The sequence below is a fragment of the Micromonospora sp. NPDC007220 genome, from assembly GCF_040634035.1.
Classification (GTDB): Bacteria; Actinomycetota; Actinomycetes; order Mycobacteriales; family Micromonosporaceae; genus Micromonospora; species Micromonospora reichwaldensis.
The window spans coordinates 336,491-393,273 of sequence record NZ_JBEYEU010000004.1 but is presented as its reverse complement, the minus strand read 5'-3'; the positions used below and the strand labels follow the sequence as shown (position 1 = coordinate 393,273).

The window sequence follows — 56,783 nt, the reverse complement described above, 5'->3', positions numbered from 1 at the left end:
GTGGAGATCCGCATCGGTGACGTCTGCCCGTCGGTGGACGACGCGGTGCTCGTCGCCGCGCTGGTCCGGGCCATGGTGGCGACCGCGATGGACGACATCGCCGCCGGGCGGCCGGCCCTGCGTACCGACCACCACCTGCTGGTCGCCGCGCACTGGCGGGCGGCCCACGACGGGCTGGAGGGGGACGGCGTCGACCTGACCGACGGCGAGCTGCGGCCGGCCTGGGAGCTGTTCGACCAGCTGATCGAGCGGCTGCGCCCGGCGCTGGAACGGCACGGCGACCTCGACGAGGTGACCGGGCTCGTCGCGGGGCTGCGCCGGCACGGCAGCGGGGCGGCCCGGCAGCGCGCCGTCTTCGCGCGTACCGGCAGGCTCGTGGACGTGGTGGAGGACGTCGCGCGGCAGACCCGTGGCGCGGGCCGCTCGTGACAGGATGATGAACGTGGCGCAACGGCTGATCGTCATCGGTGGGGACGCTGCGGGAATGGCGGCGGCGTCGCAGGCTCGACGCCGGCGGGACCGCGGCGACCTGGAGATCGTCGCCTTCGAGCGGGGGCACTTCACGTCGTACTCGGCGTGCGGCATCCCGTACTGGATCAGCGGGCTGGTGCCCGAACGGGACCAGTTGATCGCCCGCGCCCCGGAGACGTTCCGGGAGAAGTTCGACATCGACGTCCGGCTCCGGCACGAGGTGACCGCCATCGACCTCGACCGGCGCGAGGTCACCGCCCGGGACCTCGACGGCGGCGGCGAGGTCCGGGAGCGTTTCGACACCCTGATGTACGCCACCGGGGCCGTGCCCAAGAAGCCCGACTGGGCGGACACCGACGCCGGCGGGGTCTTCGGGATGCAGACCCTCGACGACGGCGCCGCGCTGCGCGACTGGCTGGACGCCGAGCCCCGGCCGCGCCGGGCGGTGGTGATCGGCGGCGGCTACATCGGCGTGGAGATGGCCGAGGCGCTGATCCAGCGCGGGCTCGCCGTCACCCTGGTCGAGCAGGCCGAGCAGCCGATGGCCACCGTGGACCCGGACATGGCCGAGCTGGTCACGGACGCGATGCGGGGCATCGGCGTCACCATCCGCACCGGTCTCGGGGTGACCGGCCTGGAGGAGACCGACGGCCGGGTGTCCGCGGTGGTCACCGCCGAGGGGCCCATCCCCACCGATGTGGTCGTCCTCGGTCTGGGCGTACGCCCCAACACGGCGCTCGCGGAGGCCGCCGGCCTGCCGCTGGGCGTCACCGGCGGGATCCGGGTCGACCGCCGGATGCGGGTGCAGGGGGTGCCGGACGTCTGGGCGGCCGGTGACTGCGTGGAGACCGTGCACCGGGTGACCGGGCTGCCGGTGCACGTGCCACTGGGCACCCACGCCAACAAGCAGGGCCGGGTCGCCGGCATCAACATCGGCGGCGGGTACGCCACCTTCGCCGGGGTGATCGGCACCGCCGTCACCAAGGTCTGCGACCTGGAGGTCGGGCGCACCGGGTTGCGCGAGAAGGACGCCGCGGCGGCGGGGTTCGAGTTCGTCTCGGTGATCGCCGAGTCGACCAACCGCGCCGGCTACTACCCGGGCGCCCGGCCGATGACGGTGAAGCTGATCGCGGAGAAGCCCAGCGGGCGGCTGCTCGGGGCGCAGATCGTGGGCTGGTCCGAGGCGGCCAAGCGGATCGACACCCTCGCGGTGGCGCTGTGGAACGGCATGACGGTGGACGACATGACCGCGCTCGACCTGGGCTACGCCCCGCCGTACGCCCCGGTCTGGGACCCGGTGCTGATCGCCGCCCGCAAGGCCGTCGACGCCCTGGCTGCCGTCGGCCGCTGAGCGTCAGGTGTGAGGAAGGGGCCCTTCCTGTCGCGCAGGCGACAGGAAGGGCCCCTTCCTTGCGTGCGGCTGTCGGGGGTGGGGGTTAGCGTGTGCCCGCTCGCGCCCCACCGGTCACGCCAGGCCGGTCGCTGACCCCCCTCGGAGGCCCCCATGCCGCAGGAGACGACCTACCTCGAACTGTCCGAAGCGGATGGTGCGCACAAGTTCTACGAGGTCGTCGTCGACGATGCCGCGCTGACCGTCCGCTACGGCCGCATCGGCGACCAGGGCCAGGTCAAGACCACGGCCTACGCCGACAACACCAAGGCCCGCGCGGCGGCGGCGAAGAAGATCGGCGAGAAGGTCCGCAAGGGGTACGCCCCGGCCGTGCGCGGCGTGCGGCAGAAGCGCGCCGTCTCCCGGCGGCAGATCGTCAGCACCCGCTCCACCGCCCGCACCGCCCCGGTGCTGTGGCGCTACGACTCCGGCGCCCCCGCCTTCGGCATCTTCGTCGACGGGCAGAGCTGCATGGTCGGCAACGAGCGCGGGGTCATCACCACGCTCGGCCACGACGCCCGGGTGCTCGACCAGGTCCGCCTCCCCGACGGGGTGAAGTGCATCGTCGCCGACGACGCCTGGATCTACGCGGGCTGCGACGACGGCAACGTCTACGACCTGTCCGGCAAGGTGCCCCGGGTGGCCTACGAGATCGCGCCGGAGATCGACATCTACTGGTTGGACATCCACGACGGGGTGCTGGGCGTCTCCGACGCGGGCGGCGGCATCGTCGCCGTCGACCACGAGGACGAGTTCCTCTGGCGCCGGCAGGGTCGCGGCCGGTCGGCGTGGATGGTGCGCTGCGACGCCGACGCGCTCTACCACGGCCACTCCCAGGGGGTGACCAGCTACGACTGGCGGACGGGCCAGGAGCGGTGGCACACCCGTACCGGATCGGTGCTCTTCGGTTGGCAGGAGCGCGACGCGGTCTTCGCGGGCACCGGCACCCGGGAGGTGGTGCGGCTGGCGAAGGACGGTCGCGCCGAGCGCACCTACCGCTGTGACGCCCCGGTCTTCTCCTGCGCCACGGCCGAGGGCGGCCGGTTCGTCTTCGCCGGCGACAGCCAGTCCTCGATCTACTGCTTCGACGCGGCCGGCAACCGGCTGTGGAAGCTCGGCACCGGCTGCGGCTCGGCCTACTCGATGCAGTACCACGAGGATCGGCTCTACGTCGTCACCACCAGCGGCCACCTGGCCTGCATCGACGCCAGCGAGCCGGCGATCCGGGCGGCGGAGGCCGGCAGCGTGCCGGAGGTGGTCGACGTCAAGGCCCCGCCCCGGATGCCGGAGCCGGCGGCCTGGACGACGGTCGAGGTGACCAGCGACGTCGACGGCGGCGTGGTCGTGCAGTGCGTCGAGGACCGGGGACGGCTGCGGGTGCATGTGGTCTCCCCCGGTTTCCACCGGGACTGGTCCGTGCAGTTCCCGAAGGGCATCCGCGAGCCGGGCGCGCGCTACCTGGTCACCCAGGTCCGCGAGTCCGGCCGGGGCGGCTTCTACCGCGCCCACGGCGACATCCGCCGGTTGCGCTGACCGCGCTCCCTCCCCCGCCCCCTCCCCTCCGCCGCCCGCCCCTTCCCCGACGCGGTGATCAAGAGGTTTGCGTCCGGTTCGATCTCCGTTGCGGACCCGAACCTCTTGATCACCACCACCGGCGGTGGGCGGGGAATCGGTGGTGCGGTGTGGGCGGGCGCTGGTGAAGGATGGCCGGGTGGATTCCGAACTCCTGCTCCCCGACGGGCTGGGCTGGGTGCGGGGCACGCCGGCCGGGCGGGAGTGGCTGGCGGCGCTGCCGGACAGGCTGGCCGCCTGCACGGCGCGCTGGTCGCTGCGGCTCGGGCCGCCCTTCCCGTACGCCTTCGCCTCGCTGGCCCTGCCGGCGGAGCTGCCCGACGGCACCCCGGCGGTGCTGAAGCTCCAGTACCCGGACCCCGACAGCGTCCACGAGGCGACGGCACTGGAGCGCTGGGCCGGGGTGGGGGCGGCCCGGTTGCTCGCCCACGACCCGGAGCGGCGGGCGATGCTGGTCGAGCGGTGCGTGCCCGGCACGCCGCTGCACGAGTTGCCCGCCGACGCGGCGCTGGACGCGGCGGTGGAGTTGCTGCCCCGGGTCTGGCGCCCGCCCGGTGCGCCGTTCACCCCACTCGCCGAGGAGGCAGCCGGCTGGGCGGAACGGTTGCCGGCCAACTGGGAGCGGGCCGGCCGGCCGTACGAGCGGCGGCTGATCGACACGGCGCTCGGGCTGCTGGCCGACCTGGTCGACAGCCAGGGCGAGCAGGTGCTCGTCAACCAGGACCTGCACGCCGGCAACGTGCTGCGGGCGACCCGGGAGCCGTGGCTGGTCATCGACCCGAAGCCGCTGACCGGCGAGCGCGAGTTCGGGGTGGTGCCGCTGGTGCGCGGCGCGGAGCTGGGGCACTCGCCGGACGCCGTACGGCACCGGCTGGACCGGCTCAGCGCGGAGCTGGGCCTGGACCGGGAGCGGGTGTGGGGCTGGACGATCGGACAGACGCTGGCCTGGAGCTTCGGCGAGGGGCAGGTCTTCCCGCACCAGGTCGAGGTGGTCCGCTGGCTGCTCGCCGCGCCTCCCCGGTGAGACCGACGTCGGCGTGGGCGGCGGTCAGGACGGTTGGCAGGTGGGGCACCAGTAGAGGTTGCGGCCGGCCAGTTCGCCCCGGCTGACCGGCGTGGCGCAGACGTGGCAGGGGTCGCCGGGGCGGCGGTAGACGTACACCTCGCCGCCGTGCCGGTCGACGCGGGCGGGGCGGCCCATCGCCTCGGGCAGGTGCGTGTCGCGGACGGTGTCGATGCGGCCGCGCGTGACGGCGAGCCGCATCAGCGCCACCAGGTCGGCCCAGAGCGCGTCCCAGCCGGCGCGGGTCAGCCGCCGGCCGGGCAGCGTCGGCGGCAGCCCGGCCCGGAACAGCGCCTCGGTGACGAAGATCAGCCCGGTGCCGGCCACCACCGACTGGTCGAGCAGCAGCGCGGCCAGCGGCGTGGGGCTGCGGGAGATCCGGGCGTACGCCCGCTCGGGGTCGGCGTCGGCGCGCAGCGGGTCGGGGCCGAGCCGGGCCCGCAGCGCCGCGACCTCGGGCGGGGTGAGCAGCTCGCAGGCGGTGGGGCCGCGCAGGTCGAGCCAGTGCCGGTCGCTGGTCAGCCGCAGCCGCACCTGGCCGACGGGCTCCGGCGGCTCCCCGGCGCCGTCGGCGAACCTGCCGTAGAGCCCGAGGTGCACGTGCAGGGTCAGCTCGCCCGCGTGGTGGTGCAGCAGGTGCTTACCGTACGCCTCGGTGCTCTCCAGGACGGTGCCGGAGAGGCGGGCCGCGCCCTCGGCGAAGCGGCCCTGCGGGCTGGCGGCGTGCAGCTTGTCCCCGCCGAACAGCTCGGCGTGCCGCGCCGCCAGGCGGTGGATGGTGTGTCCCTCTGGCACGGGTGCCAAGGATAGCCAGCGCGCCGGGGACGAAGGTCGGCGCGGGACCGGGTGGATCCCTGCTGCCGCACGCGTGCAGCGCGCCGGACAGACAGTCGGGCAGATTCATTGACTTCTATTACGAAGGAATATTAACTGGGTCTCACGGAGGTTCGGACAGGTCCGGGCAATCCGTGACATAAACGCGCCCGTTACCGGCCGGTTCGTGCGTTCGCACATCGCCATCACCGCCGCGCGAGAGGAAGACACCCGATGTCCACCACTCCCGTACCCGCCACGGCGGGTCACCGCCGGCGAGCCCGGCGCCGAGTCGCGTCCGCAGGCGCCGGCCTGCTCGCGCTCGTCACCGCCGTGGCCGCCGCCACGGTCACGCTGCCGGCGCCGGCGTCCGCCGCCAACGAGCCGGTGAACGTCTGGCTGACCACCACGACGGACCCCGGTGGCCGCCAGGTGAGCCGGGGCCTCCAGCAGCAGGCCCCGCTCGCCTTCGCCTCCTCCAGCGGCGGCGCGACGCACACCGTCACCGTCAACGAGAACACCCGCTACCAGCAGTTCGAGGGCGGTGGCGCGTCGATCACGGACACCACCGCGTACCTGTTCCGGGGCGGGCCGATCAGCGCGGCCACCCGCGACGCCGTGATGCGCAAGCTCTTCTCCCCGACCGACGGCATCGGGCTCTCCTTCGTCCGCAACCCCATCGGCGCCTCGGACCTCTCCCGCCCCGGCAACGTCTCCCTCGACGACACCTGCTGCGACCTCAACGACTTCTACAGCAACGGCTACGACACCAACGTGCGGCTGCTCACCGCCCAGGCCCGGTCGCTCAACCCGGAACTGCGGGTGAAGGGGGTGCCGTGGAGCGCCCCCGGCTGGATGAAGGACAACGGCCGGATGGACCAGATGGGCTGGCTCAAGTGGGAGTACTACCCGATGTACGCCCAGTACCTGGTCAGGTACGTGCAGACCTACCAGGCCGCCGGCATTCCGGTGAACTACCTGTCGGTGCAGAACGAGCCGAACTGCTGCAAGCCCGCCGCGCCGACTGAGATGAACTACCCGGGCATGAGCTGGAACGGGCCAGGGCTGGTCGAGTTCACCAAGAACCACCTCTACCCCGCGCTGCGCGCCGCCGGCCTCGGCACCAAGGTCCTCGTGCACGACTGGAACTACGGCGACCACCCCAACTTCGGGGCGGTGCTGCTGGCCGACCCGGGCATCCGCAACGACCCGCTCTTCGGCGGCATCGCCTGGCACGGCTACTTCGGTGAGCCGTCCGTCGGCACCCAGGTGCGCAACCAGTACCCGTCGGTGCGCCAGTTCAGCACCGAGCACTCGGGCGGCACCTGGATCGGCAACCAGCACAACGAGGACCTGGCCGACATCGTCAACTACGCCCGCAACTACAGCAGCAGCCTGGTCAAGTGGAGCCTCGCCCTGAACCAGAACATGGGCCCGCACAACGGCGGCTGCGACATCTGCACCGGCCTGGTCACCGTGCAGGAGGGCGGCCCCCGCGCAGGCCAGGTCGACTACACCGTCGAGTACTACACCACCGGGCACCTGACGAAGTTCGTCAAGCCCGGCGCGTACCGGATCGACTCGACCGCCAACGGCACGGTGCAGAACGTGGCGTATGCGAACCCGGACGGGTCCAAGGCGCTCATCGCGCACAACGGCGGCACCGGCGCCCAGTCGGTCAAGGTCGTCTGGGGCGGGCAGTCCTTCACGTACTCGCTGCCGGCCCGGACCACGGCCACGTTCACCTGGTCGGGCAGCCAGTCCGGCGGCGGGCGGACCGGCCCGATCGTCGGCCTGGCCGGCAGGTGCCTCGACGTCGCCGGGGCCAACAGCGCCGACGGCACCGCCGTCCAGCTGTACGACTGCAACGGCAGCGCCGCGCAGCAGTGGACGCTCGGCGCCGACGGCACCGTACGGGCGCTGGGCAAGTGCCTGGACGTCCGGGACAACGCCACCGCCGACGGCACCCGGACCCAGTTGTGGACCTGCACCGGCGCCGCGAACCAGCGGTGGACCGCGACGGCGGCCCGCGACCTGGTCAGCGCCAGCGCGAACAAGTGCCTGGACGTGGTGGACAACAGCTCGGCCAACGCGACACCGACCCAGGTCTGGACGTGCACCGGGGGCGCGAACCAGAAGTGGACGGTGCCCGCCTGACACGCCTCGACCCGGCGTGGGGTGCCCGCCCGGCGGCCTGCCGGGCGGGCACCCCTCGGAGAACGGCCGGCCGGGTATCCGTGTCGGAGAACGACCACCTGGGTATTGCGGACGTGTACCGCGTGGGCGGCAAGTCTTTGCATCGGCCACCACGCATTCACGAGGAGGTGTGTGTGGTGAAGATTCCCTCGCTGTCCCGCAGGTCGGAAGAGGCGCCGACACGGGACGAGAACCTCGACGGCCGCGTCGACGACCGTGACGCTCCCGCCGGCACCGGCCGGGACGGCGCGCTGCGGGCCGACGCGGACGGCGGCAGCGGGCCCAGCCGTCCGATGGTCACCGACCGCGACGGCGAGCAGACGACCTACCGCAGCAGCGCCGCGCCCGACGGCGCCGGGCGGGACGGCGCCGCCGAGCGGCGGGCGGCCGAGCGGGCGGCCGTCGCCCGGGCGGCCACGGCCCGACCCATCGACGACGACCGACGCGCCCCCCGGAGCACCGAGCCCGACCCGGCGCTCGAACGGACCCTCGACGGTCGGACGACCGATCTGGACCGGAACGCGGCGCTGGGCGCCCGGACGGACCGGGACCGCGCGGTCGACGGGGACACCGTGGAGCGGCCCGTCGACCGCGACGGCGACGGCGTCCCCGACCGCGAGCCGGAGCGGCCGGTGGTCGCCGGCCCGAAGCCCCGAGCCAGCATCCTCGCCACGCTGGGGCTGATCGTCGGCGTGGCCGGGGCGCTCTTCGTGCTCACCGGCAGCCTCGCCGGGTACGGCATCGCCCTCGGCGCCCTCGGCGCGGTCCTCGCGGTGCTGGGCCTGATGGCCACCCGTCGCCGGCACATCGCCGGCAAGACCGACGCGCTGCTCGGCGTCGCGCTGGGCCTCGGCGCGGTGGTGCTGGGCGTGCTGGCGATGACCGGCCAGTTCGACTGGCCGACCACCGACGGGGACTGGGTGCAGCGGTTCCGCGAGTGGCTCGACTCACAGTTTGTGGACCGCTTCTAGCGGGCACTGTTCGGCTCGCCGGCGATGCGCCGGCAGCGCCGGTGGTTCACCGGCGACGCCCGACCAGCCTGGTGGTTCACCAGCCGGGCAACCCTTTTTCGGGGGCGGCGGTTCGCCGCCCCCGAAGTGTTTTCCGGGCCCGCATTTCGGCCGGGCACACCGACAGGGCCCGATACGCAACGAACCATCGTTCAGCACTCCCCAGACGCAACGTTCCGTCGGCCTGCGCAACTTCCAGCGGTGGATTCCACCATCAGCGCCGCATAACGTTGAGCAACGGCGCCAGCCCGTGGGCCGAAGGTGGCCGGGCGCGCCCGACCCCTGGGAGCAGGACAATGACGATGGACGCCACCAGCCAGCGCTTCCTGATGTGCCGGCCGACGTACTTCGCCGTCGACTACGCCATCAACCCGTGGATGGACCCGACCGCGCCGGTCGACGCCGACCTCGCCGTCCGGCAGTGGGAGCAGCTGCGCCAGATCTACCGGGACCTGGGCCACACCGTCGAGGAGATCGCTCCGGTGCCCGGCCTGCCCGACATGGTGTTCGCCGCCAACGGCGGCACGGTGATCGACGGCAAGGCGATGGCCGTGCAGTTCCGCGACCCGCAGCGCGCCGACGAGGCCCCCGCCTACCGCGCCTGGTTCGAGGCCGCCGGCTTCGAGATGCACGACCCGAAGCACGTCAACGAGGGCGAGGGCGACATCCTGCTGGCCGGCGACTTCCTGCTGGCCGGCACCGGCTTCCGCACCGCGCACGCCTCGCACGCGCAGCTCCAGGAGGTCTTCGGCTACCCCGTGGTGACCATGCAGCTGGTCGACCCGCGCTTCTACCACCTGGACACCGCGCTCACCGTGCTCGACGAGCGGACGGTGGCGTACCTGCCGGAGGCGTTCTCGCCGGGCAGCCGGGCGGTGCTGCGCCGGCTCTTCCCCGACGCGGTGCACGCCACCCTCGCCGACGCCGAGGTCTTCGGGCTGAACGCGGTCAGCGACGGCCGGCACGTGGTGCTGCCGGAGCAGGCCACCGGCCTGGCCGCGAAGCTGCGCGACCGGGGCTACGAGACGATCGGTGTCGACCTCTCCGAGCTGCGCAAGGCCGGCGGCGGACCGAAGTGCTGCACGTTGCGACTCCGTCAGGGAAAGGCGAGCCAGTGATCGACGACATGCTGCGGACGCCGGAGGCGATCCGCGACGCGGAGCGGTGGACCGCGCACAACTACCACCCGCTGCCGGTGGTCATCTCCTCCGCCGAGGGCTCCTGGCTGACCGACGTGGACGGCCGCCGCTACCTCGACTGCCTGGCCGGCTACTCGGCGCTGAACTTCGGCCACCGCCACCCGACGCTGATCGCCGCCGCGCACGCGCAGCTCGACCGGCTGACGCTCACCAGCCGGGCGTTCGTCCACGACCAGTTCGCCGACTTCTGCCGCGAGCTGGCCGAGCTGTGCCGCAAGGACCTCGTGCTGCCGATGAACACCGGCGCCGAGGCCGTGGAGACCGGCATCAAGGTCGCCCGCAAGTGGGGCTACCAGGTCAAGGGCGTCGCGCCGGGGCAGGCCAACATCGTGGTGGCCGAGGGGAACTTCCACGGCCGGACGACCACCATCGTCAGCTTCTCCACCGACGAGGACGCCCGGGCCGACTTCGGGCCGTACACCCCGGGGTTCACGGTCGTCCCCTACGGCGACCTGGCGGCGCTGACCGCCGCCATCGACGAGAACACCGTCGCGGTGCTGATCGAGCCGATCCAGGGCGAGCAGGGCGTCGTCGTGCCGCCGGAGGGCTACCTGCCGGGCGTACGCCGGGTCTGCACGGAGCAGAACGTGCTCTTCATCGCCGACGAGATCCAGTCCGGCCTCGGCCGGACCGGGGACACCTTCGCCTGCGACCACGAGGGCGTCACGCCCGACATGTACCTGCTGGGCAAGGCGCTCGGCGGCGGCATCGTGCCGGTCTCCGCGGTGGCCGCGAACGCCGACGTGCTCGGCGTGCTCCGGCCGGGCCAGCACGGCTCCACCTTCGGCGGCAACCCGCTGGCCTGCGCCGTCGCGACCGAGGTCGTCCGGCTGCTGGCCACCGGCGAGTTCCAGCGCCGCTCGACCGAGCTGGGCGCCCGGCTGCACGCCGGTCTCCGCTCGCTGGTCGGCAGGGGCCTCGTCGCGGTGCGGGGCCGGGGCCTGTGGGCCGGCCTCGACATCGACCCGACGCTGATGAGCGGCCGGGAGGCGTGCGAGCGGCTCGCCGAGCGCGGGGTGCTCGCCAAGGACACCCACGGTGCCACCATCCGGCTCGCCCCGCCGCTGGTGATCACCGAGGAGGAGATCGACCACGCGGTCGCCCAGCTCGCCGCGGTGTTGGCCGGCTGAGCCCCGTACGACACGGGCGGGCGTCGGGACCACGGTCCCGGCGCCCGCCGTCGTCTCCCGGCGGCTCAGCGGGGCAGGCGCATCGCCATCGTTGGTGCCTCGGCCATGACCGACGTGGGCGTGTAGGGGGCTCCGGTGGGAAGCTCGTCGGGCCGGCCGATCTGCACCCCGGGGTAGAGCTCCACCATGTCGCCCTCCGCCAGCACCCGGGACTGCTGCGGCGCCAGCGGGACCCGGTCGCCCTCCGCCATCGACCCGCCGGGGCGGATGCCCGAGCCGTTGGTGCTCACGTCGGTCACGATCACCTCGCCAACCCGCAGCTCGAACCGGACGTGGCTGCGGCTGATCCAGCGGCGCGCCTCGTCGTTGAGCCACTGCCCGAGCGTGATCCCGCCGGCCTGGTCGGGGGCACGGCCGACCACCGCCGGCTCCTCCTCGGTGAGCACGAAGCGTCGGCGGATCAGCCCACCCACCCGCACGGCCAGGACGGCGCTCCGCGGTCGCGGACCGGCGTCGCCGAGCCGGGTGCCGTGCCGGGGGCAGGTCGGCACGCCGCCGCGCAGCGTGGGCGGCGGCTGGCCGGCCGGGCTGCGCTCCACCACCCGGGACAGGTCGGCGAAGGCCCCGCCGCCCCCACCACCGCCGAAGAGCGCGCAACCGGGCTCCGCGCAGCGCCAGCGCCGGGCGAGCAGCTTCACGCCGGCCGGTGACCGGTCACCGGCGACGGGCGTGTGCCCGCCGCCGACGTGGGCGACGAAGGCCGGCCCGCCGGCGCCGGGCACCGGGGCGAGCACCCGGCCGGCCTGCTCGACCAGCCACGGGTAGCGCCCGCGCAGGCCGTCGGCCCGCACCCGGGTGAGCACGGGCAGCCCGAGCAGGTCCGCCACCTCCAGCATCCGGTCGCCCGGGTTGTCGAGCACCTCGACCAGCCCGTCGTCGGCCCACCGGCGGACCACCATGCGCTCGTTGGAGGTGAGGTCGGCGTCGGAGAGCAGGGCCCGGTGGACCACCGCGTAGACCGGGACGCTGTCCTCCTCCATCTCCCGGGCGAGGGCGTCGATCACCATGCCGAGGCGGAGCAGGCTCGCCGGCCGGCCGCCGTCGAGATCCTGGTAGCGGATCACCTCGGCCAGGTCGACGACGGCCCGGGCCAGCGACGGGTCGGTGCTGACCCGGCCCTCGATGGCGTCCAGCACCTTGCTGATCTCGAATCTCATCCGACGCTCCCCACGATCTCGTCGATCCGCCGAGCCAGTTCCAGGTCACGCCGCGTGACCCCGCCCGCCGAGTGCGTGACGCACCGGAAGGTCAGGGCCCGCCAGCGGATGTCGATGTCGGGGTGGTGGTCCAGTTCCTCCGCCGTCACGGCGACCCGGTCGACCACCGCGATGGCCGCCGGGAAGCTGGCCAGCTCCACGGTGCGGGTGATCCCGGCGGGGTCTCCCGACCAGCCCGCCAGCCCACCCAGCTCGTCTCGCACCGCCTCGGCGGTGAGCACGTCTGCCATGGGGAGACCCTACCGGGACCGGTCGCGACGACGCCGACCAGCGGCGGGAGGTGTGGCCCACCCCGGCGGCGCGGCGGTCCGAAGATCGCCACGGCATAGATGAGCGGCTGTGGACCGGCGGGGTTAGGCTGACCGGCGGCCCGGCCGGGCCCGCGACCGGCGTCGCCCCCGGCCCACCCTGCGTGAGGAGATTTCCACGATGAACACTCGACGGCTGGCGACCACGGGGGTCGCGCTCGTCGCCGCGCTCGCCCTCGGTCTCACCGGGTGCGGTACGGGGACGGACACGGCTGCTCCGGCCGGCGACGGTGGCACCACCGGCGCGGCACCGGCCAGCAGCGCCCCCGCCGACGCCCGCGCCGAGCTGGCCGCCGCCGCGAAGAAGCTGAACCAACAGACCGTCAAGATGCGGCTCACGTCGCCGGTCATCAACGGCAGCGGCGTGATGGACCCGGCCACCAAGACCGGCGACATGACGCTGAAGATGGGCGCGGAAGGCACCTTCCGGATCCTGATGCTCGGCAACGACGTCTACCTGAAGGTCACCGGCATGCAGGGGATGCCGAAGAAGTGGATGCACATGGACGCCACCAAGCTCGGCAAGAGCGGTCAGCTCAACCTGATGCCCGACGGCGACCCGGGCGGCGCGAAGCAGATGGTCGACAGCGTGGTGGACGTCGAGAGGACCGCCCCGGGCAGCTACTCCGGCACCCTCGACTACACCCGCACCAAGCCCGACGACAAGGCCATCCAGGCCCTCGGTGACAAGGCCAAGGCCGTCCCGTTCACCGCCAGGGTGGACGACCAGGGCCGGCTCGTCGAGTTCGCCATCGACACCCAGGTGCTGCACGAGTCGCTGGGCACCATGATCACCAACTACTCGGACTTCGGCGCCCCGGTCACCGTCAAGAAGCCCCCCGCGGGCGACACGCAGGAGGCCCCGCAGGAGCTGATCGAGTCCATGGGCTCCTGAGCCCTACCGCACACGGAACGGGGGCGGCGCCGGTCGGCGCCGCCCCCGTTCGCGCGTGTCAGCCGCGCAGCGGCCGGCCCACCTCGTGCAGGTGCGCGAGCGCCTGACGGTACGACTCGACCAGCCCCGTCTCGGCGTACGGGATGCCCTGCTCGGCGCAGAAGGCGCGGACGATCGGCCGGGCCCGGCGCAGGTTGGCCCGGGGCATGTTCGGGAACAGGTGGTGCTCGATCTGGTAGTTGAGCCCGCCCAGGGCGACGTCGACGAGCCGACTGCCCCGCACGTTGCGGGAGGTGAGCACCTGCTTACGCAGGAAGTCCAGGTCGTCGTCGGCGGTGGGCATCGGCATGCCCTTGTGGTTGGGGGCGAACGAGCAGCCCATGTAGAAGCCCCACAGCCCCTGGTGGACGGCGACGAAGAGCAGCGCCTTCACCGGCGACATCACCAGCAGCAGCGCACCGAGGTAGCCCACGGCGTGCAGGACCAGCAGCAGCGCCTCGACGCGGCGGTGCCGCATCGGGGTGCGGAACCCGCCGTCGGAGTCCCGCCCCACGATCGCCTGCACGCTCGCCACGTGCAGGGCGAGCCCCTCCAGCAGCAGCATCGGGAAGAACAGCCACGCCTGCCGGCGGGCCAGCCGGCGACCGAACCCGCGCGTCGCGGCGGCCTGCTCGTACGTCCAGACCAGCGCGCCGGCCCCGACGTCGGGGTCCTCGTCCTCGTGGTTGGGGTTGGCGTGGTGCCGGTTGTGCTTGTCGACCCACCAGCCGTAGCTCAGCCCGACCGCCAGGTTGCCGGTGAGCAGGCCGATGGCCTCGCTCGGCCCGCGCCGCCGGAACATCTGCCGGTGGCCGGCGTCGTGGCCGAGGAACGCGACCTGGGTGGTGGCGACAGCGAGGAAGACGGCGACCAGGAGCTGCGCCCACGAGTCGCCGACCAGCCCGACGGCCGCCCAGCCCGCCGCGAAGACGCCCAGCGTGAGCACGATCCGGGTCACGTACCGTCCCGGGCGTCGCTCCAGCAGGCCCGCCCCGCTGATCCGCCGGGACAACTGCGCGTAGTCACTGCCCCGCCGTACCGGCGGGTCCGCCACCGCTCCGAGCACCATCGCGGCTCCCGTTCCCGTTCCTCGATCCCGGAGCGCGCCGGCCGGCGCGTCCCGCTCCCAGTCTCCGGGGAACGGTTGCGCTGAGTAACCCTGCCCACCCCCGGTTCGGGGGTAGGGCGAGCCCTACCCCCGGCACCCGTGACCGGGCCTGATCAGCCCATCCGGCCGACGGCGGCCCGGAGCCGGGCCAGGTCCCGGCGGCGCCGCTCGTAGGTCGTGGCGAGCCCGATCAGCGCGAACCCGCCGACGGCCAGGAAGATCCACCGGGGCAGCAGGTCCCAGCCACGGACCAGCTCGTGCAGCGCGAGCAGTGCCAGGGTCACCCCACCCAGCAGCACCGGCGCCTGCCAGCGGCGGGTCGCCCCGGCGAGCACCGCGGCGAGCGCGGCGACGCCCAGCAGCAGCCGCCGCCACGGCTGGGGGTCCGCAGCCACCAGCACGGACACCAGGCTCGGCAGCAGCCCGGCCGCGAGCCCCGGACCCAGCGCCAGCCAGCTGTTCAACCCTGGCCGGGTACGCAGCGCCACCACGCCCGCCACGAGAGCCAGCGCCGCCGCCGGCACCGTGTACGCCTCCAGCACCGCCACGTCGCCTGCGGCCAGCAGCAGCCAGCCGCCGAGCAGTTCACTGCCGCCCGCGATGCCCGCGAAGGCCCACCGCCGGCCCGCCGACTCGCCCCGGGGCAGCACCCGCAGCGCGACGGCGGCGCCCCACAGCACGCAGACCGCCGCGGCGTGGCGGAGCGAGCCCACCGCGAGCAGCAGCGCGACCAGCGCCACCGCCTGGGCCGCCGCGTCCAACGCCGCCGCCGTGGCCCGTCCCCGGCGGGCCGGACCGGCCGGGGACACCCCGACCCGACCGAGCACCGCCGCGGCGGCCAGGGTGAGTGCCGCGACGGCGAGCACGCTGAACGTGGCCGCCCGTACCGGCAGCCCGCCGGCCAGCGGCGCGACGACCGCGAGGCTGGTCGCGGCGGCCACCGCGACCAGGGCGCCACCCAGCCGGGCGTCGTCCCGGCGGGCCGCCACCCCGACCACCGCCGCCGCGACGACGAGCACGCCGAGGCCGACGATCGTGCCCGTCCGGGTGGCCAGCAGCCCGAGCAGCCCGGACGCCACCAGCACCAGACCCACCGGCAACCCGACCGGGGCGAGCAGCGGACGCGGTGCGGCCAGGGCGGCGAGCAGCACCAGGGCCACCCCGCCGAGCAGCGTGCCTACCGGCAGCACCGGCCACGGCACGCCTGCGGCCACCAGCAGCACGGGCAGCGCGGCCGCGGCGAACGGCACCGCGACCAGCGCGCCCCGCCACCAACCGGCGCCCGCAGCATGGCCGGCGCCCGCAGCATGGCTGGCGCCCGCAGCATGGCCGGCGCCCGCCGACGGAACGGCGTCCGCGCCGGTGGGGCCGGTCCGCACGGCAGCCCGGTACCGCCGGCCGGCCAGCACCCCGGCCACCGCCAGCACGGCCAACGCCAGGCCCACCGGGAGCGCCCCCGGGTCGGCCCGGACCGTGGGCGCCCCGGACCAGGGCGACACCTCGCCGTACGGGGCGACGAGCGCCGTCAACGCCACCGGCAGGGCGGCGGCGGCCGAGACCACCAGCAGCCCGATGCCGGCCACCCGCAGGACGACGTCGGAGCGCACCGCACCGCCCAGCGTCGCCAGCAGGACCGCCACGGCGGCGTAGAGCGTCACCGGTTCGTCGGCCGGTACGACCAGCGGCGCCAACCCGACCGCCGTGACCGCCACGGCGACCCCGCCGGAGGCGTACGCCCGCAGGTCGGGCCAGTGCCGGCGGACCGCGAGCAGCCCGACGGGCAGCAGCGCGACGGCGGCGAGCGCCGCCCGCGCCTGCCACCAGGCCGGCGCACCGGCGGCGAGGAGGGCGACGACCGCGCCGGCCGGCACCGCGACCGGCACGACGGCCGACGCCGCCCCGGCCACCCGGCGCTGCACGGCCGTGCCGCGCCGGCCGGCCGCCGCCACGGCGGTCCCGGCGACCAGCACCACCGCTAGCGCCGCACCCGCACCCGCCGTCGCGGCGAACCCGACGACCAGTCCGTGCCCGAGCAGGAGGGTCCCTGCCACCCCCGCGGCCAGGACCGTCCAGGACCGGACGCCCGGACGCCCCACCGCGACGGCCAGCAGGCCCACCGCCGCCACCAGGTCCAGCGCCACCACCGCCGGCCAGGGCGACGGCCAGCCGGCCGGCACCGCCAGCACGACGACCGCCGCGCCGATCGCGGCCAGCGCCGGCCGGGCGGCCCTCGGCAGCAACAGTCCGAAGGCGGCCACGGTCAGCGCGATCGCCACCGGAAGCTGCCACCCCCCGTCGGCGTCGGGCCCGGCGGCGGCCCCCTGCCACGGCGGCAGCGACCGGCCGGCGGTGGCGCCGGCGAGAGCGACGGCCAGCAGCACGACGAACTGCGCCGTCCCGCCGGCCACCAGCAGCGCGCCGGCCCGGGGACCGGTCCGCCACCCGGCGGGCAGCAGCCGTACCGCGCCGGCCACCGCCACCACGACCAGCGCCGTGAGCAGCAGCGACAGGTCCAGCTCGGCGATCGGGCGGATCACCGCGCCGGCCAGCACCGGCACCAGCAGCGCGGCGGCCACCGCGCGGAACACCGCCCCGCCGGTGAGCAGCGCGGTGCCGAGCAGGGTCAGCGCCACCAGCAGCAGCGGCGCACCGGCCAGCAGCGGAACGCCGGCGGCCCGGCCGAGGGCCAGCGGTACGAGCGCGCAGCACGCGGCCACGAACAGCGCGCCCGCGTGCCCCACCCAGGCGAGGACGCGCCCGGCGAGGACCGCCGGACGCTCGCCGGACGGCGCGGGCGCCGCAGCGGCCGGGGCCACGGCACCGGCGACGGGGCCACCAACGGTCGGGCCCTCGGCGGCCGGCGTCCCGACGGCCACGGCACCGGCCGCCGGCGGCCCGACGGCCACGGCACCGGCCGCCGGAGCGCCCCGGCGGCGCAGCGCGACCAGCACCGCCAGGTCGAGCAGCGCCACCCCCAGGAAGGTCATCGCCCAGCCGGCGGCGTCCGGCCGGGCGTCGACGACGAGCAGGGGCAGCACCGGCTGCGCGGTCACCAGGGCGGCGAACCACGGCACGGTCAGACCGCTGAGCCGGGCGTACCCGGCAGCGACCGCCGCGCCGGCCCCCCCGACCAGCGCGGCGTACCGGGTGGCGGGCCAGTCCGCCACCCCGACCAGGTCCACCGACCAGGCGGCGTAGCCGTCCAGCAGCACCAGCAGCAGCCCCACGGCGGCGAAGGTCTCCGCAGTGCCGCGCAGCCCGCGCCGCACCGCCACCAGCGGCGCGGCCAGGGCGAGGGCGGTGAACGCGAACAGGATCAGGGCCCGGCCGGCGACCCCCACCGACGCCCAGGCGACCGCCGTGAAGACCACCGCGGCGGTGCCCAGCAGCAGCCCACCGAGGACGAAGAGCAGGCCCTGCACCGTACGGGTGGAGGTCTCCGCGCCGCCGACGCCCGCACCCGCCGGCGCGGGGACCGGAGCGACCGGCCCCCGGCCCGGCCACGCCGGCACCGGGGTCGCGGCCGGCGGCACGGTCACGCCCGGCGGCGGGGTCACGACCGACGCGGGGCGCACCGGCCCCGGAGTCGCGGGCGCCGCCGGGCGCGACACGGGGAACTCCGCCCGGACCGCGGCGGCCAGCGCCGCCCGACGGCGCCGGGCCGCGTTCAGCCGGCCGGCGAGTCCCTGGTACGCCGCGCGGGCCCGCTCGACCTGGCCGCCGAGCGCGACGATCTCCCGGTCGAGCCGGACCACCTCGGCGGCGGCCGGGTGCGGCGGTCGGCCGCAACCGGAGCAGCCGGAGCCGAGGTCGGCCGGCGCGCCGCAGGCGGGACAGGGATAACCGGTGTTCTGCACCCGGCCATCATGGTGGCCGGGAGATCACCTGACCAGAGTGCGGGTACTCAGGGCCGGGTGTGCTCGTGCACCCAGGTGGCGTAGGCGGGGTCGCCGCTCTCCACCCGGGTGACCAGGATCTCCGGCACCTCGTACGGGTGGCTGGCCCGGATCTGCTCCACCAGCGCGGCGGCCCGGTCCGGCGCGGTCTTGAACTGCACCGACCACTCGGTGCTCGTGTCCACCCCGGAACGCCACCAGTAGGTGCTGTCCACCTGGCCGCCCACCTGGGCGCAGGCGGCGAGCCGACCGGCGACGGCCGCCGCCGCCATCACGTCCGCGACCGAACGGGCGTCCACCACCGTCGTCACCACGCAGATCTGGTCCACCAGCGCACCCTACGCGGCACCGTCCCGATTGGCCGCGATCCACTCGTCGATCCGCGCCCACCAGTCGAAAAGCCAGTCGATCCGCTCCTGGCGGCCGGTCGGCACCTCCTCCGGCGGCACCGACCAGAAGCGCATGATGATCCGCTTGTCCATCGGCAGTTCCCGCCACACGTCGCCGACGCTCAGCATCCGGTCCAGGCCGGTGTGCGCCACGAAGATCACCCCGGCGTCGGGCGCGGCGTCCAGCGCCGCGAGCAGCCCGCCCGGCTGCGGGGCGAGCACGTGCCGCAGCCGCTCTGCGCGCCGCGCCATCCGTTCGAGGCCGAGGCCGCGCAGCTTCTCGATGGCCCGCAGCCGGCGGCCGGGGGTGAAGTTGCCGCCCTCCGGGAAGATCACGAACGCGTCGTCGTCGTCCAGGCCGTGGGCCAGGTGCCCGATCTGCTCGGTCACCGACCCCCGGCGGTCCGGCCCCGGCGCGAGGAAGCGGTTCGGCAGCCGGTTGAGCAGCACGTCGACCGCCGGATCCCACTGGAGGCTGTCCTTCAGCACGATCCGCGGCTCCCGGTTGAACCAGTTGACCAGGGCGTGGATCAGGATGAACGAGTCGCCCGGGCCGGCGTGCCGGCAGAGCACCAGCTCGGGCCGGCCCGGCAGGGCCGTGTCCGGGTCGGTGCCCACCACGTCGATGCTCAGGTGCAGCGCCCAGCGGGCGTGCCAGAAGAGTGCCCGCAGGAACCAGCCGGCGAGCACGTAGTGCGCCCGCTGGAAGCCGGGCGAGCGGACCCGCCAGCCGAAGCCGGAGGCGACCCAGAGCACGAAGAGCGCGAGCAGCGCCGTCGCGTCCCAGACCAGGTAGACGCAGCCGAGCCAGAGCAGGCGCAGCGGCCGCAGCCGGCCCGGGACCAGCGGCGAGGCGGCCGCCGCGAGCAGCGCCCAGACCGGCAGGGTCGTCACGACCAGGAAGGCCAGCAGCACCACGCCGGGGGCCAGGAGCAGCCGGCGTACCCACCGCGGCGGTAGGGGCATCAGTGCTCCAACTGCGTCGCCAGGTAGCGCCGGGAGGCCGTGTAGGCGCGGCTGATCCGCCGCCCCACCGCCGCCATGTCCCGGTACGCCCACGGCGTGTCGTCGCGCGGCTCCAGCCCGCCGGTGGGCAGCACGTGCACCTCCACCCCGTCGGGCAGGGCCGCCATCTCCCGGGCGAACCGGTGCCGCCGGGCGATCTCGAACGCGACCTGGGCGATCTCCCAGGGTCGCCGGGGCGGGGTCAGCGCCCGCTCGATCCGGCCCACCTGGAGTACGAAGATCCGCGTGGCGCCCACGGCGACCGCCTCGCCGATCGGGATGGAGTTCACGATCCCGCCGTCGATGTAGTGCTGGTCGTCGATCCGGGCCGGCGGCAGGAGCCCCGGGACCGAGGCGGAGGCGAGCACTGCCGGCACCAGCGGTCCGCTGTCGAACCAGTGCTCGGCGGCCCGCTCGATGTTGGCCGCGCAGCAGCGGAAGGGCACCTTGAGGTCGGCGAAGGTGGTCTCCGCACCCAGCTCGGCCTCCAGCAGCTTGCGCAGCGGGCGGGGCGAGTGCAGGTGGGTACGGGCGGCGAACCGGCGCAGTTGGCGGGCCACCGAGTCGCCGTACACCTCACTGGCCTCTGGGGAGGCCCAGAGCCGGACCAGCCGGTCGGTGACCGCCTCGGACGGTTCGGCGGCGACCAGCGCGCCGTTGACCGCCCCGATCGAGGTGCCGAGCACCACGTCGGGCCGGATGCCGGCCCGGAACAGCGCCCGCAGCATGCCCACCTCGACCGCCCCGAGGACTCCCCCGCCCCCGAGCACGAACGCCACCGGTCCCTGCGACATGCGTTCCATCCTGGCACGGGCGGAAAAGTGGCCGCCCGGTGCCGGCCCGGCGGCGGCCGAGGGGCGGCCCGGCGGCGGCCGAGGGCGGCCCCGGCACGGGCACGGCCGACGCGGCCCCGGTCCCGGAAGGTAGTCGACCGTTGACAGGCCCGACACATTCGCGCAACCTGATAGCGCTCCCACAGCGAGGCAGGTGCGTTCCGTGAAGCCAGCACTGCACCCCGGCCGGTTGCTGGCCCGCCGGTACCGGCTCGTCGACCAGATCGGCGCCGGCGGCATGTCGGTGATCTGGCGGGCGCGCGACGAGGTGCTCGACCGGATCGTGGCGCTGAAGGTGCTCGCCCCGTCGCTCGCCGCCGACGCCCGCTTCCGCGACATGGTCCGCGAGGAGGCCCGCGCCGCCGCCCAGCTCGTCCACCCGCACGTCACGTCGGTGCACGACTACGGCGAGACCGTCGCGCCCGACGGGTCGATCACCTCGTTCGTGGTGATGGAGCTGCTGGCCGGCGAGGAGCTGGAGGTCCGGCTCACCGAGGGGCCGCTGCCGTGGGCCGAGGCGGTCGAGGTCGCCGCCCAGGTGGCGGACGCGCTCGCCGCCGCGCACCGGCTCGGCATCGTGCACCGTGACATCACCCCGGCCAACGTGATGATGACCCGGGCGGGGGTCAAGGTGCTCGACTTCGGCATCGCCACCCGGATCGGCGCGCCGGACGACGACGAGGACGGGGGCACCTTCGGCACGCCCGCGTACGTGGCGCCGGAACGGCTCGACGGGGCACCCGCCCAGCCGGCCACCGACGTGTACTCCCTCGGCGTGCTGCTCTACGAGGCGCTGACCGGTCGGGTGCCGTACCCGGCGGACACCTGGGAGCAGCTCAGCGAGGCGCTCGCCGGGGAGGGCCCGCCCTCGCTGGCCGACCTGCCGGGCCTGCCGACGGAGGTCGCCCGCACCTGCCTGCGCTGCCTGGAGCGGGACCCGCTGGCGCGGCCCACCGCCCGCCAGGTCGCCACCCTCCTGCGCGACCAACTGCTCCCCGCCGATCCGCAGGCCGCCACCATGCTCGCGCCGACGGTCACCCTCCCGACCCTGCCCGCCCAGCCGGCCACCCCGACCCCTGGGGGCGGGACGGTGCCGGGTGACGGAGCGGTGCCGGGCACGGAAGGACCGGGCGCGGAAGGGCCGGGCGGTGGGTCCGAGCCGCGCAGCGCCCGGCACGCCCGGGAGCGCCGTCGGCGCCGCCTGCCGCGCCCGGTGCTGATCGTGCCGGTCGTACTGCTCGTGGGGGTGGCCCTGGCCGTGCCTGCGATCCGTCAGGAGGAGCCGAGCCCACCCCGGGCGCTGCCCAGCACCGGCCCGTCCGACCCGCCGCCCTCCCCCACGCCCACGGCCAACGCCGCACCACCCCCGGCGGCCTCCCCGACCCCGACGTCCGCGTCGCCGGTCGCGCCCCGGCCGACCCCGACGGCCCCGGAGCGCGGCGACCTCATCGAGGCGGCCAACCGGGTCGACGGGCTGATCGGCGCCGGTCTCGACGACGGGGGGATCCGCCCCGACGTCGGCCTCGACTTCCGCAACGAGCTGCGTAACCTGACCGACGCGGCCCGCGCCCGCTCGGGCGACCTGGGCGAGCGGATCGCCCGGCTCCGCGAGAAGGTCGCGATCCGCCGCGGCGAGGGCGCCCTCACCGACGCGTACGCCCGCCGGCTGGACAGCGCGATCACCGCGCTCGGGGCGGCGCAGGTCTGACCGCCGGCGGTCAGCGGGCCCGCGCCCGGACCGGCGCCCGGGCCGCCTCGGGCGACGCCGCCTCCGCGATGAAGCGGCGGTACACCTCCTCGTAGCCGGTGGCCATCCGCCCGGTGGAGAAGTTCTCCGCCACGTGCGCGACGCAGGCCGCCGGATCGATGCCCGTCGCCGCGCGCAGGGCGCTCGGCAGCTCGTCCACGTGCTCGCAGATCAGGCCGGTCCTTCCCGGTCGGACGAGTTCCGGCACCGCCCCCCGGTCCAGCGCCACCACCGGTGTCCCGGTCGCCATCGCCTCCACCATCACCATGCCGAACGGTTCGTCCCACCGGATCGGCATGATCAAACACCGGGCCTCGACCAGCAGCCGCAGCGCCTCGGCCCGGTCGGCGTCGAGCACCACCCGGACGTCCTCGCCGAGCAGGGGCCGGACCACCTGGTCGTAGTAGCGGCGCTCGGCCGGCTCGTTGCACTTGCCGGCCAGCACCAGCGGCAGGCCGGCGGCCCGGCAGGCCCGGATGGCGACGTCCGGGCCCTTGTCGGGGCTGAACCGGGCCAGCCAGAGCACCGGCCCCCGCCCGGGGGCGGTCTTGTGCGGGATGCCCCGGACGTCCATCGCGTTGTGCACCGTACCGACCCAGTGCAGCGGCGGGTTGAGCCGGCGCTGGGCATGCGAGATGGCCACCAGCCCGACGCCCCTGTCGGTCTCGCTGAGCACGTCGCCGTACTCGCCCACGGGGTTGCCGTGCACGGTGGCAACGGTGGGCACGGCCCGGTGGCCGGCGATCAGCGGGCCGATGGTGGTGTGGTCGTGGACGATGTCGAAGTCGCCGGCGTGGACCCGGTGGTTGACCCGGGCCAGGTGGGCCAGCTCGGGCAGCGCCTCGCCGAGCCGGTCGAACTGGAGTTCGGGCACCGTGGAGACGAACGCCGCCGCGGTCCCGTGCTCCCGGCCCGCCCCGAACACGGTGACCGCGTGACCCCGGTCGACCAGCGTCTCCACCAGGCCGGTCACCACCTGTTCCAGCCCGCCGTAGCCGGGCGGCGGCACCGACAGCCACGGCGGCACCACCATCGCGATCCGCAACGGCCGCGGTGCCGATCGGTCGGGCGACGGATGGTTCACGGCCACGGATTCCTCCCCCTCGGTCACTGCTGTGGCATCACCGGACCGGCCCCGCCGCGACCGGTGCCCGCTGGGCGGGCGGGATCGACGACGGGTTCCCGGCGGCGGCGCCACTAAACGGGACGATCCGGGCGGTCACCCGCCCACGAGGAGCTGCTCCCGCACCGCCCGTACCCCCTCGCCGGACCAGGCCACCCGCTCCGCCTCGTCCCTTTCCCACCAGGAGCGCACCACCCCGGTCAGCACGACCGTGTCCCCGTCCACCTCGACGGTCACCCGCTCCGTGCCGATGCCGCGCCCCAGCGCCCGCTGGAGGTCGCGCCGGAGCCGCTCGCTGTCGGTACGGGCGACGGGGCGCACCTCGACCAGGTTGGTCACCCCGCGTACGCCCCGCAGCCGGCGCAACTCCCGCTCGGCGGTGCGCCGCTGCCAGCCGAACTCCACCTCGCCACGGAGCATCACCCAGCCGTTGGCCACGGTGACGTCCAGCCGCTCGGCGGGGACGAAGCTGTCCCACTCCAGCGCCCGGCCCGCCGCGATCGCGATCTCGGCGTCCGTACGCCCCGGCTCGCCGGGCAGGCGCACCTCGACGTCGTCGGCGACCGCCCGCACCCCTCGTACGCGCTGCGCGCAGCGCCGCGCCGCCCACTTCCGCGCGTATCCGTCGACCCAGCCGGTCAGGGTGACCACGCCGTCGTGGACGGTCACCCCGATCTCGTTCGGCTGCGCCTGGGCGTCCCAGCCCAGTTCGTCGAGCACGTCCCGCTGGATCCGCTCGTCGGTCCGAACGGCCGCTGCCGTGGTCATCGCACCCTCCGTACGCCTCGCCGGTCCTGACTGCCGACGATCCCGGCGCGACGGGTGACGGCGGCTCACCCGCACCGGGTGAACCGCCGTCAGAGGGAGCGACGGGTGACGGAGCCAACCCCCTTGGCCCCGCCACCCGCCGCCCGGAGGGAGGAGGAATGTCTTCGGTTGCCGGTTACGACGTCTCGGCGAGCGTCACGGTCGCCCGGGATTCGGTGCCGTTGCGCTTGTAGGTCACCTCGACCCGGTCGCCGACCTTGCCGGCCTGCACGGCGCCGACCAGGTCGTCCGAGTCGTTGACGGCCTTGTCGCCGAACCGGGTGACCACGTCGCCGCGCTGCAGGCCGGCCTTCTCGGCGGGGCTGCCCGGCGTGACGGCGGCGACCAGGGCTCCGCCGCCCTCGGCGGGGGTCACGCTGACCCCGAGCGACGGGTGGCTGACCTTCTCGCCCCGCTGGAGCTTGCCGGCCACGTCCTTGGCCTTGTTGCTGGGGATGGCGAAGCCGACGCCGATGTTGCCGCTGCTGCCCTGCCCGGCGGTGGCGATCGCGGTGTTGATGCCGATCACCTCGCCCCTGGTGTTGACCAGTGCGCCGCCGGAGTTGCCCGGGTTGATCGGCGCGTCGGTCTGGAGCAGCCCCGCGATCGAGCTGGCCCCCTGCGCCGGGTCCTGCCGCTGCTGCCCACTGCCCGCCTGGATGGTGCGGTCCCGGGCGCTGAGGATGCCGGCGGTGACCGAGCCCTGGAGGCCCAGCGGGCTGCCGAGGGCGAGCACCTGGTCGCCGACCTGCATGGCGTCGCTGTCTCCGAAGGTGGCGGCCTTGAGGCCGCTGACGCCGTTGGCCTTGACCACCGCGAGGTCGGTCTTCGGGTCGGTGCCGACGATCTTGGCCTCGGCGGTCTTGCCGTCGGCGAAGGTCACCACGGCCTTGCCGTCGGTGGCGGAGGCGACCACGTGGTTGTTGGTGAGCACGAAGCCGTCGGCGGTGAGGATCACGCCGGAGCCCTCGCCGTTGTCCGTGCCGATCGAGACGACGCTGGGCTGCACTGCGGCGGCGATCCGGGGCAGGTCGGCGCCGTTGATGATCGGCGCGGCGGAGTAGGTGCGGGTGATGCCCGAGTCGCCGTCGACGGCGAGCGCGAGCGCCCCGCCGGCGACGCCCGAGCCGAGCATCAGCGCGAAGACCGCCACCCCGGCGCCGGCGAACTTGGCGATCCGGCTTGGCCGGGGGCCCGCCGTCTGCGGGGCCGCCCAGGGCGGGACGGGCTGGCCGGAGGGGTGCGGCTGGTGACCGTACGGCTGTCCCGGCTGTCCCGGCTGTCCCCCGCCGCTCCAGCCGGACTGCTGGCCGTACCAGGGCGCGCCAGAAGCCTGCGGGTAGCCGGACTGCGGGTGACCTTGCTGCCCGGCGGCCTGGGGGTAGCCGGGCTGACCCGCGACCTGCGGGTAGCCGGGCTGACCCGCGACCTGCGGGTAGCCGGGCTGACCCGCGACCTGCGGGTAGCCGGGCTGACCCGCGACCTGCGGGTAGCCGGGCTGACCCGCCGCGTGCGGGTGACCGGGCTGGCCGGCGGCCTGCGGATGAGCCGGCTGGGGCTGGCCGGCGGCCGGGTGCTGCGCAACGGCCGGGGCGGGCGCGAAGGGGCCGGGCGGGGTGGGTCGGTCGAGCGGACCGGCACCGTCGGGGGCGCGGGCCGGCTCGGCGGCGCGCGGGCCGCCGTCGCCGGCCGGCGGGCCGTCGGCGGCCGGGCCCGACCCGGCGGTACGCGGCGCCTCGCCGCCAAGTGGGGCGGAGCCACCGGCGGCCGGGCCGGTGTCGCCGCCGGGCGCAGTGCCGAACCTGACGGTCGGGGTGGAGTCACCGGCGGCCGGGGCGGGGTCGCCGCCGGGCACGGTGGTCAGGCCGACGGTCGGGGCGGAGTCACCGCCGGGGGCGGAGTCGGACTGCGCGCGCTCGGCACGCGGCAGCTCGGCGGTGGGGTGCGACGGCTCGGCGTCGGGGTGGGCCGGCCGGCGCTGCGGGTCGGACTCGTGCTCGGTCATGTCTCCACCTTGACGCGCACCACTGCGATCCGCCTGGAACGCACCTGAATGTTGGCTGAAAGTCACTCGCCATCGCCCTCGTCGTCCGGCACGAGAGGGAGCCGGACCCGGAAGGTCGCTCCCCCGCCGGGAGTCTCGGCCACCTCGACGGTGCCGTGGTGGGCGCGCACCAGCGCCGCGACGATGGCCAGGCCGAGGCCGGTGCCGGTGTTGCCGCCGGCCCGCCGGGTACGCGCCGCGTCCACCCGGTAGAAGCGCTCGAAGACCCGCTCCGCCTGCTCCGGGTTGAGCCCGGGACCGGTGTCCGCCACCTCGACCACGGCCAGGTTCCCGGGCTCGGCGCGCATCCGCAGGGTCACCGAGGCCTCCGGCGGGGTGTGCGTGAGCGCGTTGGTCATCAGGTTGCCGATGATCTGGCGCAGCCGGGCGTCGTCGCCGTAGACGACCAGCGGACCGGAGCCGGGGGTGACCTCCAGCTCGATCCGGCGCTCGGGCGCCACCGCCCGGGCGGCCTCGACCGCCTCGCTGGCCAGCACGGGCAGTTCCACCGGGGCGAGGGAGAGCGGTCGCTCCCGGTCCAGCCGGGCGAGCAGCAGCAGGTCCTCCACCAGCAGGCCCATCCGGGCCGCCTCCTGCTCGATGCGGCGCAGCAGGTCGGCGGTCTGCTCCGGCGCGCTCGCCGCGCCCTGCCGGTACAGCTCTGAGAAGCCCCGGATGGTGGTCAGCGGCGTCCGCAGCTCGTGCGAGGCGTCCGCGACGAACTGCCGCATCCGCTCCTCGGAGCGGCGGGCCCGCGCCTCGGAGGCCCGCGCCGAGCCGGCCGCCTCCCGGGCGGCGGCCTCGGCGGACCGGGCGGCCAACTCCGAGGCGGCCCGCGCGGTGAAGGCGACCTCGATCTGGTTCAGCATGGCGTTCAACGCCCGAGAGAGCCGCCCCAGCTCGGACGTGGGGACGGGCTGCCCCTGCTCCGGGTCGGGCACCCGCCGGGTGAGGTCGCCACCGGCGATGGCGGCGGCCGTACGCTCTATCTCCACCAGCGGCTTCAGGCTGGTCCGGACGATCGCCGCGCCGATGGAGGCGAGCAGGACCAGCACCGCGCCGCCGACCAGCAGGTCTATCCAGACCAGCTGCTTCACGGCGCGATCCACCTGGGTGAGCGGCTGGCCCACGGCCAGCACCGAGCCGTCCTTCTGTCCCGCGTAGACCACCCGCCAGCGAGTGCGACCGTCCTGGGACACGACGGTGCGGGGCTTGCCCTCCAGCGCGATGAATCCGCTCCGGTCGCTGGGAAAACTGGGCAGTTGCTCGGGGTTGAGGCTGATGTCGTCGTAGACCGTCCCGTACACCTGATTTTCGTCGGCGAGCGAAACGACGTAGCTGCTGGGCAGCATCGCCTCGACCCTGCCGCTGCGGAGCCCGGGCAGCAGTTGCCCGAGCCCCTGGCTGGCCGACTTGATCTGGCCGTCCACCTGGCCGACCAGGTAGTTGCGGAGAAAGAAGGTGGTCAGGGAGCTGATCACCAGGAGCGCGGCGGCGACCAGGGCCAGCACCGCGGCGACCAGCTTGACCCGCAGCGGGACGCTGCGCAGCCGCGCCTTGCCCTGGTCGAGGGGGTTCACGCCGCCGGCTTGCGCAGGACGTAGCCGACGCCTCGGAGGGTGTGGATCAGCCGGGGCTGGGTGTTGTCCACCTTGCGGCGCAGGTAGGAGATGTAGGACTCGACGATGTTGTCGTCGCCCCGGAAGTCGTAGTTCCACACGTGGTCGAGGATCTGCGCCTTGGACAGCACCCGGTTGGCGTTCAGCATCAGGTAGCGCAGCAGCTTGAACTCGGTCGGTGAGAGCTGCACCCGCTGGCCGGCCCGGTGCACCTCGTGGGTCTCCTCGTCCAGCTCCAGGTCGGCGAAGGTGAGCCGGGAGGGCGTCTGCTCGCCGCTGCTGGTCCGCCGCAGCACCGCCCGGATCCGGGCGGTCAGCTCCTCCAGGCTGAACGGCTTGGTGACGTAGTCGTCCCCGCCCAGGGTCAGCCCCCGGATCTTGTCGTCGGTCGCGTCACGGGCGGTGAGGAAGACCACCGGCGTACGGGTGCCGCCCTCGCGCAGCATCCGGATGACCTCGAAGCCGTCCAGGTCGGGCAGCATCACGTCGAGCACCACCAGGTCGGGCCGGTGGTCCTTGGCGGCGTTGAGAGCGGCGCTGCCGCTCGTCGCGGTGGCCACGTCGAAGCCCGCGAAGCGCAGACTCGCGGAGAGCAGTTCGAGGATGTTGGGATCGTCCTCGACGACGAGCAGTCGCGCCTCGGTCTGGGTAGCGGCCATGCCGCCCATCATCCGCGCTCTCGCTGCGTCCGCGCTGGGCACTCGCTGGAAAGTAGCTGTGAGGCGGCGTCGGGCTCAGCGCAGCAGCCGGCGCAGCCCGTCCAGCGCGCCGTCGAGCAGCCGGATGGCCGTACGTAGCTGCGAGTCGCTGAGCCGGCGGGCCCGGACCAGGGCGCCCACCTCGACGGCGAAGGTCGCCAGCCGCTGGTCGAACTCGGCCAGCGTGGCGGTGGACGCGGACGCCGGCCCGGCTTCCGACGACGCGCCGAACGCGGGCGACGGGCCGGCGGGGGGTACGGGCGACGGGGCGGGGGCGGGCGTCGGGCCGGCGCCGGGGGGCGCCCAGCGGGGACGACGGGTCTGCCGGGCCGCCTCGCGCAGCTCCCGCTTCAGGTCGCGGACGGAGCCGCGTACCTCGTTCTGGATCTCTCCGGCCAGGGCTGACAGGTCCTCCACGGAGGCGGCGATGTCCGACTCCAGGGCGGTGAGCTCGCCGGCCCGCTGCCGCAGCTCGGCCCGGCCCGCCTCGGTGATCTCGTAGACCTTCCGGCCGCCGGCGGCGGTGTGGGTGACCAGGCCGTCGGCCTCCAGCCGCTGCAACCGGGGATAGATGGTGCCGGCGCTGGGCGCGTAGAGGCCAAGGAAGCGCTCCTCCAGCAGGCGGATCAGCTCGTAGCCGTGCTTCGGGCCGTCGTCGAGGAGCTTGAGCAGGTAGAGCCGGAGCCGCCCGTGACTGAACACGGCGGTCACGGCAGCTCCTCCTCGTCGTCGTCCACCGGGCGGGCGAGCAGCGCGATGCTGCCCGACGTGGCGGACGCGGAGAGCCTACCCTCACCCGCGCCGAGCACGCCCTCGCTGTCCACCACGGACCCGGGGACGGCGCTGCCCCGCACCTCGGGGAAGCCGCTGGTGATCCGGCCCGACGTGGTGTGCAGGCGGACGGCCAGGTCGCTGTCCGCGCGGACCCGGACGGTGATGCTGCCGGAGACCGTGCTGAGCCGGATGTCGCTGCGGCGGGGGTTGTCCAGGTCGCAGGTGATGGCCCCGGAGACGGTGTGCGCGCGGACCCGCCCGGCCGCGCTGTCGGCGAGGGTCACCTCTCCCGCGACGGTCTCCAGGTCCAGGTCGCCGGCCACCCCCAGCGCCTCGACCGGGCCCGCCATGGTCTTCGCCGACGTCCGGCCGTGAAGGCCCATCAGGGCGATCCGGCCCGAGGTCACCTCCACCCGGGTCTTGCCGCGCAGGCCCGACGCGACCAGCGAACCCTCCACCAACTCCAGGTCGGCCAGCACGTCGGCCGGGACCGCGACGGAGACGTCGACCCGGGGCAGCCGGGACAGCGGGCCCAGCCAGAAGATGTGGTCCGCGAGCCGCCAGCGTCGCTGCTGGCGTACGGAGAGCCGGCCGTCGCGATGCTCCACCAGGACCGGCCGGCGGCCGACCCGGGTGATGTCGACCCGGGGCGGCCCATCGGTGGCCACCACGTTGAGGCGACCGCTGAGCAGGTGGACGTCGAGTCGGCCGACGGGCCCGTCCAGGGTGATCCGCTGCGGGGCGTGCACGGTCCAGTCGGTCATCGGTCCTCCCTCCACGGCGTGCCGCGTCGCCGGCACGTCGGATGGCAGGACACTAACGCGATACATCGCGATATGACAAGCGCCGGCGTGACGGCCTCACGGCACCGGTTCCACGAGCGGCCGGCGGTACGGGCCCCAGGCCACGAAGCGGTCGAACATGGCCCGAGGGGTGGGGCCGCCGCGGGGGTCGAGGTGCCCGGCGGCGGCGAGATCGGCCGCGCCGTACCACAGGATCTCGGTCGCGTCGTTCGCCCTCGGCCCGACCGACGGCGGCACGAAGGGCCCGATGGGGCCGGGGATGTACGGAGCCGGCCTGCCCGGGCGGGGCGGCGGGTGCGGTGCCGGAGCGGGCTTCGGCCGCCGGCTCCGGATCTCCCGCCGTTCCGCGCAGTTCGGGCAGGCGCAGTGCCGTCCGCACCGACTCCGGTGCCAGCCTCCACGGTGACCCACTTTCTCCCCCACCCCGCTGTCGAGGTGGGCCGCCCCGCCACGGGAAAGCGGGGCGGCCCCGGCAGGACCCGCCCACGTCCTCGACGACGGCGAACGGGTCCGCGTGGTGACAGTCTGGTGAGGACACCACTACCGTCGACACATGCTCGCCGCATCCGCGCAGGTCAACGAGCCGGTCGAGCGGGCACGGGAGACACGCCGACGGGACCGAGCAGAATGTGGGGAATCGATGGGCACCGCCACCAACTACGTGCTGGGTGAGCTACGCACGTTCCGCGCTCAGCTCGGCCTGAGCCAGGACGACTTCGGCAGGACGATCGGCTACTCCGGGTCGCACGTCAGCTCCGTCGAGACGGGCGGTCGCCCGCCGACCCGGGAGTACATGAAGGCGATCGACGACCAGCACGACACGGGCGAGCGGTTCGGCCGGATGCTCCGTGAGCTGGCCCGGCTGGACGCCACGCCGGCCTGGCTGCGGGAGTGGATCGAGTTCGAGCGGGAGGCGGCGACGTTGCGCTGGTTCGAGCTGGCGTACGTGCCGGGCCTGCTCCAGACCGAACGCTACGCCCGCGCCACGCTGGCGGGGGGCCGGTTCACGGCCGACGAGGTCGAGCGGATCGTCGCGTCCAGGCTGGAGCGTCAGGCGATCCTCGGCCGGGAGCGGCCACCCCAGCTCATCGCCGTCGTCGACGAGGCCGTGCTGCGCCGGCCGGTGCTCGACCAGCCGGGGCTCATGGCCGAGCAGCTCGATCACCTGGTGGCCCTCGCGACGCAGGAACACGTGCAGCTCCACGTCGTCCCGGCCGACGCCGGCATGTATCTCGGACTGGCCGGCCAGTTCATCATCGCCGAGCTGCCGGACGGCACCCGGGTCACTTACGCCGACAATCAGCTCAGCGCGCAGATCGTCGACGCATCCACCGATGTTGCTAGGCTGGCCAGGACGTGGGAGATCGTGCGGAACGAGGCCCTCCCCCGCCGGCAGTCGACCGTGCTGATCAAGGAGGTGGCGAAGTCATGGACGTGATGACCCCGCGGTGGCGTAAGTCGACGAGATCCGGCGGCAACGGCGGAGCCTGCGTCGAGGTCGCGGACAACCTGCCGGGCGTCGTGCTGGTACGCGACACCAAGGACCGCGAGGGCGGCACCCTCCACTTCGACTCCCGGGCGTGGCAGTCGTTCGTCGGCCTGGCCAGGCGGATCGGCCCGGTCGGCTGACCCGCTCCTCCCCCCGACTTCATGCCGCGTATCCCGCCGGCGCCCTCCCGACGGCGGCAGCGGGGACGTGCACGACCGACTCGGCCGCCCGGGCGAGCAGCCGCCGGTCGGCGTCCCGGGCGGGATGCAGGGCGGCGGAGACGCTCACCCGCACCTCCAGGTCCCGGGCGGCGAGCACCCGGCCCACCGAGCGCAGCAGGTCGTCGTCCCCGACGAATGCGGCGGCCGTGGTCGGCACGCCGGTCGCGGCCCACCGGTAGCCGATCCGCAGTGGCACCACCGGCGCCCCGGCGTCGATCGCCGCCTGGAACAGCGCCGGACGGAACCCCCGGCCGGGGCGGCAGCCGATCGCGTCGGCGGTGCCGCACCAGGTCGTACCCTCCGGAAAGACCGCCACCGGGCTGCCGGCGCGCAGCGCGGCGGTGACCCGGGCCACCGTCGCGGGCAGGGCGCGGGGGCGGGCCCGGTCGACCAGGACGGTGCCGGCCGCCGCCGCGAGCAGCCCGACCAGCGGCCAGGACCGGACCTCCCGCTTGGCCACCATCCGGGCCGGCGCGACGGCCAGCAGCGCGAGCACGTCCAGCCAGGAGGCATGGTTGGCGACCAGCAGCGCCGGCCGCCGGGGCGGCCGGCCGCGCACCACGAGGCGCACGCCGAACGCGCGCAGCGTCCACCGGGCCCAACCACGCAGGGCCGCCGCCCGGTCCCCGGCCGGCAGCACCGGCAGCAGCACCGCCAGCACCGTCCCCGCCGACAGCGTCCCGAGGACGGCGAGGGTGCGGCCCGCCCGCCGGACGGGCGACACGGCCGGCGCCTCGCCGGCCGCCGGAAGGCAGGTGGGCCCGCACCCCGAGGCGGGCAGCCAGAGGCGTCCGGCGATGCTCACCGCTCGGCCCCGCCGAGGAAGTGCCGCAGGTAACGGGGGTTCATCCGGTCCAGGGAGAAGAGCACGTAGAAGTCGGCCACCCCGAAGTCCGGGTCGTACGCCGGCTCGCCGCAGACCCAGGCCCCGAGGCGCAGGTAGCCGCGCAGCAGCGGCGGAACGGTGGCCCGCGCGGCCGGGCCGTCGGCCGCCGCCGGCCCGACGAGCCCGTCCGGCTCGGCGAACCAGGGGCGCCTCGGCCGTACGCGCAGCCGCGGCGGGGCCAGGTGCCGGGCCGCGACCTCGTCCCACACCCGCGCGACGGTCCCGCCCCCGTCGGCAACGGGCACCGACGCGCAGCCGCCGAGCCAACGCGACCCGCGCAGGTGCAGGTAGCGGACGATGCCGGCCCACATGAGGTTGATCACCGCGCCGGAGCGGTGATCGGGGTGTACGCAGGACCGGCCGGCCTCGACCAGGTCGTCGCGGAGCGGGTCGAGCCCGGTGAGGTCGAACTCGGTCGCGGCGTACCGCCGCTCGGTGCGGCCCGGCGGGAGCAGCCGGTACGTGCCGACCACCTCGCCGGTGCCCTCCTGCCGGACGATCAGGTGGTCGCAGTACGCGTCGAGGTCGTCGACGTCGAGCCCGGCGGCCCCCGGGCGCAGGGTGGCGCCGAGTTCGGTGGCGAACACCTCGTGACGGAGGCGTTGCGCGGCCGCGACCTCGCTCGGGTCGTCGGCGATCAGCAGGGTGTAACCGCTGGTCGTCAGGGGTGCGCCAGCGGCGTGCAGAACGGCCATGGGACCTGTGTAGGCGGCCCGGGTTGCCGGCCGGCGGGGTGAGGGGTGTCGATGAGGTGAACGGCCCGTGCCGGTGTCGGGCGACGACCGCGGCGAGGTCGGCGCTCGTCTCAGCGGTTGGCGCGCAGGTCCCGGGCGAGATGCGAGCGCCGGAACCCCACCGTGACCAGGCGCCGCAGGTCGGCCCGGTTGTCGTGCATGAGCTGCACGTGGAAATAGTTGACGTATTCGAGCGCGGCGAAGAGCCCGAAGGCCAGCCCCGGGTACGACCGCGCGCCGGGCGTCCGCACGGCGGCCACGGCACAGGCGATGATCACGACGGCCAGGAGGATCGGCAGGGCGGCGCGGGCGGTGCCGAAGTGGCGCCGGCCGGGCAGGCGCGGCTCCCCGCGGCGCAACTGCCGGAGCTTGAGCGCCCAGTAGGCCGCGCCCACCACGAGCAGGGCCGCGAACGCCCCGAAGCCGGCGAGGTTCGCCGCCGTCGGCGGCAGGCCCACCAGTTGGAACCACACCCACGCCTGTAGGGGAACGTTCAGCAGCTCCCAGCCGGCGAGCGAGCGGAGCCGGCGCCGGGCCGCCTCGCGGGTCGGGCCGGCCGGCAGGTGAGGACTGGGCACGGCCCCACAGTGGCACAGCACCGGACGAACACCGGGGTCGACGGCGTGCGAGGCTGCCGGGGGCGCACCGGCGACGGGGCCGGGCGTCGCGGTCGGAGGTGTCTCATGATCATCGAGTCGCGTTTCAACGGGCCGCCCGGCTCGGGCAACGGCGGCTGGAGCGCCGGGGTCCTCGCCGGCGCCGCCGGCCCCGGGCCGGTCGAGGTGACGTTGCGTCGCCCTCCCCCGCTGGAGACCCCGCTCACTCTCGTCGACGGCGAGGTCCGCGACCCGCAGGGCAACCTCGTCGCCCAGGTCCGCCCCACGGAGGACCCCCGGGCGGTGGTGCCGCCGGTGGACCTGCCGGCCGCGCGGGCCGCCTCGGCGGCGTACCCCGGGCTGGTCGACCACCCCTTCCCGGGCTGCTACGTCTGCGGTCCGGACCGCGCCGACGGGCTGCGGATCTTTCCGGGGCGGCTGCCGGACGGCCGCACCGCCGCGCCGTTCCGGGTGCCCGCGTCGGTCACGACCGCCACCGTCTGGGCCGCGCTGGACTGCCCCGGCGGCTGGGCCGTGATCGCCCCCGGCCGGCCGTACGTCCTGGGCCGGATCGCGGCGGTGGTCGCGGCGCTGCCGGAGCCGGGCGACGAGTGCGTGGTGACCGGCGTCATGGTCGGCGGCGAGGGCCGCAAGGCGCTCGTGCACACCAGCCTGTACGGACCCGACGGCGCTCTCCTGGCCTGGGCCCGGGCAACCTGGATCGCCGTGGCCGACGACATCGGATAATCGTTCCTGGGGATGAGGGCCTCCTGCCTGAGGCGGAGGTGGATCTCGGAAGTGCGCCTGATTGACCTGGTTGCGCCCGCCCGCCACGCTGTGTCACGGCGTACCCCGACGCCACCGCACGAAGGAGAGCAATGACTGACGGGCAGAGAAGCCCCACCGGTGACGGTCAGATCGTGGTGTCCGGCCTGACGAAGCAGTACAAGAACGTCCGGGCCGTCAACGATCTGTCGTTCACCGTCGAACCGGGGCGGGTGACCGGCTTCCTCGGCCCCAACGGCGCCGGCAAGACGACCACGCTGCGGATGCTGCTGAACCTGGTCACGCCGACCAGCGGGACGGCGACCATCAGCGGGCGGCGCTACGCCGACCTGACCGACCCGCTGCGGCACGTCGGCGCCGTGCTGGAGGCGTCCAGCGCGCACAAGGGCCGCACCGGCATCAACCACCTGCGGGTGATCGCCGCGGCGGCCGGCCTGCCGAAGCACCGGGCCGACGAGGCGCTGGCGCAGGTCGGGCTCACTCCGGCGGCGAAGCGCAAGTTCAAGGGCTACTCGCTCGGCATGAAGCAGCGGCTCGGCATCGCCGCCGGGATGCTCGGCGACCCCCGCGTGCTGATCCTCGACGAGCCCGCCAACGGGCTCGACCCGGAGGGCATCCGGTGGATGCGCGGCTTCCTCAAGAACCTCGCGCACGAGGGCCGCACGGTGCTGGTCTCCAGCCACCTGCTGTCGGAGATGCAGCTGCTCGCCGACGACGTGGTGATCATCGCCGCCGGGCAGCTGGTCCGCCAGGGCACGGTCGAGCAGGTCATGGGCTCGATGGCGCAGGGCGTACGGGTCCGCGTCCGCACCCCGCAGGCCGACGCGCTGACCGCCGCCCTCAAGGAGGGTCCGGCGACGGTCGACGTCGACGAGCACGGCGTCCTGCTGGTGGGCGGGGTGGACGCCCCGACCGTGGGCCGGGTCGCCCTGACGGCCGGCGTCGAACTGCATGAACTGACCACGGAACGGCCCGACCTCGAACGGGTCTTCCTGGAGCTGACGGCCGGAAAGGCGGGCATCCGATGAACCTCGTCCGGTCCGAGCTTCTCAAGATCCGCACCACCAGCACCTGGTGGTGGCTGGCCATCGCCGCGTTCCTGTCGATCGCGCTGGCCTTCGCCTTCAACGCCTGGGTCGCCAACGAGACGTTGAACGGCAACGCCGAGGAACTGGGCGTCACCGGCGACCAGGCCTCCGCGGCGGCGCAGGCCGCGAACCTGTACACCTCCGGGCAGTACCTGGGCCTGATGTTCGTGATGCTGATCGGCATCCTGATGGTCACCAACGAGTTCTTCCACCAGACGGCGACCACCACGTTCCTGGCCACACCGCGGCGCACATCGGTGATCCTCAGCAAGCTGGTCGCGGCCAGCCTGCTGGGCATCGGTTTCTGGCTGGTGACCACGCTGATCGACCTGGCCGCCGGGGCGGTGTTCCTGTCGGCCAACGGCCACGGCACCCTGCTCGGCGAGTGGGCCGTGCAGCGGGCGCTGCTGCTCAACCTGCTGGCGTACGCGATCTGGACGGTCCTCGGCATCGGCATCGGCACGCTGATCACCAACCAGCTCGGCGCGGTGATCACCGCCGCGGTGCTCTACCTCGTCGGCACGCAGGTGGTGGGGCTGCTGTTCATGCTGCTGTCGAACCTGCTCAACAGCGAGGCCGTGGTCAAGTGGCAGGTGATCTGGCCCGCCATCGCCTCGACCGTCATGGTCAGCGAGGGCCAGACCGACTTCACCCCCGCCTGGTGGGTCGGCGCGCTCGTGCTGATCGGCTACGCGGTGGTGAGCGGGGTCGTCGGCGTGCTCATCACCCGGCGGCGCGACATCTCCTGACGGTCCGGGCGCAGGCGGCGGGGGTGGTGCCGAGCACCACCCCCGCCGCCGTTCGACATGGGGCCGGCCGCCACATCGGGCCTTACCAGCAGCCGGCCGCACACGCAGCGTTTGGTGAACTTCTGGCATCTTCTGTGAAACGGGCCACGGGTCGGAGGCGGAAATGCCTGTGGCATCCGTACGGCGTAGCCTGGGAGCCGTCTCGTGCGCGCTCGAAGGCAGGGCGACACCGGACACCGCGTGACACACAAACCCGCGTGAAAGAGGCGATTACCGGCCGTGTCGACCCAGCAGACTTCGCAGGAGAACCCACTGGCGGGTTTCGGTCCGAACGAGTGGATCGTCGAGGAGATGTACCAGCGCTACCTCGCCGACCCCACCAGCGTCGATTCGGCCTGGCACGACTTCTTCGCGGACTACCGCCCGGCGCCCGGCGCCGGGAAGCCGCGCGGAACTGAGCAGGCCCCGAAGCCGGCCGCCAAGCCGGAGCCCGCCGGCCAGCAGGAGGCGGCCACCGCGGTCGCGCAGCCGACGGAGAAGAAGCCGGCGGAGAAGAAGCCCGAGACCAAGCCGGAGACCAAGCCGGAGAAGCCCGCCGCCAAGGCCGCCCCGGCCAAGCCGGCGCCCGCGAAGGCGGCTCCCGCCAAGCCCGCGGCCACCAAGCCGACCGCCACCGGTCCGCAGACCACCCCGCTGCGCGGCGTGGCCGCGAAGATCGTCCAGAACATGGACGCCTCGCTGGCCGTGCCGACCGCCACCAGCGTGCGCGCCGTCCCGGCCAAGCTCCTGGTCGACAACCGCATCGTGATCAACAACCACCTCACCCGTGGGCGCGGTGGCAAGGTCAGCTTCACCCACCTCATCGGCTACGCGATGGTCCGGGCCCTGGTCGCCCACCCGGAGATGAACAACTCCTTCGCCGAGGTCGACGGCAAGCCGGTCATGGTCCGGCCGGAGCACGTCAACCTGGGCATCGCGATCGACCTGGCCAAGCCGGACGGCAGCCGCAACCTGGTGGTCCCCTCCATCAAGGCGTGCGAGCAGATGGACTTCCGGCAGTTCTGGCAGGCGTACGAGGACGTGGTCCGGCGTGCCCGCCGCAACGAGCTGACCATGGACGACTACTCCGGCACCACGATCTCGCTGACCAACCCCGGCGGCATCGGCACCGTGCACTCGATGCCGCGCCTCATGCAGGGGCAGAGCGCCATCATCGGCGTCGGCGCGATGGAGTACCCGGCCCCCTACCAGGGCATGTCCGAGGCCACCCTGGCCGAGCTGGCCGTCAGCAAGGTCATCACCCTCACCAGCACGTACGACCACCGGATCATCCAGGGCGCCCAGTCCGGCGAGTTCCTGAAGGTCATGCACGAGCTGCTGCTCGGTGAGCACGGCTTCTACGACCAGATCTTCACCTCGCTGCGCATCCCGTACGAGCCGGTGCGCTGGATGCGCGACGTCGCGGTCAACAACGAGGGCCAGATCAACAAGACCGCCCGGGTGCACGAGCTGATCCACGCGTACCGCGTGCGCGGCCACCTGATGGCCGACACCGACCCGCTCGAGTTCAAGATCCGCAAGCACCCCGACCTGGACGTGCTCCAGCACGGGCTGACCCTCTGGGACCTCGACCGCGAGTTCCCGGTCAACGGCTTCGCCGGCAAGCAGCGGATGAAGCTGCGCGCCGTCCTCGGCGTGCTGCGCGACTCGTACTGCCGGCGCGTCGGCATCGAGTACATGCACATCCAGGACCCGGAGGAGCGGCGCTGGATCCAGGAACGGATCGAGCGCAAGTACGAGAAGCCGTCGGCCGACGAGCAGAAGCACGTGCTCAACCGGCTCAACGCCGCCGAGGCGTTCGAGACCTTCCTCCAGACCAAGTACGTCGGGCAGAAGCGCTTCTCGCTGGAGGGCGGCGAGTCGCTGATCCCGCTGCTCGGCGAGGTGCTGGAGGCCTCCGCCGAGGGCGGGCTGGACGAGGTCGTCATCGGCATGGCCCACCGTGGCCGGCTGAACGTGCTGGCCAACATCGTCGGCAAGCCGTACGAGAAGATCTTCTCGGAGTTCGAGGGGCACCTGGACCCGCGTTCCACCCAGGGCTCCGGCGACGTGAAGTACCACCTGGGCCAGAACGGCAAGTTCACCACGCCCGACGGCGACCACGCGGTCAAGGTCTCGGTGGTGGCGAACCCGTCGCACCTGGAGGCCGTCGACCCGGTGCTGGAGGGCATCGTCCGGGCCAAGCAGGACCGGATAGACCTCAAGCTGGAGGGCTACACCGTGCTGCCGCTGGCGGTGCACGGTGACGCCGCCTTCGCCGGCCAGGGCGTGGTCGCCGAGACCCTCAACCTCTCGCAGCTGCGCGGCTACCGCACGGGCGGCACCGTCCACGTGGTGGTCAACAACCAGGTCGGCTTCACCACCGCCCCGGAGTACAGCCGCTCCAGCCTCTACAGCACGGACGTCGCCCGGATGATCCAGGCGCCGATCTTCCACGTCAACGGCGACGACCCCGAGGCCGTGGTCCGGGTCGCCCGGCTGGCCTTCGAGTACCGGCAGGCGTTCAACAAGGACGTCGTCATCGACATGGTCTGCTACCGCCGGCGCGGGCACAACGAGGGCGACGACCCGTCGATGTCCAACCCGCAGATGTACAAGATCATCGACTCGAAGCGGTCCGTCCGGAAGCTCTACACCGAGGAGCTGATCGGGCGCGGCGACATCACCGTGGAGGACGCGGAGGAGCTGCTGCGCGACTACCAGTCGCAGCTGGAGCGGGTCTTCAAGGCCACCCGCGACGCGGCCACCACGCCGCGGCAGCTCAGCCGCCCGAAGCGGGAGGACGAGCCGGAGCCGCAGGTGGAGACCGCCACCGACGCGGCCGTCGTCAAGGCCGTCGGCGAGGCGCACGTCAACCTGCCGGAGGGCTTCACCCCGCACAAGCGGATCCAGCAGCTGCTCGACCGGCGGGCCAAGATGTCCGTCGAGGGCAACATCGACTGGGGCTTCGGCGAGATCATCGCGTTCGGCTCGCTGCTGCACGACGGGGTCACCGTCCGGCTCGCCGGGCAGGACTCCCGCCGGGGCACCTTCGTCCAGCGGCACGCCTCCGTGGTCGACGCCCAGACCGGCGACGACTACCTGCCGTTGCAGTCGCTGACCGGCGACGGCGAGCGGTCCCGGTTCTTCGTGCACGACTCCCTGCTCAGCGAGTACGCGGCGATGGGCTTCGAGTACGGCTATTCGGTGGAGAACATCAACGCGCTGGTCGCCTGGGAGGCGCAGTTCGGCGACTTCGTCAACGGCGCCCAGTCGGTGATCGACGAGTTCATCTCCTCCGGCGAGGTGAAGTGGGGCCAGCGCTCCGCCGTCACCCTGCTGCTGCCGCACGGCCACGAGGGCCAGGGCCCGGACCACACCTCCGGTCGCCCGGAGCGGTTCCTCCAGATGTGCGCCGAGGACAACATGCGGGTGTCGATCCCGACCACCCCGGCGAACTACTTCCACCTGCTGCGCCGCCAGGCGCTGTCGCCGAAGCGCAAGCCGCTGGTGGTGTTCACGCCGAAGTCGCTGCTGCGGCACAAGCTCTGCGTCTCCCCGGTCGAGGACTTCACCACCGGCACCTTCCAGCCGGTGCTGCCCGACTCGGGCTCTCCGGCGCCGGAGCAGGTGAAGCGGGTGCTGCTCTGCTCGGGCAAGGTCTACTACGACCTGTTCCAGGCCCGCGCCGAGCGGGGCGTCACCGACACCGCGATCATCCGGATCGAGCAGCTCTACCCGATGCCGGTCGAGGAGATCCGGGCCGCCCTCGCGGCGTACCCGAACGCGGAGGACTTCGCCTGGGTGCAGGAGGAGCCGGCCAACCAGGGCGCCTGGTCGTTCGTCGCGCTCAACCTGCTGGAGCACCTGTCGGACGTACGGCTGCGCCGGATCTCCCGCCCGGCCGCCGCCGCCCCGGCCGTCGGCTCGGCGAAGATGCACGAGGTCGAGCAGACCGCGCTGATCGAGGCGGCCCTGCCCCGCCCGTGACCTGACAGCACCGCCGACCGGGGCAGGGACCGTCACGACGACGGCTCTGCCCCGGTCGGCGTCCCGGCTCCCGCCGCCGGCAGGCCCCGGCGGCACCACGGCCCACCCAGCACAGCGACGAAGAGGGACCGACAGCATGTACTTCACCGACCGTGGAATCGAGGAGCTCGTCGAGCGCCGGGGCGGCGAACAGGTCAGCATGGAGTGGCTCGGCGAGCGCCTACGCGACTTCGTGGACCTGAACCCCGAGTTCGAGACCCCGATCGAGCGCTTCGCCACCTGGCTCGCCCGCCTGGACGACGAGGACGAGGACTGAGCCGGACCGCCCCGGAGGAACGGACGTCCCCGATGCCGCCACCGAACCGCTCCCGCCGCTCGCCCGTACGCCGGTCGGCCCTGGCGGCGGGCGCCGCCGTGGCGCTGCTGCTCTCGGGCTGCGGCGCGGAACCCCGACGCCGCCCCGGGCCGGTGCCGGGGAGCGCCGCCGGGTCCCCCGCGGCGGCCCCGCCCCCGGTCTTCTACGTCGCCCCGGGGAACCCTGCGGAGGCGGAGGCGGACCGGCGGGAGGCGCTGGGCCGGACCGCCGACGCGGCGGCGCTGCGCCGGATCGGCGCGCGACCCAGCGCGAAGTGGCTGACCGGCGGGCCGGCGGTCCGCGACGAGGTCGACGCGTACCTGGGGCAGGCGGCGCTCGCCGGCCAGACGCCGGTGCTGGTCGTGCACAACATCCCGGACCGCGACTGCGCCCGCCAGGGCACCGGCGGGGCCAGCGGCCCGGCGGAGTACCAGCGCTGGATCCGCGACCTCACGGCGGGCGTCGAGGGCCGGCCGGTCACCGTGGTCCTCGAACCCGGGGCGGTGCCGGACGCCGTACGGGGCTGCGTCCGCGACCCCGACGGGCGGCTCACGCTGCTACGGGACGCCGTCACCGTGCTCCGCAGCACCGGCAGCGCCCGGGTCTACGTGGACGCGGGGCACCCCGGCTGGATCTCCGACGTCGCCGCGCTCACGGCGGCGCTCGACCGGGCGGGGGTCGGCGAGGCCGACGGCTTCGCGCTCAACGTGGCCAACTTCTTCGGCACCGCGCAGAACGTCCGCTACGGCCACCGCATCTCCGACGCCCTCGGCGGCGGCACCCGCTTCGTCGTCGACACCAGCCGCAACGGCAACGGCCCCCACGCGGGTGCCACCGTGGACGGCGCGCCGAGCTGGTGCAATCCGCCGGGACGGTCGCTCGGTCAGGAGCCGACGGCCGATCCCGGCCTGCCCCGGGTGGACGCGCTGCTCTGGGTCAAGTACCCGGGCGAGTCCGACGGCGCCTGCCGCCCCGGGGAGCCGGACAGCGGCGTCTGGTGGCCCGAGTACGCCCTCGGTCTGGCCCGGCGCGCCGGCTGACCCGACCGACCTTGGCGGGCCGGCCAGCCCCGCCGCCCGCCTGCTCAGCCCCGCCAGGCCGGTCGGCCCGGCCGGCGGACCCGGTCAGGCCGTGCCGCCGCGTTCGGCCGGCGCCAGGCCGGTGCGCCGCAGCTTCTGCCAGCCCAGCCGGCCGCCGGTCAACGCGGTGACCACCGACTGGAGCATCACCAGGTACATCAGTTGCCGGTAGACGAACTGCTGGAGCGGCAGCACCCACAGCACGCCCAGCTTCTCCCGGTCCAGCCGGAACGCCACCACGGCGGTCAGCGTCTGCAACCCGAGCATGGCCAGCCAGGCCACGGCCGTGGCGGTGCGGTCCAGGAAGAACAACCCGTACAGGGCCAGCAGGTCGATCACCGGCGCCAGCAGGGGCAGCAGCACCCCGAAGAGGCTGAGGAAGGCCAGGCAGCGGCGGGTGAACCGGCCGGACGCGCCCCGGTCGAGCAGGGACCGCCGGTGCTTCCACATCGCCTGCATGGTGCCGTAGCTCCACCGGTAGCGCTGCTTCCACAGCTGCCCCATCGTCGCCGGCGCCTCGGTCCAGGCGCGCGCCGTCTCCTCGTACACCACCTTCCAGCCGGCCCGGCCCAGCGCCATGGTGATGTCGGTGTCCTCGGCCAGGGTGTCGTCGGTCATCCCGCCGGCGTACACCAGCGCCTGCCGCCGGAAGCCGCCGATGGCCCCCGGCACCGTCGACATGCAGCGCATCGACTCGTAGAGGCGACGGTCGAGGTTGAAGCCGATCACGTACTCGATGTGCTGCCACTTGGCGATCAGGCTGTCCCGGTTGCCCACCTTGACGTTGCCGGCCACCGCGCCGACCTGCGGGTCCGCGAACGGCTGCACCAGCCGTCGGACGGCGTCCGGTTCGAGGACGGTGTCGCCGTCGACCATCACGATCAGGTCGTGCCGGGCCAGCGCGACGCCGGTGTTCAACGCGCTCGGCTTGCCGCCGTTGGGCTTGCGGACCACCCGGACGTTCGGCAGGCCGAGCCCTTCGGCGATGTCGGCGGTGCCGTCGGTGGAGCCGTCGTCGACGACGACGACCTCGATCCCCCCGGGATGGTCGCCGGTGGCCAGCGACCGGACCGCCGCCGCGATCCCCTCCTTCTCGTTGTACGCCGGGACGATCACCGACACCGGGTCGGTGACCGGCGGCCCCCAGGTCCAGTCGCGGGCCCGCCGCCGCCGGGCGTGCCGCCCGGCGAGCAGGAAGAGCAGCGCGGTACGCCCGACCGTGAGCACCCCGACGGCGACGAAGATCAGCCCGAAGCCGCTCATCGTCCGGTCCGCGCCCCGCACCGCCCAGACCAGCACCCGCCCCCGCAACCGCTCCCCGGCGGAGGCGGTCGGATTGCCGGTCACCTCGTGCCGCACCCCCGCGTCGGCCAACGCCTGGTTCAGCCCGCCGGTGACGGTGGCGAACTGGTACCCGCGCGCCTTCATCAACGGGATGAACCGGTCCAGCGCCTCGACGGTCTGCGAGCGGTCGCCGCCGGCGTCGTGCCACAGCGTGATCGCGCCCGCGTACCCGGACGGCGTGACGTTCTCGACGATCCGCTCGACGCCCGGCAGCGCCCAGTCCCGGCTGTCGGTGTCATTGAGCACCGTCAGGTAGCCCAGGTCGCCGGCCTCGGTGACCAGCGGCCAGTCCCGGTCGTTCAGCGCGTCGGCGTGCGACGAGTACGGGAACCGCACCAGCGAGCTCCGGATGCCCGCCGCGCCGGCGACCGCGAGCTGGGTCTGGGCGTACTCCATGCGGCGCCGCCAGCCCGGCATGGTGGTCAGGTCGGGATGGGTGAAGGTGTGCACCCCGATCTCGTGCCCGGCCGCCGACATCTCCCGCACCAGCTCGGGATGCCGGGCGACCTGCGCCCCCAGCACGAAGAAGGTGGCGCTCACCTGGTGGGCGTCCAGCACCCGGAGCACCTCGCGGGTCCAGTTCGGATCCGGGCCGTCGTCGAAGGTCAGCGAGAGGGTGCGGGGCGGCAGCCGGTAGGAACGGGTCCGCTCGTCCCCGGCGCTGATGATCGGTCCCCCGTTCACCACCTCGTCGGGCACCCGGTCCTGGCCGGCGCCGGCCGGCTGGCGCTCGGGCACGAAGGCGGCGTCCGCGTACGCCCCGACGAAGAGCACGCCGGCCAGGACGACGAGCAGCATGCCGAGCACGGTCCAACTGGGCGGCGGCGCGACCCGCCGGACCCGGCCGTGGCGGCGGGCGGTCGTCCGGGGCCGGCGCGGACGGAAGCGGTCAGGCATCGTCGTCCGGTTCCACGGGAGCGGGCGACAGCGGCAGGTCGACGTCCGGGGACGGTTCCACGGGTGGCGGCTCGGAGGCCGGCGGGGCGGGCGGGGTGGTGGTCGCGGGTGGCCGTGAGACCGGCGGCGGGGTGGTGCGGCCGGGGGCGGGTGGCGTGCTGGCGGGTGCTTGCGCCGGGGGCGGGGACGACCGGGGCGCCGACGGGGTGACCGGGCCCGGGGTCGGCCGGTCACCGGGCACGACCGGCGCGGGCCGCCCGACGGTCGGCTCAGGGGCGGGCGTGCTGGCGGGCGCCGGAGGCGGGCTCCAGGGTCGTCGGGTGGACTCGACGAAGGGCAGGACGTTCTCCGGGCTCACCGGTCCCCCGGCGAAGCTCGCCCCGACCAGGACGGTGTACGCCACGCCGACCGACCCGAGGGCGTACGCGAGCCGCTGCCAGCGCCGCCGGCGTCGCCCGCTCGGGTCGACGAAGACCGGCGCGAGCGGGGGCGCGACGGCGTGGACGGCGGTCGGGGCGTCGGCCGCCGACCCGACCGCCGGAGCGTCCACCGCCGGAGCGTCCGCCGCCGACCCGACCGTTGGAGCGTCCACCGCCGACAGCGGCGCTGTCGGTGCCTCGACCGGTGCCTGGGCGACCGTCGGTGCGTCGGCACCGGCCGGCACGACGGCTGGCCCGACAGCCGTCGCCTGGACGACGGTCGGGCTGTCAGAGGCCGCCTGAGCTGCGGCGGAACGGTCGGGCATGGGTAGCGAGTCTAGGAACGCCGGCGTCGGTACCGGCCACCCCGCCGACGGAGTGAGACGAGGATCCTGCCTGCTCAGGGTTTGGATCTCGGCGGGCACCTGCACGATCTTGTAGCGTGGGGGCGTGGCCCGGAGCGTGTACGTGACCAGCGTGGGTTCGGGCGGCGGGAAGTCGACCATCGCCCTCGGCCTGGCCGAGTTGTTGTCCCGGCAGGTCGAGCGGATCGGCGCGTTCCGGCCGCTGGTCCGGGGGCACGGCCCCGACCCGATCCTCGCTTTGCTCAGTGACCGCTACCGGATCGAGCTTCCGCTGGCCGACCTGAGCGGCACCAGCTACGCCGAGGCGACCGCGCTGGTCGCCGACGGGCGGCGGGAGCAGCTCATCGCCGGCATCGTCGAGCGTTACCGGGAGGTCGAGCGGCGCTGCCCCGCCGTGGTCGTGGTCGGCAGCGACTTCGCCGACGGCGGCGACGGGGCCGGCCCCCGCGAGCTGGCCTTCAACGCCCGGCTGGCCACCGAGTTCGGCAGCGTGGTGGTGCCCGTCGTCGACGGCTTCGGGCAGGAGCCGGCGGCGATCGCGGCCGCCGCGCGCGGGGCGTACCACGATCTGGAGGACCTGGGGGCGACGGTGCTGGCGGTGATCGCCAACCGGGTTCCCGGCCCGATGACGCTGCCCGAGCTGCCCGTGCCCACGTACGCCATCCCGGAGGTGCCGACCGTGTCGGCGCCGACGGTGGCCGAGGTGGCGGCGGCGCTCGGCGCCACCCTGCTCGCCGGTGACGACGACGCGCTCAGCCGCGACGTGCTCGACTACGTGGTCGGGGCCGCGCACGTGCCGACGCTGCTGGACCACCTGACCGAGGGCGCCCTGGTGATCACTCCCGGCGACCGGTCCGACCTGCTGGTGGCGGCGAGCGCCGCGCACGTGGCCGGGCAGGTCTCCGTCTCGGGGCTGGTGCTGACCCTCGGCGAGCAGCCCGACCCGCGCGCGATGCGGCTGGTCGAGGGCCTCAACACCGGGCTCGCGGTGCTCTCCGTGCCCAGCGACAGCTACGACACCGTGGCCGCCTCCAGCCGGATCGAGGGGCGACCCAGCGCGGCCAACCCGCGCAAGGTGGAGGCCGCGCTCGGCGCGTTCGAGCGCTGCGTGGACACCGACGACCTGGCCCGCCGGCTGCGGGTCAGCCGCTCCGAGCGGGTCACCCCGCTGATGTTCGAGTACGACCTGATCGACCGCGCCCGGGCCCGGCGCCGGCACCTCGTGCTGCCGGAGGGGGCGGAGGAACGGATCCTGCGGGCCACGGAGATCCTGCTGCGCCGGGGCGTCGCCGACATCACCCTGCTCGGCCGCCCCGACGACGTCGCCCGGCGCACCCGCGAGCTGGGCATCGACATCACCGGCGCCCAGGTGGTCGACCCCGTCGCCAGCGAGTGGCGCGACGAGTTCGCCGCCACGTACGCCGAGCTTCGCGCGCACCGCGGCATGACCCCCGACCTGGCCCACGACATCGTCGCCCAGCCGAACTACTTCGGCACGCTGATGGTCCAGACGGGGCACGCCGACGGGATGGTCTCCGGCGCGACGCACACCACCGCCGCCACCATCCGTCCCGCGTTCGAGATCATCCGGAACGTGCCGGGCGTCTCGGTGGCCTCCAGCGTCTTCTTCATGCTGCTCGCCGACCGGGTGCTGGTCTACGGCGACTGCGCCGTCAACCCCGACCCGGACGCCGCCCAGCTCGCCGACATCGCCATCTCCTCGGCCGACACCGCCGCCCGGTTCGGCATCGAGCCCCGGGTCGCGATGCTCTCCTACTCCACCGGCAGTTCGGGGGCGGGCGCCGACGTGGAGAAGGTCGCGGCGGCCACCAAGCTGGTCCGCGAGCGCCGGCCCGACCTGCTCGTCGAGGGGCCCATCCAGTACGACGCGGCCATCGACCCGGCCGTGGCGGCGACGAAGCTGCCCGGCAGCGACGTCGCCGGCCGGGCCACGGTCTTCATCTTCCCGGACCTCAACACCGGCAACAACACGTACAAGGCGGTGCAGCGCTCCGCCGGGGCGGTGGCCGTCGGGCCGGTGATGCAGGGCCTGCGCCGGCCGGTCAACGACCTGTCCCGGGGCGCCACCGTGCCGGACATCGTCAACACCGTGGCGATCACCGCCATCCAGGCCGCGGCCACCGAGGAGTCGTCATGAGCGGTCCCGCCGCCCCGCAGGAGCGCCCGGCCGGTCGCGTCCTCGTCCTCAACTGCGGGTCGTCGTCGGTGAAGTACCGGCTCTTCGACGGCGACCGGGTGGTCGACAAGGGCACCGTGGAACGGGTCGGCGAGGCCGGCGGCGGTCCGGCCGACCACGAGACTGCCGTCCGGGGCATCCTCGACGGGCTGGACCTCACCGGGCTGGCCGCCGTCGGGCACCGGGTCGTGCACGGCGGGAAGCGGTTCGGCGAGCCGGTGCTGATCGACGACGAGGTGCTGGCCGCGATCCGCGACCTGGTCCCGCTCGCGCCGCTGCACAACCCCGCCAACCTGGCCGGCATCGAGGTCGCCCGGGCGGCGCTGCCGGACGTGCCGCAGGTCGCCGTCTTCGACACCGCGTTCCACACCACCCTGCCCGAGGCCGCCGCGACCTACGCGATCGAGCGGGACACCGCCGAGCGGTACGGCATCCGGCGCTACGGGTTCCACGGCACCTCGCACGCGTACGTGTCGCGGCGCACCGCCGAGCTGCTCGGCCGCCCGTACGCCGAGGTGAACACGATCACCCTGCACCTCGGCAACGGCGCGAGCGCCTGCGCGGTGGCCGGCGGCCGGAGCGTGGCGACCTCGATGGGGATGTCCCCGCTGGAGGGCCTGGTGATGGGCACCCGCAGCGGCGACCTGGACCCGACCGTGATCTTCCACCTGCGCCGCGAGGGCGGGCTCTCCGTCGACGAGATCGACGACCTGCTCAACCACCGCAGCGGCCTGCTCGGGCTGACCGGCGCCAACGACATGCGCGAGGTGCTCGCCCGCCGGGCGGACGGCGACCCGGCGGCGGCGCTCGCCTTCGACGTCTACTGCCGGCGGATCACCGGCTACGTGGGGGCGTACTACGCACTGCTCGGCCGGGTGGACGCCGTCACCTTCACCGCCGGCGTCGGCGAGCACGCCGCCCCGGTCCGCGCCGCCGCCCTGGCCGGCCTGGACCGGCTCGGCATCGCAATGGACCCCGAGCGCAACGCCGGCTCCGGCGACCGGGTCGTCTCGCCGGAGGGCGCCGAGGTGACCGTCTGCGTCGTCGGCACCGACGAGGAACGCGAGATCGCCCTCCAGACCCGCGCCGTCATCGAGACCGCTGGCTGACCGCCCGGACCGTCACCCACGCCGGCTCAGCGGCGGGCCTTTCCGCGTCGCCTGGCGGCCCGGGTGCGCCGGACGCGGTCGCGCCCCCGGCCCCGCCGGGGTGGTGCGGGGGCGGGCCGGTCGAACATCCCGGTCGGAACGAGGGCCGCGAAGAGGAAACCCCCGCCCAACGCCGCGCCCAGCAGCCCGAACGGGATGCCGCCCCAGGAGTTGAGGAAGAAGACCGAGTCATCGGTGTTGCCGTTGGCGGCCACGAACTCCGCCGGCTGCTCCGGATCGACCCAGAGCATCATCTCCTCCGGAGGCTCCTCGACACAGCCGCCGGCCGAGCCGCAGAGGATGCGCTCGTTGTGCTGGACGCCGCCGTACTCGTACCAGACCTGGACGGTGTCGGTGCCGCCGCCGCGTCCGACGGTGTCGCGGCGGTCGCTCACGGTCGCCAGTACCGGGACGCCGTCCGCCCGCAGCCGCTCCGCCTTGGTGTGCAGGTGCCACTTGTACGCCCCAATGGCCACCGCGTACGCCAGCCCCGCGAGCAGCAGCACCAGGCCGAGGGCGGCACTGCCCCGGTGGATGCCGCGAAGACCGGAGCGGAGCCTCCGCCACCGCCCCGGAACGCGCCCCGGGCCCGCCGCCGACTCCGGGCTTCCCGTCGGCGGCTCCCCCACGCCCGGCTCCGGGCTTCCCGTCCGCGGCTCCCCCGCGCCCGGCGCCGGGCCTCCAGGCGGCTCCACGCCGGTCAGCCCAGCGCGAGCCAGACGAGGAGGGCGACCAGCACGACCGCGACCGCCGCCGCGCCGACGAGCAGCGGCGTCCGGGACGCGCCGGCCGGGGCCTCGGGCTCGGCGGTGTGGGCGTAGGCGCGGAACGCCTCGGTGTTGCCGCTCGGGTCTGTGCGGTTCTCAGGCATGGCGGTGACCCTAGCGACACCGGTTGTCCGCCGCCGTCCCTGGCGCGCGTCCCGGGGTCAGGTCGAGCCGGCCGGTGGAGACGATCCGGCCGGGTGGTGAGGGCGTCCGGTCCGGACGGCGGGACCGCTGCGGGCCGCCGGGCACCTACCGTGGATCCGTGGGGACAAAGCGGCTGGTCGCCGCACTGATGACGACGCTGCTGGCCGGTTGCGCCCCGGCGGGTGCCGCCGCGCCCGGCACACCGCCGCCGGCCCGTCCGGCGCCCGTGGCCGCCTACGCCGTCGGCGTACGCACGTTCACCGTCGACCCGACCTCGGCGCGCCCCCTGCCGGTGACCGTCTGGTACCCGGCGGAGGGCGACGCCGTGGCCGCCGGGCGCTTCCCCGTGGTGGTCTACAGCCACGGGCTGCACAGCCTGCCCGAGCTGCACGCCGGGCTGACCGCGCGCTGGGCCGCCGCCGGGTTCGTGGTCGCCGCCCCGGCCTACCCGCACACCCGGCGCGGCGCGGCCCGGTTCAGCCGTGCCGACGTACGCCACCAGCCGGCCGACGGCTGGCGGCTGATCCGGCACCTGACGCGGCTCGACGCCCGGGCCGGAGACCCGCTCGCCGGGCACCTCGACGTCACCCGGGTCGCCGCCGCCGGCCACTCGGCGGGCGGCTTCACCACGGCCGGCATGTTCACCTCCGGACGCTCGGGGCGGCTGCGCGCCGGCATCGTGATCGCCGGCGGCGGAACGGCCGGCAGCTTCGCCGGGCTGGCGGCCCCACTGCTCTTCGTGCACGGTACGGCGGACAAGATCGTGCCGGCGACGGTCGGCCGCGCCGCATATCAGCGCACGACCGGCCCGACCGCCTTCCTGAGCCTGCTCGGGCAGGGCCACGGCGAGTACCTGAACCCGGGGCGGCCCGGCTTCGACCAGGTCCTGGCCACCACCACCGACTTCCTCCGCTGGACGCTCTACGGCGACCCGGCCGCCGGCCGCCGGCTGCCCGGCGACGCCCGCCGCCCCGGCGTGACGCTCTACGAGACCCGCCCCGCCCGCTGACCCTCCCGAGCGGACGCCCGGCGCCCGGCCGGTCCCCGTCTGGACGCCGGAGCGGCCCCGGCGGGCGAAGGACGCCGCCGGCCTCGCCCGCCTGAGTGCCACCGAGCGGCAGTCGGGATCGGTCGACGCTCCGCCGGCCTCCGAGCCGCCGCCCGCCCAGGCCGATGGAAACTACTCATCAGGAGAGCGGGCTGGTGCGCCAACCAACGGTGATCAGGACGCCATGGACCCTAAAACCACCGGATAACGTCCATGGCGTCCTGATCACCGGGGCACCACCAGCGGCCCGGGCGCGGGCAGCGCAGCGGATGGCGGCGGTCTGCGGCGGAGCGGGGCGCGCCGCGAGGCACAATCGTTCCCATGCCGCGACGTGTCACCCCCGCCCTGCTCGCCTCCGCACTGCTCACCGCCGGTCTGGTCGGCTGCTCCGACGACGCCGGGCCGGCCCCGCAGGCGGCAGGCTCCCAGGCGGCTCCGCAGGTGACGGCCTCGGCGCCGCCCGCACAGGCGGCCGGCCCCACCCCGCAGGTGCCCGTCGGTACCGCACCCGAGAAGGCCTTCGCCGTCGGCGTACGGCAGCTGAAGCTGAACCGCGACGGGAAGCGCCCACTGCCGGTGACCGTCTGGTACCCGGCCGCCGGAAAGCCCGGCGGGCAGCCGGAGCGGTCGGCGGACGCCGCCACGGGGAAGTTTCCCGTGGTGATGTTCAGCCACGGGTTGAGCGCCCGACCGGCCGACTACGAGACGCTGCTCACCCGCTGGACGGCGGCCGGGTTCGTGGTGGCCGCGCCGACCTTCCCGCACACCGCGCGGGGTGGCGACGGCAACGTGCTCGACGTGCTCAACCAGCCGGCCGACGTGTCGTACGTGCTGACCCAGGTCCTCGCCCTCGACGGCAAGGACGGCGACCCGCTGCGCGGCCGGCTGGCCACGGACCGGGTGGCGGCGGCCGGGCACTCGGCCGGCGGGGTGACCACCATCGGCCTGTTCACCGCCGGCCGGGACGAACGGCTGGACGCCGGGGTCGTCTTCGCCGGCACGGCGCTCGGCGTCGGCACCGCCTTCGCGGGCGCCGCCGCCCCGCAGCTCTTCGTGCACGGCGAGGCCGACGAGGTGGTCGAGTACGCCGCCGGCAAGGCCGCCTACGACAGGGTGCCCTGGCCGAAGGCGATGCTGAGCCTGCCGAAGGGCGACCACGGTCGGGCGCTGCTCAGCGACGGTGCCTCGCTGCGGGTGGTCTCGGACACCACGGTCGAGTTCCTGCGCTGGTCGCTCTACGGCGACCAGGCCGCCAAGGGCCGCATCCCCACCGACGCCGCCCGCGACGACGTCGCCACCCTCGACAACCGCCTCTGACCGACGGTGGCCTCCCTGGCCGGGAAGGCCACCGGACCCGGCGACACCGACGGTGGCCTCCCGACCGGGGAGGCCACCAGGGCCCGCTCGTCGCGGGCCCCACGGCGACGGCGGGCCTCAGGCGGTGTGGTCGACGACGACCTTGCCGAAGACGTCGCCGGAGTGCAGGCGGGCGAAGGCGTCGGCGACCTCGCCGAACGGGAGCACGGAGTCCACCACCGGGCGCACGCCGCGCTCGGCGCAGAACGCGAGCAGGGCGGCCAGCTCGTCGGGGGTGCCCATCGAGGTGCCCAGGATCTCCAGCTGCATGGCGAAGACCCGGCGCAGGTTGACCTTCGGCTCGTGTCCCGAGGTGGCGCCGGAGACCACGATCCGGGCCATCGGCGCGGCGGACTTCAGCGAGTGGTCGAAGGTGGCCGCGCCGACCGTCTCGATCACCACGTCGACCCGCTCCGGCAGCCGGGCGCCGGGCTCGACGGCGGTGGCGCCCAGCTCGGCGATCCGTTCCCGCTTGGCGGCGTCGCGGCTGGTCGCGTACACCCGCTTGCCCATCGCGGCGGCGAGCGCGACGGCCGCGGTGGCCACGCCCCCGCCGGCACCCTGGACCAGCACGGCGTCGGCGTCGGCGACCCGGCCCACGGTGGTCAGCATCCGCCACGCGGTCAGCCAGGCCGTCGGCAGGCAGGCCGCGTCCGTCGCCGCCAGGCCCGCCGGCAGGGCCAGCAGGTTCGACCGGGGTACGGCGACCCGCTCGGCCAGCGTGCCGGGGAAGTGCTCCGAGAGGATGGAGATGCCGCGCGGGTCGCCCGGGGTGGGGATGACCGGGTAGACGACGACCTCGTTGCCGTCCGGGTCCACCCCGACGGCGTCGCAGCCGAGGATCATGGGCAGCTGCTCGGCGCGCAGCCCCACCCCCCGCAGGGACCAGAGGTCGTGGTGGTTGAGGGAGCTGGCCCGCACCTGCACGGTCACCCAGTCGTCGGCCGGGTGGGTCGGCTCGGGCTGCTCGCCGACGGTGAGCGCGGCGAGCGGGTTGGCGTCGTCGAAACGGGAGACGAAGGCGGCACGCATGATCGGCACGGTAACAAGCCGAGCCCCCGGCAAGAAGGGCACCGACGCGAGGAAGGGCTCCTTCCTGTCGCCTGAGCGATAGGAAGGAGCCCTTCCTCACACGTTCAGCGGGTGACGCCGTCGCGGCGGGCGGCCTCGGCGACCGCCTCGGCCACCGCGGGGGCGACCCGGGGATCGAGCGGGGACGGGACGATCGCCTCGGCGGTGAGCGACTCGGCCACCACGCCGGCGATCGCGTCGGCGGCGGCGACCTTCATCCCCTCGGTGATCCGGGTGGCCTTGGCGTCCAGCGCGCCCCGGAACACACCCGGGAAGGCCAGCACGTTGTTGATCTGGTTGGGGTAGTCGCTGCGGCCGGTGGCGACGACCGCCACGTGCCGGGCGGCCACCTCCGGGTGCACCTCGGGCGTCGGGTTCGCCAGGGCGAAGACGATGCCGCCGGGGGCCATGCCGGCGACCGCCGCCTCGGGGATCTGCCCGCCCGAGACGCCGATCAGCACGTCCGCGTCGCGCAGCGCCTCGGTGATGTCGCCCTCGCGACCGTCGGCGTTGGTGGCCGCCGCCAGCTCGGCCTTGGTGCCGGTCAGTTCGGGCCGGTGCCGGCCGATGATCCCCTTGGAGTCGCAGACGACCACCTGGTCGGGGTTCACGCCGCCGGCGATCAGCATCTTCGTCACCGCGACCCCGGCCGCGCCGGCGCCGCTGACCGTCACCCGCAGGTCGCCGAGCTTGCGGTCGAGCAGCCTGGCGGCGTTGCGCAGGGCGGCGAGCACGACGATCGCGGTGCCGTGCTGGTCGTCGTGGAAGACCGGGATGTCCAGGGCCTCGTCGAGGCGGCGCTCAACCTCGAAGCAGCGCGGGGCGCTGATGTCCTCCAGGTTGATCCCGCCGAACGACGGGGCCAGCGCCCGCACCACGGCCACGATCTCGTCGACGTCCTGGGTGTCCAGGCAGACCGGCACCGCGTCGACGCCGCCGAACTGCTTGAACAGCACCGCCTTGCCCTCCATCACCGGCAGCGAGGCGCGCGGGCCGATGTTGCCGAGCCCGAGTACGGCCGAGCCGTCGGTGACGACCGCGACGGTGTGCGACGCCCAGGTGTAGTCGTCGGCGAGCGTCGGGTCGGCGGCGATCGCCTCGCAGACCCGGGCCACACCCGGGGTGTACGCGAGGGAGAGGTCCTCGCGGCTGGTCAGCGGGACGGTCGAGGCGACGGCCATCTTGCCGCCCCGGTGCAGTCGGAAGACGGGATCAGCGGGGTCCACGGTGGACGATGACATGGTGACTCCAGGATCTGTCGAGCAGACGGGGCGGCCGGCGCGGACGCGAGGTGAGGCGCCGAGCGGCGGCACGCGGTGCGGGGGTCACCCGGGCACGTGTGGAGCATAGTGTCGCCACCGTCACACCGGTGTGAGCGGGGTCATATCCGCTGTGGGCGCACCCGGGCGGGCCGGGGCCAGTAGCGGGCCACCACGCGGCCCCGCACGTCGGCCACCCCGTACGCCCGGGAGTCGTCGGTGACCAGGTCGTTGTCGCCGCGCAGCCACCACCCGCCGTCCTGGGCGCGGATCGCGCGCTTGACCACGAGCAGGTCGGGGCGGCTGCGGAAGACCGCGACCACGACGTCGCCGGGGCGGACCGCCCGGCCGCCGGGGCGGACCAGCACCGCGTCGCCGTGCCGCAGCGTGGGCGACATGGACGGACCGGTCACCAGCACGGCGGTCAGCGGCCACCGCAGCCGGGGGGCCACCGTCGGGTGATCGGTCCCCATTGGTTTCCCCTCCACCCGGCCTCCCCGGAGCGCGTCCAGGAGTAATGTCGTCTTGGATCATCGCAAACTTCCCATGGAGGATCCTGATGCGACTTCCGCGCATCCTTACGCCCCGCGTGACCGCCAGCGCCCACTGCGACCTGCCCTGCGGCGTCTACGACCCGGCCCAGGCCCGGATCGAGGCCGAGTCGGTGAAGGCGATCTGCGAGAAGTACCAGGCCAACACCGACCCCGAGTTCCGCACCCGCGCCATCCTGATCAAGGAGCAGCGCGCCGATCTGGTGAAGCACCACCTGTGGGTGCTGTGGACCGACTACTTCAAGCCGGCCCACTTCGAGAAGTACCCGCACCTGCACCAGCTGTTCAACGAGGCCACCAAGCTGGCCGGCGCCGCCGGCGCGAAGGGCGGCACCGACCCGTCCAAGGCCGACGAGCTGCTCCAGAAGATCGACGAGATCTCCAAGATCTTCTGGGAGACCAAGCAGGCGTGACCCTCACCGGTCCGCCGACGATCCGGCCGGCACGTCCCGAGGACGTGCCGGCCGTCGTCGTCATGGCGCAGGAGTGGGTTCCCCGCCAGCTCAGCGGGGCCGCCCCCGATCGCTCCCGCGGCACACGTGGCGGTCCCCACACGTTCGGGCGACCGAGCGGGTAGAGTCCCCGACCGGGGGGATGAGTGGTGACTCAACTGACCGGGCAGCCGACGACCGACGACGACGTCGTGCACCTCACCGTGCCCGCGGACGGGGGCTACCTCGGGGTGCTACGTACCGCCACCGCGGGGCTCGCGGCGCGGCTGCAGTTCGCCCTCGACGAGATCGAGGACCTGCGCATCGCCGTCGACGAGGCGTGCGCGATGCTGCTCGCCATCGCCACCCGCGACGCGGAGCTCGACTGCCGCTTCGCAGTCACGGACGACGCGCTCACCGTGGAGGTGACCGTGCCGACCGTCCGCGGCGCGACGCTCCCCGCCGAGTCGTCCTTCGCCTGGAAGGTGCTCACGGCGCTGACCACGGCGGCGGCCGCGACGGCCTCCGACGGCCGGGCCACCATCTCGCTGCTCACCCGCCGCGCCTCCGGCTACTGACCGGCCGCCCACCCGGCGCCGGGCCGCGCGGGCCCGGCGGGGTCACTCGAAGCCGAGGGCCCGGGTGGTGGGGGTGCTCACCAGCAGAGCGGTCATCCCGAGGCCGAGCGCCATCAGCGGTACGCCGAGCCACCCCATCCCGCCCTGGACCATGAACCAGCCGATGGGCAGCAGCATCAACTGGAGCACGATCGCCGGTGCCCGGGCTCCCGCCTTCCGGCGCGCCAACGCGCCGCCCAGCGCCCAGAGGGCCGCCGCCGCGCCGATGGCGAACGCGGTCACGAGCAACGCCGACGTGAGGTCGGTGGTCGTGGCGGTGAGATCGGCCCAGAGCAGCCACGCGGCGACCAGTCCCACGGCGACCGCCTCGGCCCGCAGCAGCCGGACCGCCCAGCTGAGGGTGGCGGGGATCGGGTCGGAGTCGATGGTCACGCGCGCCACGATACCCGTGGTGGCGCGCGGTACAGTGCCGCCCATGCGGGCCGTCCTGGTGGTCAATCCGAAGGCCACCACCACCAGCGAGCGCAGCCGGGACGTCCTGGTCCGGGCACTGCGCAGCGAAGTCGACCTCTCCGTGCGCTACACCCGGCGACGGGGCCACGCGACCGACCTGGCGCGCGAGGCGGCCGAGGAGGGCGTCGACGTCGTCGTCACGCTCGGTGGCGACGGCACGGTCAACGAGGTCGTCAACGGCCTGATGGCGGCGCAGCCGCCGACCATACCCGCCAGCACCACGCCGGCCGAGCGGCTGCCCGCCCTGGCGACCGTGCCGGGGGGCTCGACCAACGTCTTCGCGCGGGCGCTGGGCCTGCCCCGGGACTGGCCGGACGGGACCAGCATGATCCTGGAGGGCCTGCGGCTGGGCCGCTACCGGACGATCGGGCTCGGCCGGGCCGACGACCGCTACTTCACCTTCTGCGCGGGCTTCGGCCTCGACGCGGCCGTCATCCACCGGGTGGAGCAGGCCCGCCGGCGGGGCCGGGTCTC

At 74.5% G+C, this 56,783-nt stretch carries 52 protein-coding genes (2 of these 52 running past the window's edge); 25 read left to right on the top strand and 27 right to left on the bottom strand.

The window, feature by feature from the left end; genetic code table 11:
• From ABZ573_RS12385 to ABZ573_RS12370, 4 genes are all read left to right on the top strand, one after another.
• On the top strand, positions 1–429 hold the 3' end of the coding sequence (locus ABZ573_RS12385) for a glutamate--cysteine ligase (RefSeq protein WP_358117841.1). It extends 720 nt beyond the left edge of the window; only the last 429 of its 1,149 coding nucleotides appear in the window; the start codon falls outside the window, past its left edge; its stop codon occupies positions 427–429.
• A 13-nt stretch (positions 430–442) separates the two neighbouring features.
• A complete protein-coding gene (locus ABZ573_RS12380; protein ID WP_358117838.1) occupies positions 443–1,822 on the top strand; it encodes an FAD-dependent oxidoreductase in 1,380 nt (459 codons plus the stop codon).
• 153 nt (positions 1,823–1,975) lie between these two features.
• Entirely contained in the window at positions 1,976–3,394 is a 1,419-nt protein-coding gene (locus tag ABZ573_RS12375; RefSeq protein WP_151457078.1) for a WGR domain-containing protein, read from the top strand.
• 178 nt (positions 3,395–3,572) lie between these two features.
• On the top strand, positions 3,573–4,457 hold the full coding sequence (locus tag ABZ573_RS12370; protein WP_358117835.1) for an aminoglycoside phosphotransferase family protein: 885 nt from the start codon (positions 3,573–3,575) through the stop codon (positions 4,455–4,457).
• A gap of 24 nt (positions 4,458–4,481) precedes the next feature.
• Here the strand turns inward: ABZ573_RS12370 and ABZ573_RS12365 are convergent, their stop codons facing one another.
• Positions 4,482–5,291, bottom strand: a complete 810-nt coding sequence (locus tag ABZ573_RS12365; RefSeq protein WP_151455683.1) for a DNA-formamidopyrimidine glycosylase family protein — start codon at positions 5,289–5,291, stop codon at positions 4,482–4,484.
• 252 nt (positions 5,292–5,543) lie between these two features.
• Between ABZ573_RS12365 and ABZ573_RS12360 the strand changes: the two genes are divergently transcribed.
• The 4 genes from ABZ573_RS12360 to rocD all read left to right on the top strand — a co-directional run bounded on the left by ABZ573_RS12360 (position 5,544) and on the right by rocD (position 10,844).
• Positions 5,544–7,466, top strand: a complete 1,923-nt coding sequence (locus ABZ573_RS12360; RefSeq protein WP_151455682.1) for a lectin — start codon at positions 5,544–5,546, stop codon at positions 7,464–7,466.
• A gap of 173 nt (positions 7,467–7,639) precedes the next feature.
• Positions 7,640–8,476: a UbiA family prenyltransferase gene (locus tag ABZ573_RS12355; protein WP_225852312.1), complete on the top strand. Its 837-nt coding sequence runs from the start codon at positions 7,640–7,642 to the stop codon at positions 8,474–8,476.
• 341 nt (positions 8,477–8,817) lie between these two features.
• On the top strand, positions 8,818–9,633 hold the full coding sequence (ddaH, locus tag ABZ573_RS12350; protein WP_207913845.1) for a dimethylargininase: 816 nt from the start codon (positions 8,818–8,820) through the stop codon (positions 9,631–9,633).
• Positions 9,630–10,844: an ornithine--oxo-acid transaminase gene (gene rocD / locus ABZ573_RS12345; RefSeq protein WP_327029479.1), complete on the top strand. Its 1,215-nt coding sequence runs from the start codon at positions 9,630–9,632 to the stop codon at positions 10,842–10,844. Before ddaH ends, rocD begins: the two co-directional genes overlap by 4 nt.
• 65 nt (positions 10,845–10,909) lie before the next feature.
• Here rocD and ABZ573_RS12340 read toward each other — a convergent pair whose 3' ends face one another.
• Together ABZ573_RS12340 and ABZ573_RS12335 are read right to left on the bottom strand one after the other, a co-directional pair.
• On the bottom strand, positions 10,910–12,061 hold the full coding sequence (locus ABZ573_RS12340) for an FHA domain-containing protein (RefSeq protein WP_151455680.1): 1,152 nt from the start codon (positions 12,059–12,061) through the stop codon (positions 10,910–10,912).
• The gene (locus tag ABZ573_RS12335; RefSeq protein WP_151455679.1) at positions 12,058–12,351 is read right to left on the bottom strand and encodes a 4a-hydroxytetrahydrobiopterin dehydratase; all 294 of its coding nucleotides are present in this window, start codon (positions 12,349–12,351) and stop codon (positions 12,058–12,060) included. Before ABZ573_RS12335 ends, ABZ573_RS12340 begins: the two co-directional genes overlap by 4 nt.
• A 199-nt stretch (positions 12,352–12,550) precedes the next feature.
• Here ABZ573_RS12335 and ABZ573_RS12330 point away from each other — a divergent pair, with 199 nt between their 5' ends.
• Entirely contained in the window at positions 12,551–13,324 is a 774-nt protein-coding gene (locus ABZ573_RS12330; RefSeq protein WP_151455678.1) for a hypothetical protein, read from the top strand.
• A gap of 58 nt (positions 13,325–13,382) precedes the next feature.
• Here ABZ573_RS12330 and ABZ573_RS12325 read toward each other — a convergent pair whose 3' ends face one another.
• From ABZ573_RS12325 to ABZ573_RS12305, 5 genes are all read right to left on the bottom strand, one after another.
• On the bottom strand, positions 13,383–14,432 hold the full coding sequence (locus ABZ573_RS12325; RefSeq protein WP_151455677.1) for an acyl-CoA desaturase: 1,050 nt from the start codon (positions 14,430–14,432) through the stop codon (positions 13,383–13,385).
• Between the two features lie 152 nt (positions 14,433–14,584).
• Entirely contained in the window at positions 14,585–18,328 is a 3,744-nt protein-coding gene (locus ABZ573_RS12320) for a hypothetical protein (protein WP_358117827.1), read from the bottom strand.
• Positions 18,329–18,375: 47 nt separating this feature from the next.
• Positions 18,376–18,696 carry a divalent-cation tolerance protein CutA gene (gene cutA, locus ABZ573_RS12315; RefSeq protein WP_151455675.1) on the bottom strand — a complete coding sequence of 107 codons (321 nt, stop codon included), beginning with the start codon at positions 18,694–18,696 and terminating at the stop codon, positions 18,376–18,378.
• 9 nt (positions 18,697–18,705) lie between these two features.
• Complete coding sequence (locus tag ABZ573_RS12310) at positions 18,706–19,722, bottom strand: 1-acyl-sn-glycerol-3-phosphate acyltransferase (RefSeq protein ID WP_132231133.1); 1,017 nt, start codon at positions 19,720–19,722, stop codon at positions 18,706–18,708.
• Positions 19,722–20,555, bottom strand: a complete 834-nt coding sequence (locus ABZ573_RS12305; RefSeq protein ID WP_132231132.1) for a patatin-like phospholipase family protein — start codon at positions 20,553–20,555, stop codon at positions 19,722–19,724. The genes ABZ573_RS12310 and ABZ573_RS12305 overlap by 1 nt, the downstream gene beginning before the upstream one ends.
• A gap of 202 nt (positions 20,556–20,757) precedes the next feature.
• On the opposite strand from ABZ573_RS12305, the gene ABZ573_RS12300 reads away from it, so the two are divergent.
• Positions 20,758–22,302: a serine/threonine-protein kinase gene (locus ABZ573_RS12300; protein WP_358117822.1), complete on the top strand. Its 1,545-nt coding sequence runs from the start codon at positions 20,758–20,760 to the stop codon at positions 22,300–22,302.
• 10 nt (positions 22,303–22,312) lie between these two features.
• On the opposite strand, the gene ABZ573_RS12295 is transcribed toward ABZ573_RS12300, so the two are convergent.
• The 8 genes from ABZ573_RS12295 to ABZ573_RS12260 all read right to left on the bottom strand — a co-directional run bounded on the left by ABZ573_RS12295 (position 22,313) and on the right by ABZ573_RS12260 (position 30,446).
• Complete coding sequence (locus ABZ573_RS12295; protein ID WP_151457652.1) at positions 22,313–23,374, bottom strand: glycosyltransferase family 4 protein; 1,062 nt, start codon at positions 23,372–23,374, stop codon at positions 22,313–22,315.
• 186 nt (positions 23,375–23,560) lie between these two features.
• Positions 23,561–24,232, bottom strand: coding sequence for a BON domain-containing protein (locus ABZ573_RS12290; RefSeq protein ID WP_358117819.1), 672 nt, complete (start codon positions 24,230–24,232; stop codon positions 23,561–23,563).
• 175 nt (positions 24,233–24,407) lie between these two features.
• Positions 24,408–26,276 (bottom strand): trypsin-like peptidase domain-containing protein, encoded by a 1,869-nt coding sequence (locus tag ABZ573_RS12285; protein ID WP_358117816.1) that lies wholly within the window; start codon positions 26,274–26,276, stop codon positions 24,408–24,410.
• Positions 26,277–26,338: 62 nt separating this feature from the next.
• Positions 26,339–27,895: a HAMP domain-containing sensor histidine kinase gene (locus tag ABZ573_RS12280; protein ID WP_358117813.1), complete on the bottom strand. Its 1,557-nt coding sequence runs from the start codon at positions 27,893–27,895 to the stop codon at positions 26,339–26,341.
• Positions 27,892–28,593 carry a response regulator transcription factor gene (locus ABZ573_RS12275; protein ID WP_151457730.1) on the bottom strand — a complete coding sequence of 234 codons (702 nt, stop codon included), beginning with the start codon at positions 28,591–28,593 and terminating at the stop codon, positions 27,892–27,894. The genes ABZ573_RS12280 and ABZ573_RS12275 overlap by 4 nt, the downstream gene beginning before the upstream one ends.
• Before the next feature lie 75 nt (positions 28,594–28,668).
• Complete coding sequence (locus ABZ573_RS12270; RefSeq protein ID WP_358117810.1) at positions 28,669–29,343, bottom strand: PadR family transcriptional regulator; 675 nt, start codon at positions 29,341–29,343, stop codon at positions 28,669–28,671.
• Positions 29,340–30,170, bottom strand: coding sequence for a DUF4097 family beta strand repeat-containing protein (locus tag ABZ573_RS12265; protein WP_358117807.1), 831 nt, complete (start codon positions 30,168–30,170; stop codon positions 29,340–29,342). Before ABZ573_RS12265 ends, ABZ573_RS12270 begins: the two co-directional genes overlap by 4 nt.
• 96 nt (positions 30,171–30,266) lie before the next feature.
• Complete coding sequence (locus ABZ573_RS12260) at positions 30,267–30,446, bottom strand: hypothetical protein (protein ID WP_358117804.1); 180 nt, start codon at positions 30,444–30,446, stop codon at positions 30,267–30,269.
• A gap of 403 nt (positions 30,447–30,849) precedes the next feature.
• Here ABZ573_RS12260 and ABZ573_RS12255 point away from each other — a divergent pair, with 403 nt between their 5' ends.
• Both ABZ573_RS12255 and ABZ573_RS12250 read left to right on the top strand, forming a co-directional pair.
• Positions 30,850–31,647 carry a helix-turn-helix transcriptional regulator gene (locus ABZ573_RS12255; RefSeq protein ID WP_358117890.1) on the top strand — a complete coding sequence of 266 codons (798 nt, stop codon included), beginning with the start codon at positions 30,850–30,852 and terminating at the stop codon, positions 31,645–31,647.
• A complete protein-coding gene (locus ABZ573_RS12250; protein WP_358117801.1) occupies positions 31,638–31,838 on the top strand; it encodes a DUF397 domain-containing protein in 201 nt (66 codons plus the stop codon). The genes ABZ573_RS12255 and ABZ573_RS12250 overlap by 10 nt, the downstream gene beginning before the upstream one ends.
• 19 nt (positions 31,839–31,857) lie before the next feature.
• On the opposite strand, the gene ABZ573_RS12245 is transcribed toward ABZ573_RS12250, so the two are convergent.
• From ABZ573_RS12245 to ABZ573_RS12235, 3 genes are all read right to left on the bottom strand, one after another.
• Positions 31,858–32,724, bottom strand: a complete 867-nt coding sequence (locus ABZ573_RS12245) for a lysophospholipid acyltransferase family protein (protein ID WP_327029486.1) — start codon at positions 32,722–32,724, stop codon at positions 31,858–31,860.
• Positions 32,721–33,500, bottom strand: a complete 780-nt coding sequence (locus ABZ573_RS12240) for a GNAT family N-acyltransferase (RefSeq protein WP_358117798.1) — start codon at positions 33,498–33,500, stop codon at positions 32,721–32,723. The genes ABZ573_RS12245 and ABZ573_RS12240 overlap by 4 nt, the downstream gene beginning before the upstream one ends.
• Before the next feature lie 110 nt (positions 33,501–33,610).
• On the bottom strand, positions 33,611–34,117 hold the full coding sequence (locus ABZ573_RS12235; RefSeq protein ID WP_225852411.1) for a hypothetical protein: 507 nt from the start codon (positions 34,115–34,117) through the stop codon (positions 33,611–33,613).
• Between the two features lie 105 nt (positions 34,118–34,222).
• On the opposite strand from ABZ573_RS12235, the gene ABZ573_RS12230 reads away from it, so the two are divergent.
• From ABZ573_RS12230 to ABZ573_RS12205, 6 genes are all read left to right on the top strand, one after another.
• Positions 34,223–34,882 carry a hypothetical protein gene (locus tag ABZ573_RS12230; protein ID WP_358117794.1) on the top strand — a complete coding sequence of 220 codons (660 nt, stop codon included), beginning with the start codon at positions 34,223–34,225 and terminating at the stop codon, positions 34,880–34,882.
• Positions 34,883–35,013: 131 nt separating this feature from the next.
• A complete protein-coding gene (locus ABZ573_RS12225) occupies positions 35,014–35,949 on the top strand; it encodes an ATP-binding cassette domain-containing protein (protein WP_151456604.1) in 936 nt (311 codons plus the stop codon).
• The gene (locus tag ABZ573_RS12220) at positions 35,946–36,758 is read left to right on the top strand and encodes an ABC transporter permease (protein WP_151456603.1); all 813 of its coding nucleotides are present in this window, start codon (positions 35,946–35,948) and stop codon (positions 36,756–36,758) included. Before ABZ573_RS12225 ends, ABZ573_RS12220 begins: the two co-directional genes overlap by 4 nt.
• 279 nt (positions 36,759–37,037) lie before the next feature.
• Complete coding sequence (locus ABZ573_RS12215; protein WP_151456602.1) at positions 37,038–40,787, top strand: multifunctional oxoglutarate decarboxylase/oxoglutarate dehydrogenase thiamine pyrophosphate-binding subunit/dihydrolipoyllysine-residue succinyltransferase subunit; 3,750 nt, start codon at positions 37,038–37,040, stop codon at positions 40,785–40,787.
• A 136-nt stretch (positions 40,788–40,923) separates the two neighbouring features.
• On the top strand, positions 40,924–41,103 hold the full coding sequence (locus ABZ573_RS12210; protein ID WP_151456601.1) for a DUF6104 family protein: 180 nt from the start codon (positions 40,924–40,926) through the stop codon (positions 41,101–41,103).
• Positions 41,104–41,135: 32 nt separating this feature from the next.
• A complete protein-coding gene (locus ABZ573_RS12205) occupies positions 41,136–42,182 on the top strand; it encodes a glycoside hydrolase family 6 protein (protein ID WP_358117787.1) in 1,047 nt (348 codons plus the stop codon).
• An 84-nt stretch (positions 42,183–42,266) separates the two neighbouring features.
• On the opposite strand, the gene ABZ573_RS12200 is transcribed toward ABZ573_RS12205, so the two are convergent.
• Positions 42,267–44,462, bottom strand: coding sequence for a glycosyltransferase (locus ABZ573_RS12200; RefSeq protein ID WP_358117784.1), 2,196 nt, complete (start codon positions 44,460–44,462; stop codon positions 42,267–42,269).
• Complete coding sequence (locus tag ABZ573_RS12195; protein ID WP_358117781.1) at positions 44,455–45,207, bottom strand: hypothetical protein; 753 nt, start codon at positions 45,205–45,207, stop codon at positions 44,455–44,457. Before ABZ573_RS12195 ends, ABZ573_RS12200 begins: the two co-directional genes overlap by 8 nt.
• 124 nt (positions 45,208–45,331) lie before the next feature.
• Here ABZ573_RS12195 and pta point away from each other — a divergent pair, with 124 nt between their 5' ends.
• Positions 45,332–47,404 (top strand): phosphate acetyltransferase, encoded by a 2,073-nt coding sequence (pta, locus tag ABZ573_RS12190; protein ID WP_151457387.1) that lies wholly within the window; start codon positions 45,332–45,334, stop codon positions 47,402–47,404.
• Positions 47,401–48,552 (top strand): acetate kinase, encoded by a 1,152-nt coding sequence (locus tag ABZ573_RS12185; RefSeq protein WP_151457388.1) that lies wholly within the window; start codon positions 47,401–47,403, stop codon positions 48,550–48,552. Before pta ends, ABZ573_RS12185 begins: the two co-directional genes overlap by 4 nt.
• A gap of 26 nt (positions 48,553–48,578) precedes the next feature.
• Here the strand turns inward: ABZ573_RS12185 and ABZ573_RS12180 are convergent, their stop codons facing one another.
• Positions 48,579–49,220, bottom strand: a complete 642-nt coding sequence (locus ABZ573_RS12180) for a hypothetical protein (RefSeq protein ID WP_151457389.1) — start codon at positions 49,218–49,220, stop codon at positions 48,579–48,581.
• A gap of 71 nt (positions 49,221–49,291) precedes the next feature.
• On the bottom strand, positions 49,292–49,462 hold the full coding sequence (locus ABZ573_RS12175; protein ID WP_192581597.1) for a hypothetical protein: 171 nt from the start codon (positions 49,460–49,462) through the stop codon (positions 49,292–49,294).
• A 158-nt stretch (positions 49,463–49,620) separates the two neighbouring features.
• Between ABZ573_RS12175 and ABZ573_RS12170 the strand changes: the two genes are divergently transcribed.
• Together ABZ573_RS12170 and ABZ573_RS12165 are read left to right on the top strand one after the other, a co-directional pair.
• Positions 49,621–50,511 carry an alpha/beta hydrolase gene (locus ABZ573_RS12170; protein ID WP_358117775.1) on the top strand — a complete coding sequence of 297 codons (891 nt, stop codon included), beginning with the start codon at positions 49,621–49,623 and terminating at the stop codon, positions 50,509–50,511.
• A gap of 360 nt (positions 50,512–50,871) precedes the next feature.
• Positions 50,872–51,867: a chlorophyllase gene (locus tag ABZ573_RS12165; protein ID WP_151457055.1), complete on the top strand. Its 996-nt coding sequence runs from the start codon at positions 50,872–50,874 to the stop codon at positions 51,865–51,867.
• Positions 51,868–51,984: 117 nt separating this feature from the next.
• On the opposite strand, the gene ABZ573_RS12160 is transcribed toward ABZ573_RS12165, so the two are convergent.
• The 3 genes from ABZ573_RS12160 to ABZ573_RS12150 all read right to left on the bottom strand — a co-directional run bounded on the left by ABZ573_RS12160 (position 51,985) and on the right by ABZ573_RS12150 (position 54,709).
• A complete protein-coding gene (locus ABZ573_RS12160) occupies positions 51,985–52,947 on the bottom strand; it encodes a zinc-binding dehydrogenase (protein ID WP_358117772.1) in 963 nt (320 codons plus the stop codon).
• A gap of 95 nt (positions 52,948–53,042) precedes the next feature.
• Entirely contained in the window at positions 53,043–54,218 is a 1,176-nt protein-coding gene (locus ABZ573_RS12155) for an NADP-dependent malic enzyme (protein ID WP_151457053.1), read from the bottom strand.
• Between the two features lie 140 nt (positions 54,219–54,358).
• Positions 54,359–54,709: a S24 family peptidase gene (locus ABZ573_RS12150; RefSeq protein WP_151457052.1), complete on the bottom strand. Its 351-nt coding sequence runs from the start codon at positions 54,707–54,709 to the stop codon at positions 54,359–54,361.
• Between the two features lie 86 nt (positions 54,710–54,795).
• On the opposite strand from ABZ573_RS12150, the gene sodN reads away from it, so the two are divergent.
• Positions 54,796–55,200, top strand: a complete 405-nt coding sequence (gene sodN / locus ABZ573_RS12145) for a superoxide dismutase, Ni (protein WP_088998581.1) — start codon at positions 54,796–54,798, stop codon at positions 55,198–55,200.
• A 188-nt stretch (positions 55,201–55,388) separates the two neighbouring features.
• Positions 55,389–55,796, top strand: a complete 408-nt coding sequence (locus tag ABZ573_RS12140; RefSeq protein WP_132231108.1) for an ATP-binding protein — start codon at positions 55,389–55,391, stop codon at positions 55,794–55,796.
• Between the two features lie 42 nt (positions 55,797–55,838).
• Here ABZ573_RS12140 and ABZ573_RS12135 read toward each other — a convergent pair whose 3' ends face one another.
• A complete protein-coding gene (locus ABZ573_RS12135) occupies positions 55,839–56,228 on the bottom strand; it encodes a hypothetical protein (protein ID WP_311413043.1) in 390 nt (129 codons plus the stop codon).
• A 43-nt stretch (positions 56,229–56,271) separates the two neighbouring features.
• On the opposite strand from ABZ573_RS12135, the gene ABZ573_RS12130 reads away from it, so the two are divergent.
• A protein-coding gene (locus tag ABZ573_RS12130; RefSeq protein WP_327029499.1) for a diacylglycerol kinase family protein crosses the window boundary here: on the top strand, positions 56,272–56,783 show its 5' portion. Its footprint extends 439 nt past the window's final position; only the first 512 of its 951 coding nucleotides appear in the window; its start codon is at positions 56,272–56,274; its stop codon lies beyond the right edge, outside the window.

What these genes read in the sequence shown, in the direction of transcription:
- ABZ573_RS12375 (WP_151457078.1), top strand. Translation starts at nt 1,976, where the DNA reads ATGCCGCAGGAGACGACCTACCTCGAACTGTCCGAAGCGGATGGTGCG.
- ABZ573_RS12175 (WP_192581597.1), bottom strand. Translation starts at nt 49,462, where the DNA reads ATGCCTGAGAACCGCACAGACCCGAGCGGCAACACCGAGGCGTTCCGC.
- ABZ573_RS12310 (WP_132231133.1), bottom strand. Translation starts at nt 19,722, where the DNA reads ATGCCCCTACCGCCGCGGTGGGTACGCCGGCTGCTCCTGGCCCCCGGC.
- ABZ573_RS12285 (WP_358117816.1), bottom strand. Translation starts at nt 26,276, where the DNA reads ATGACCGAGCACGAGTCCGACCCGCAGCGCCGGCCGGCCCACCCCGAC.
- ABZ573_RS12290 (WP_358117819.1), bottom strand. Translation starts at nt 24,232, where the DNA reads ATGACCACGGCAGCGGCCGTTCGGACCGACGAGCGGATCCAGCGGGAC.
- ABZ573_RS12335 (WP_151455679.1), bottom strand. Translation starts at nt 12,351, where the DNA reads ATGGCAGACGTGCTCACCGCCGAGGCGGTGCGAGACGAGCTGGGTGGG.
- ABZ573_RS12275 (WP_151457730.1), bottom strand. Translation starts at nt 28,593, where the DNA reads ATGGCCGCTACCCAGACCGAGGCGCGACTGCTCGTCGTCGAGGACGAT.
- ABZ573_RS12150 (WP_151457052.1), bottom strand. Translation starts at nt 54,709, where the DNA reads ATGGGGACCGATCACCCGACGGTGGCCCCCCGGCTGCGGTGGCCGCTG.
- ABZ573_RS12250 (WP_358117801.1), top strand. Translation starts at nt 31,638, where the DNA reads ATGGACGTGATGACCCCGCGGTGGCGTAAGTCGACGAGATCCGGCGGC.
- ABZ573_RS12360 (WP_151455682.1), top strand. Translation starts at nt 5,544, where the DNA reads ATGTCCACCACTCCCGTACCCGCCACGGCGGGTCACCGCCGGCGAGCC.
- ABZ573_RS12155 (WP_151457053.1), bottom strand. Translation starts at nt 54,218, where the DNA reads ATGTCATCGTCCACCGTGGACCCCGCTGATCCCGTCTTCCGACTGCAC.
- ABZ573_RS12185 (WP_151457388.1), top strand. Translation starts at nt 47,401, where the DNA reads ATGAGCGGTCCCGCCGCCCCGCAGGAGCGCCCGGCCGGTCGCGTCCTC.
- ABZ573_RS12230 (WP_358117794.1), top strand. Translation starts at nt 34,223, where the DNA reads ATGATCATCGAGTCGCGTTTCAACGGGCCGCCCGGCTCGGGCAACGGC.
- ddaH (WP_207913845.1), top strand. Translation starts at nt 8,818, where the DNA reads ATGGACGCCACCAGCCAGCGCTTCCTGATGTGCCGGCCGACGTACTTC.
- ABZ573_RS12220 (WP_151456603.1), top strand. Translation starts at nt 35,946, where the DNA reads ATGAACCTCGTCCGGTCCGAGCTTCTCAAGATCCGCACCACCAGCACC.
- ABZ573_RS12295 (WP_151457652.1), bottom strand. Translation starts at nt 23,374, where the DNA reads ATGGTGGTGCCGCCGTGGCTGTCGGTGCCGCCGCCCGGCTACGGCGGG.
- ABZ573_RS12240 (WP_358117798.1), bottom strand. Translation starts at nt 33,500, where the DNA reads ATGGCCGTTCTGCACGCCGCTGGCGCACCCCTGACGACCAGCGGTTAC.
- ABZ573_RS12330 (WP_151455678.1), top strand. Translation starts at nt 12,551, where the DNA reads ATGAACACTCGACGGCTGGCGACCACGGGGGTCGCGCTCGTCGCCGCG.
- ABZ573_RS12205 (WP_358117787.1), top strand. Translation starts at nt 41,136, where the DNA reads ATGCCGCCACCGAACCGCTCCCGCCGCTCGCCCGTACGCCGGTCGGCC.
- ABZ573_RS12225 (WP_151456604.1), top strand. Translation starts at nt 35,014, where the DNA reads ATGACTGACGGGCAGAGAAGCCCCACCGGTGACGGTCAGATCGTGGTG.
- ABZ573_RS12195 (WP_358117781.1), bottom strand. Translation starts at nt 45,207, where the DNA reads ATGCCCGACCGTTCCGCCGCAGCTCAGGCGGCCTCTGACAGCCCGACC.
- sodN (WP_088998581.1), top strand. Translation starts at nt 54,796, where the DNA reads ATGCGACTTCCGCGCATCCTTACGCCCCGCGTGACCGCCAGCGCCCAC.
- ABZ573_RS12165 (WP_151457055.1), top strand. Translation starts at nt 50,872, where the DNA reads ATGCCGCGACGTGTCACCCCCGCCCTGCTCGCCTCCGCACTGCTCACC.
- ABZ573_RS12265 (WP_358117807.1), bottom strand. Translation starts at nt 30,170, where the DNA reads ATGACCGACTGGACCGTGCACGCCCCGCAGCGGATCACCCTGGACGGG.
- ABZ573_RS12200 (WP_358117784.1), bottom strand. Translation starts at nt 44,462, where the DNA reads ATGCCTGACCGCTTCCGTCCGCGCCGGCCCCGGACGACCGCCCGCCGC.
- ABZ573_RS12325 (WP_151455677.1), bottom strand. Translation starts at nt 14,432, where the DNA reads ATGGTGCTCGGAGCGGTGGCGGACCCGCCGGTACGGCGGGGCAGTGAC.
- ABZ573_RS12340 (WP_151455680.1), bottom strand. Translation starts at nt 12,061, where the DNA reads ATGAGATTCGAGATCAGCAAGGTGCTGGACGCCATCGAGGGCCGGGTC.
- ABZ573_RS12210 (WP_151456601.1), top strand. Translation starts at nt 40,924, where the DNA reads ATGTACTTCACCGACCGTGGAATCGAGGAGCTCGTCGAGCGCCGGGGC.
- ABZ573_RS12255 (WP_358117890.1), top strand. Translation starts at nt 30,850, where the DNA reads ATGGGCACCGCCACCAACTACGTGCTGGGTGAGCTACGCACGTTCCGC.
- ABZ573_RS12305 (WP_132231132.1), bottom strand. Translation starts at nt 20,555, where the DNA reads ATGTCGCAGGGACCGGTGGCGTTCGTGCTCGGGGGCGGGGGAGTCCTC.